Below are 56,944 nucleotides of genomic sequence, written 5' to 3'. Positions count from 1 at the left end.
ACCACTGGTCGAAGATCACTTTACTGCCTTCGGCGACCATTGAACCCCACTCTGCCGTCGGCGGCTGAACGCCCATTCCGAGGAAACCGAGACCGGCGGCGGCCAGGATAATCCCGCCGAGGCTCAGCGCGGCGCGCACCACCGCGGTAGGCAGACAGAGCGGCAGAATATGGCCAAACATCAGGCGGAAGCCGGTAATACCCTGCATCCGCGCGGCGGCAAGATAGTCACTGCGGCGCAGCGCCAGAGTTTCGGCGCGCGCCTGGCGGGCAAACGGCGGCCAGCTGGTCAGTGCCAGCGCCAGCGCACCGTTCATCAGGCCAGGGCCGAGGATCGCCACCAGCGCCAGCGCAATCACCAGGTTGGGCAGCGACAGGAAGATGTCAGTAATGCGCATCAGCACTTTTTCCGTCCAGCCGCCGACGTAACCGGCGGTAATGCCAATCAGCAGGCCAGCCGGAATGGTCAGCACCAGGATCAGCGACACCAGCAGCAGGGTCGGACGGGCACCGTAAATCACCCGCGACAGCAGATCGCGGCCAAAGCCGTCGGTGCCGAACCAGTGCTGTGCCGAAGGGGCCAGCAGCCGGCTCGATATAGTCTGCACATTCGGGTCGAACGGCGCGATTAGCGGTGCCAGCAGCGCCATCAGGATCAGGATCGCCACCAGCGTCAGCCCAACGGTTAACGACGTCACACGTTGACGGCGACGGCGGGGTCGCAGCGTTTCAATTTCAGAGAGTTGTTGCGTCATCGGGTTCTCGGATCGGTTAACCAGGTTAAAACATCCGCCAGGGTGTTGATCAAAATAAAGCAGCCGCCGATCAACAGGGTGGAGCCCAGGATCGCCGGCACATCGCCGGAGAAGAGCGCATTGGTCATGTAGCGACCCACGCCCGGCCAGGCAAAGACGGTTTCGGTCAGCACCGAGCCTTCCAGCAGCGTGGCGTAGGAGAGAGCGATCACCGTCACCAGCGTGCCCAGCACGTTAGGGAAGATGTGGCGCAGCAGGATGCGCACCCGGCCCGCGCCTTTGGCCCGCGCCAGCACCACATACTCTTTGCTGCTCTCTTCCAGCAGCGCCGCACGCAGCAGGCGGGTGATGCCCGCCATCGCCAGCAGACCGAGGATCACCACCGGAAGCCAGAGGTGCGCAATCGCGTTACGGAACATCTCCGGGTCACCTGACAGCCAGCTGTCGATCAGCACAAAGCCGGTCTTTGGCTCCAGGGTATAGACCCAGATGTCATCCAGCCGTCCCGGTCCGGCGGACCAGTGCAGCACCGCATAGAACAGCAGCAGACCGAGCAGCCCGAGCCAGAACACCGGCACCGAATAGCCGAGCAGCGAGATAAAGCGGGCGAGGTTATCGACCCAACTGCCCGGTTTCCAGGCCGCCAGCAGCGCCAGGCTGACGCCGAACACCACCGCGAAGATCATCGCGCAGCTCGCCAGCTCGATGGTGGCGGGAAAGGTGGTCATCAGGTCGCCGCTGACCGGCTGATTAGTCAGCCGCGAGACGCCGAGATCGCCCTGTGCCAGATGCTGCACATAGCGTCCGAACTGGATCAGCACCGGCTGATCGAGACCGAGATCGTGCCGCACCTGCGCATAGGTCGCTTCACTGGCGTGATCGCCAGCGATCTGCTGTACCGGATCGATCGGCGAGAGATGCGACAGCATAAAGGTGAAAGCGAGCAGGCCCAGCAGCGTGACCAGCAGCGAGAGCACGCTGCCGATCAGACGCCCGCCACGCTGCCAAAAAAGCCGGGCGAACCCGGCTGAAGGAACAGACTGCGCCATTACTTAGTGACCTGCGAGTAATAGACCATATCCGGGTTAATGCCCTGCACATAGCCTTTCAGATTGTCGCGCAGGGCGATCAGATTCTTCGCCTGCATCCCAATCACATAAGGTGAACTCTTCATCACTTCCCGCTGCATCGCCTGGTAGAGCGCGACACGTTTTTGCGGATCGCTCTCGGCCGTGGCCGCAATCACCTGCTTGTTCAGCTCGGGAATGTGCCAGTCGGAACGGTAAGCGATGGTTTTACTGCCATCTTCCGGGTTATAGGCAAAGGAGGCGGCGTTGGTGTTAGGGTCAAAGTAGTCTGAACCCCAGGCGTTGAGCGTCGCTTCATACTTGTGCGCTTTTACATTGGTGGAGACTTCGGAACTCAGACCCGGCACCACTTCCACTTTCACGCCCGCTTTAGCGAAGCTGCCCTGCAACGCCTGCGCAATATCCAGATAAGGCGGCTGGTTGCTGGTAGAGAGTTTGAAGCTGACGTTGGTCAGCCCCGCTTTTTGCAGAATCGCTTTGGCTTTTTCGGGATCGTAGCTGTAAGGCGTGTCGTTGAGCGCGCCGAGGAAACCTTTCGGCAGGAAAGATTGATGCACGTCGAACTGGCCTTTCAGCAATTCGTTGGCGATACCTTTGTAATCCCACAGGTAGCGCGCCGCTTCCCAGAACGCCGGATTTTTCAGCGTCTCGTTAGCACCGATGTTGAACTGGATGTAGTAGAGCGACGCCATTGGGATCGCTTCCGTCTTCACTCCCGGCTTACCTTTCAGCGCCGCAATCTGATCGGCACCCAGGTTACGGGCAATATCGGCGTCACCCTGTTCCAGCAGCAGACGACGCGCCGCCGGCTCCGGGACGTTTTTGATCAGGATGTTTTTCATCTTTGGCGCACCCGCCGGTGAGGTCGGGTTGGCGCTGAGCAGCACCACCTGATGCATCACCACTTTGCGGATCTGGTAAGGACCGCTGCCCGCGGAGTGGGTCGCCAGCCAGCCATTGCCGAAGTCACCGTTCTTCGCGTTTGCCATCGCGGTTTTTTCATCGACGATTGACGAAACCGGCGCAGAGAGCAGGCTCAGCACATAGGTCGGGCTGACGTTGGCGGTCCAGCTGATCTGCACATGATTGTCATCGACCTTCTTCAGGAAGCCATCGACGTTATCTTTGGTCCAGCCGAGCTGCGTCAGAATAAAGGAGGGATCGAGGTTCAGTTTGACCACGCGGCCCAGCGAGAAGATCACATCTTCCGGGCGCACAGGATTGCCGGTGGAGAACTTCGCCCCTTTGCGCAGCTCAAAGGTCAGGCTGCGGTTATCGCTGCCGGGCTGCCATGAGGTCGCCAGCGTCGGCTTCAGGTCCACCGGGTTCTGCGGGTCAGACTGCACCAGGCGCTGATAGATGTTAGTAAAGGCCTGCACGCTGGTCAGTTCAAAGCCTTTGGCCGGGTCAAAGCTGTCTGCGTCGTCAGTCGATTGAGCAATCACCAGCGTATCTTTCGGTGTTGCGGCCTGGGCTGTAAAGGAGGCAGCCAGCGTCAGCGCCAGCAGTGATGGAATTATAGTTTTCATGAAATTTCCTTGCCTTAGAAAGTTACGCGAGTTTACGAAAGGGCTGATGCGAAGAATAGTCGAATATGGGCTAATCATATGTCAAAAAGTTATAACGGTGAGGTTGTGGTTATAAGAGTGTAGCCGTGCGGTGAACGCCGCAGCCACCTGAGCAGAAACAAAAGCTCAACGAAACGCTTATTCACGCCGCTATCGCTTTACCGCCTCTTTTCTTTCTTTATAATAGCGGCAAATTACTTCAGGAGAATTCAGTTGGACAGTCACCCGAAATTTACTTTTATTCTGGCAAGCTGAATTTTCTTCGCTGCTTGCCAACCGGCGGGCAGCAATCCTCTCTTTAAATAACGATTGCGCTCCTTGTTGATCACCCTTATATCCAGGGGAGTGTACGTTATGCTGCTGTTTATCTTAGCCCTTTTCCCTCCGCCCCGATTGGCGTAGCTCAGGCTGCGCCCGAAAGCCGATCACCGGATTATTAAAGCGACGCATTAATTGCGCCTCGCAGTCACCTTTTTATCCCGTTATTTCTGAACAGTGGCGGGAAAAAGAGAGTATTGCCGAAGGTCATCCGCTTTAATAATCCGGCAATGCCTGTACTTAACCGCATACGTTATTTGTGTGCCGGACGACTATTGCTTTAAATCAGGGAGATGTCGAGATGACCGACATGAAACTGGAACAGCTGGCGCTCAACAGCGGCCACACCCCGACCACTAAAAAAACTAAAAAAGTTTTCGCTATCACCCGTGAGGCGGGTCTGTCAGATGACACCACGCTGACCAATGTGCACAGCAACCGCGAGGGGCTGACCCACGCCGAGGCGACTCAGCGGCTGGCGCACTATGGCCCGAATGAAGTGGCACATGAAAAAGCACCGCCAGCGCTGGTTCAGCTGCTGATGGCGTTTAACAACCCCTTTATCTATGTCCTGCTGGTCCTGGCGCTGGTGAGTCTGTTTACCGACTACATCCTGCCGCTGCGTGCCGGTCAGGAGACCGATCTCTCCGGGGTGATCATCATTTCCACCATGGTGACGCTGAGCGGGCTGCTGCGCTTCTGGCAGGAGTTCCGCACCAACCGCGCCGCGCAGGCTTTGCAGTCACTGGTGCGCAGCCAGGTGACCGTGCTGCGGCGCGAGGAGGGCAGCGACACCGCCCAGCGTCACGATGTGGATATGCGTGAACTGGTGCCTGGCGACATCATCCTGCTGAGCACCGGCGATCAGGTGCCTGCCGATGTCCGGCTGCTGAGTGCGCGTAATCTCTATATCAGTGAGGCGGTGCTGACCGGCGAATCGCTGCCGGTGGAGAAACATCGCCGCGAGGCGGGCATCGATCCGCAGGGTAAAACCGATCAGGAACTGCTGGCATCCGATAACATCTGTCTGATGGGCACCAGCGTCGCCAGCGGCACCGCCCGCGCCGTGGTGGTCGCCACCGGCGGGGAGACCTGGTTTGGATCGCTAGCCTCATCGCTCACCGGCAGCCGTCCGCAGACCGCTTTTGACCGCGGCGTGAACAGCGTCAGCCGCCTGCTGATCCGCTTTATGCTGGTGATGGTGCCGGTAGTGCTGCTGATTAACGGCTTCACCAAAGGCGACTGGCTTGACGCCACGCTCTTTGCGCTGGCGGTGGCGGTGGGATTGACCCCGGAAATGTTGCCGATGATTGTCAGCGCTAACCTGGCCAAAGGCGCGATTGCGATGTCACGGCGTAAAGTGATTGTGAAACGGCTCAACGCGATTCAGAACCTGGGGGCGATGGATGTGCTCTGCACCGATAAAACCGGGACGCTGACACAGGACACCATCCTGCTGGCGCATCACCTTAATAGCCAGGGGGCGCAGGATGCGCGGGTACTGCTGCTGGCCTGGCTGAACAGCGGCAGCCAGAGCGGGGCGAAAAACCTGATGGATCGTGCCGTGCTCTGCGCGGGCGACAAGGTGATTTCACAGAGTCAGCGCAGCCGCTTCCATCTGGTCGATGAGCTGCCGTTTGACTTCAGCCGCCGTCGGGTCTCGGTGCTGGTGGAAGATCTGGCGCAGCATCGTTCCCGGCTGATCTGCAAAGGGGCGGTGGAGGAGATGCTGGCCGTGAGTATCGCTGTACGGCAGGGCGCACTGACCGTGGCGCTGGATGCGACGCAGCGTGCGGCGCTGCTGGCGCAGACCGAGCGCTATCATCAGCAGGGCTATCGGGTGCTGCTGGTGGCAACCCGCGATGAGGAAGTGCAGAGCCCGCTGAGTGAAAGTGATGAACGCGATCTGATTATCGAAGGGATGCTGACCTTCCGCGATCCGCCCAAAGCCAGTGCGGGGAGGGCGATTCAGGCACTACGCGACAGCGGCGTGGCGGTGAAAGTGCTGACCGGCGATAACCCGCTGGTGACGCAACGGGTCTGTGCGGATGTCGGGCTGAGCGATCCCAACATGCTGACCGGCGACCAGATTGAGACCATGAGCGACATGCAGCTGGCGCAGCAGGTGGAGCGCTGCACCCTGTTCGCCCAGCTGACGCCGCTGCAGAAATCGCGCGTGGTGCGCCTGCTGCAACAGAACGGACACACCGTGGGTTTCCTCGGCGACGGCATCAACGACGCACCCGCGCTGCGGGCGGCCGATACCGGCATCTCCGTGGATAGCGCGGCGGATGTGGCTAAGGCGTCCTCCGACATCATCCTGCTAGAGAAGGATTTGCAGGTGCTGAATGAGGGGGTACTCAAAGGACGCGAGACCTTTGGCAACATCATCAAGTATCTCAACATGACCGCCAGCTCGAACTTCGGCAACGTTTTCTCGCTGCTGATCGCCAGCGCCTTTATTCCGTTTCTGCCGATGCTGTCGATTCATCTGCTGATTCAGAATCTGATGTATGACGTCTCTCAGCTGGCGCTGCCGTGGGACAAAGTAGACCGTGAGTTTCTGAATAAGCCGCGCAAATGGGATGCCGGTAATATCAAACGCTTTATGCTGTGGATGGGCCCGACCTCGTCGATTTTTGACGTCACCACCTTTGCGCTGATGTGGTTTATCTTCGGTGCCAATCATGCGGGCGTGCAGTCGCTGTTCCAGTCGGGCTGGTTTATTGAGGGGCTGCTGTCGCAGACGCTGGTGGTGCATATGCTGCGCACCCGCAAGATTCCGTTTATTCAGAGCCGCGCGACCCTGCCGGTGATGCTGACCACCCTGGCGGTGATGGCGCTGGGCATCCTGATCCCCTTCTCGCCGCTCGGCGCGATGGTCGGACTGGTGCCGCTGCCCTGGCAATATTTCCCCTGGCTGCTGCTGACGCTGTTCAGCTACTGCCTGGTGGCGCAGGGGATGAAGCGCTGCTACATCCGTCGCTTTGGTCAGTGGTTCTAGGGAGGCGGCGATGAAATATGGCGGAGTTGATAAGGTCTTTGTCGCCGTGATGCTAATCGGCGTGGCGCTGATTCTGCTGACGGTGATTCTGCGCTAATTCAGGGGCAGCGAGCTGATTCGCTGCCCTTTTTTATAGCGGCACTGAGCGGCGTGGCCTGAACTTACTGCTCGTCGCGCTCCCGGCTGGCGCGCTGACGCTCGTAATACTCATCTTCTGCGGTGATGATCTCATCCAGCAGCGAATCCATATCCACGGTGCGCTCCTCTTCGACAAACCGGCCGGTGAGCGCGATTTCCGGGGTGAGTTTGCCATCTTCATACAGCTGCCAGATCTCTTTGGCATAGCGCGTCTGCAACAGTTGCGGGGCGAACTGACCGTAGTAAGCGGTGATGTTGTTCACATCACGTTCGAACATCGATTCGGCGTGGTTGTTGGCGGCCGCATCCACCGCCTGGGGCAGGTCGATAATTACCGGTCCCTGGTCATCCAGCAGCACGTTGAACTCGGATAAGTCACCGTGAACGATACCGGCACACAGCATGCGGACGATGTTGCGGATCATGGTGGTAAAATCAGCGACGGCTTCCTCTTCCGACAGCGTGACATCGCTGAGGCGGGGCGCGACGGAGCCGTTGGCATCGGTGACCAGCTCCATCAGCAGCACACCGTCAATACAGAGGTAAGGCTGCGGCACGCGCACCCCGGCGTTAGCCAGGCGGAACAGGGCATCCACTTCGGCGGTCTGCCAGGACTCTTCCTGCTGTTTACGGCCAAATTTCGTGCCTTTCTGCATGGCGCGGGCGTTACGGCTGTTACGGGTTTTGCGTCCTTCCTGATACTGCACCGCCTGCTTGAAACTGCGCTGGGTGGCTTCTTTGTAGACTTTGGCACACTGCACCTTGTCACCGCACAGCACGGTATAGACGTCAGCTTCCTTGCCGCTTTTCAGCCGCTGGAGCACATCGTCAATCAGGCCGTCATCGACCAGAGGTTGGATTCTGTTTGGGATTTTCATGCGGCTTTATACCTTATTTCACCCGCTTTTCGTATCAATTTGCGATGATGGAAAACAGTGGCAATGCGTGAACAAAGTCTTTAAGTCTACCCTGGAAAAAGTTTTTGGGCAGAGGATCCTTTAAGGCCGGCGTTTTTCGTTGTACTAGCGAAACAACTGATGAGACGAAGCGGGTGGGCGGTAAAGAACTGACGGCGTCTGCTGGCGGGATTGCGCCAGGGAAGGGCGCTGACGTTGATGCGGTTAGGCAGCAGGCCAGCATTACCGCAATCCTGGCCTGCTGGTACAGATTTCGGGCCTATTTCAGCCCGTTAAGCACTTTTACCGTGCTTTCGATGTCAATTTCATCTTCAGAGAAGATCAGCGTCGTGCCCTGGAAGGTGGTGACGGCCAGCTTTTTCAGCGAGCGCATCTCCGCCGCTTTCGCGTCAGATTTGGGACGGATATTATTCAGCAGCGCCCCGACCGAGAGCACAGTGTGCTCTTTATCGATTCCGGTATCGGCGGGCACCTCTTCGCTGTAGACCACAAAGGACTTAATCGAGGTGATTTTGAGCCGCTCACCAGCGATATAGATGTATTTGCTTTCCGGCGCGACTTTTACCGCATAAGCGGACAAGCCTTTGTTGTTGGTGGTGGGTTCAAAAGTCACCGCCGCATCTTTCTTGATCAGATCAGGATTGGCGACCTTAATCACATGAAAATAGCGGTTATCACCGTTTTCATCTTTGATAAAGCCAAAACCTTTATCTTTAAACCAGGTTGTGATCGTTCCGTTCATCGCCATTTTTGCCTGCTCAATCTACTCAGTTTTTTACAGCGCGCAGTGTAAAACACAATGCCTGCGCAGACTACATCAGTATGAATGATAATTTCTGATGGCGGTGAGAGCAACCGGCGGCGGGGCGGGCAAAGCGTTAGGGCAGGGCGGCGGGAGCAGAAAAGGGGAAGCGCTGGCAGGGCGGGAAAGCATGATCCGGGAGCGGTTTCTCTCGCGGATCATCCGGGCAGGTTATTCGTTGCCCCAGCGGTTCAGGAACTCCGCGATATCATCAATGCGCTGCGCATCAATGCCCGCTTCACTGGCCATCTCCTGCTGTGACTCTTCGCTGATCTCTTCATTATTCATCAGGCGGGTGATCAGCAGCTGGAAGTAGTGCGCCAGTGGAGTGCGTTCCGCTTCGCTCACCGGCTTAGCGGCTTCCGTCGCATACTCATCGGCGACGTCATAATATTTAAGGGAGATTTCAGTGTTCATAACAGGTCCGCTAAGTTAACGAGGGTTTCTGAGGCTGCCTTCTGGCGCGATATTATTTCGTTTTTGTGATGGGGCTGTAAAGGTGAGTTTGAACAAGCGGTTCGGGCCTCACCTCCAGATTTGCCGCCATTAAGGATTAACCTTATTCCAGGGCATCCGGGAGAGCAGCATCGCCATTCCACACCAGCCACTCACGCCAGCAAAAAGCAGACCTGCACCCACGAATCCTGATAAAAGAAAGAAGTTTTTATCGGTGGCGTACCCCAGCACTACCCCGGTCAGGATCACTATTCCGGCGACAATCTGAACCTGTCTCATGATGGGAAGCGGATATTTTTTGTCTTCAACGGTCGGAAGCCGGTCACTTTTCCAGGCGTTAATGCCACCCGACAGTAAAAAAACCGGGGCAGGAGCTGCGGCTCCGATCAGCGCATCCTGATGCTGAGCGGTGCGTGAACCGGCTAAACAGTGAAAGATCACCGGGTGATGCGCAGGCTGCTCTGCGATTTTTTTGCCAGCGAGGATGTCGGATAACGGCAGCGAGATCGCGCCGGGAATGCGTTCCCGCAGAAATTCAGCAGGCTCCCGGATGTCGACCAGCGTGCTGCCGTTTTGCATGAGTTGCCGCGCTTCTGAAGGGGTGACGGTTTGTACGGTCATGGTAAATCCTCCGGGCAATAGATGTCCTTTAAGGTGGCGATAACTTTCTTAACCGATTCATTTTTAATGAAATAGTTTCTGCGCTGCTCATCTGCCGAGCATTCAATCAAACCCTCTTCTTTCATCCTCGCCAGATGCTGTGAGGTTGCCGAAGGGCTTAATCCGGTCAGCTGACTTAACTGGCCCGCTGGCGTTCCCGGTGAGTCTATAAGCGTACAGAGAATCAATAATCGGTTGGGGTTACTCATCGACTTAAGAAGTCTGGTCGCCTGAGTGGCCCCTTCCTGCAAAAACGCAATATTGGTCTGTTTCATGGTTTGTTTAGTTTTCTCTAAGTTTAGATAAATCTAAAGTAAGTGGCGGCGTAAAGCAAGGAGAGGATTTTGAGGTGGAAGGGAAGGCAGTCCGGCTCATCGCCGAAGAGAATCTGGCTGACGCAGTGGGGCAGGATGCGATTCTGCTGAGACACCCACAGCCCTGTAGCTTTGAAACCCCAGGCGAGCATGCGTCTGGGGCAGAGCACGACGGGCAGGAAAGGGCAGCTTAAAGGTGTTTATTTAATCAGAAAGAGTTATTTACCGGGATTTATTGTGTCATCCAGTGATGCGGATTCTGAGTATCATCACAGGAGTAGTTCCTTTCGGTGAGGGATGCAATGATTCATCTGCACCCCTCACACAGGCTCAGTCTGAAACAGACCCGATGAGATATTTAGCTTATTTTAATATCATCCCAATCAATATCTTCCTCTTCATGATCACTGTTTACGATTACATCACGAGGAACGTCTTTTTTGATGATGGCATAGACAGTAGCCGTGACGACTATATTAACCAGCAATGCCATGATACCCGCCATTGGATGTGACATTGTGGGAATCATCAAAACGCCACCAAAAGGCACCGTTGCATCTGCACCATAAACCATGGTGATTGCACCGCCACAAGCTCCACCGATTGCAGCAGCAGTAATACCGCGAACAATATCATTCATCACTATAGGGATAGAACCTTCAACAATATTCACAATCCCCATAGGGACTGCTGACTTCAACATTTCTATCTCTTCATTGTTATAGATGTTTTTGCGAAAAAGTCTGGCAACAAAAAAGGCAAGTCCGAAACCAATAGGTGTGGCTGTGTTGACTAACTGGAGAGCAGTGACTGGCTCATTTATCCCCTGTGCCTGGAGAGTTAAAACAAATGCGAAACACGTTTTATTGATGGGTCCGCCAAAGTCGACGATACATAATGCACCAATTACAGCACCTAACAGTAAATTAGATGAAGTGCCCATGCTTCTCAGGAACGAGGTGAGCGCATCGGTAAAGATACCAATAGGTGTACCGATGATATAGACCATGATCAGGGCACTGAGAATAGATGCGAAAAAGGGCACAATCAATGTCGGCATTAAACCGCGAGCCCAGCCAGGAACCTTAACATGTTTGATGATAGCAACAGCAATATAGCCGGAAATGTAGCCGCCGATCATGCCGCCGATAAAACCCGCACCAATAGTATTCGCCGCCAGACCTACGACAAAACCCGGAGCAATACCGGGCTTACCGGCAATTGAACCAGAAATGCCGATAGCAATAACCACGGGTAGCAGTCCGAGGGCCCTGGCACCCATGGTGGCTAAGGCCTGCCACAGATCAAATTGGCCCGGTACTAAGGCGTCCTGAACCGTTCCCCCAAAACCCATGCCGATTGCGATAATAAATCCAGCACCACAGACAATCGGAATCAAATATGAGATGGCAGTCAGCAGATGACCTTTAGGGTTTGCTGATTTCCATATTTCTTTTATATTCATAAGGTACGCCCTTTTATTTACACAGGATACGCATAGGTAGAAGTTATGAATTTACTAATTCACTGAGTTTCTCAATAAGCTTATTGGGCGATTTTACGGCGGTCTCTGTCGGTACTTTAACAACTTTTTTGCCAGCGAATCGCTCTTCACCTGAAACCTTAACGTCGGCGGCTAACAGAACGATGTCAGCTTGCGCGATCTCTTCAGCGGTTAAAGCATTCTCAATACCTATAGTGCCTTGCGTTTCAATTTTTACATTGTGCCCGGCTTTTTTGGCGGCTGATTCAATTTTCTTTTGCGCAATATAGGTATGTGCAATGCCTACAGTACAGGCTGTAACGCCAACAATGTTCATGAGTATTCTCCGGGGTTGATTTTTTCGGGGTCAGGACAAAAAGTGTAATTTGAGGCGTAATTTATTTCTCTTCAGGAAGCAGAAGTTCAATGATCTCTTGAGGATCATTTTCTTGCAGTAATTTTTCTATGATCTCCTCATCGGCTAATGAACCCGAGACCTGGGATAACAGTCGAATATGATTGGCATTTTGATCGGCTAAACGTACAGCAAATAGGATAATGCAGCGAACATCACTGCCATCCATGGTTTCCCAGGGGATTTGATGTTGGGTTCGTCCAATCGCCAATGCCGTACGGGCAACGCCTGAAGATTTTCCATGTGGGATCGCAACATGATTTTCAAATCCCGTTGAGCCCTGTTCTTCGCGTAACCAGACATCTTTCAGGAAATCATCTTTATTAGTGATGGCCCCATCACGTACTAATAAATCCGTTAACTCTTCAACTGCTTCTTCTTTACTGCTGGCCATCATGTTCAGATTGATATTGTTTACATTAAGTACATTCGAAATGTCCATAAATCACCCTGGTTAATAAATTAATGATTGATTATCAACAGGCGTGAATATATGCCCATTGATATGACGATGTTTATAAAAGGCTTTTTGCCTGCGCGAGAAGATTCTCAACGGTGAAGCCGAACGCCTCGAACAGCCGCTCTGCCGGGGCAGATTCACCGAAGGTGGTCATGCCAACAATCGCACCATTCAGACCCACATACTTAAACCAGTAGTCCGCGATACCGGCTTCTACTGCTACGCGAGCGGAAACCGCTTCAGGCAGTACGGACTCACGATATGCCGCATCCTGCCTGTCGAACGCATCGGTGGACGGCATGGAAACCACGCGCGCCTTCACGCCCTCGGCAGTCAGCTTTTCCCATGCCGCAACGGCCAGCTCAACTTCAGAACCGGTAGCGATGAAGATCAGCTCAGGCTGGCCTGCGCAATCTTTCAGCACGTAACCCCCACGCGCGATATTAGCCAGTTGTTCCGGGGTACGCGCCTGCTGCGCCAGGTTCTGACGTGAGAGGATCAGCGCGGTCGGGCCATCCCGACGCTCAACGCCATATTTCCACGCTACCGCCGTTTCAACCTGGTCACATGGACGCCAGGTGGACATATTCGGGGTCAGACGCAATGACGCTATCTGCTCAACCGGCTGATGCGTTGGGCCATCTTCACCCAGGCCGATGGAGTCGTGGGTATAGACCATCACCTGACGCTGTTTCATCAGCGCAGCCATACGCACGGCGTTACGTGCGTATTCAACGAACATCAGGAAGGTAGAGGTGTATGGCAGGAAACCGCCGTGCAGGGAGATACCGTTGGCAATCGCGGTCATGCCGAATTCGCGCACGCCATAGTGAATGTAGTTACCGGCCGCCTCCTGGTTGATTGGCCTGGAACCGGACCAGAGCGTCAGGTTAGAGGGTGCCAGGTCAGCGGAGCCGCCCAGGAATTCTGGCAGCAGAGGACCAAAGGCTTCAATCGTATTCTGAGACGCTTTACGGCTCGCGATTTTAGACGGGCTGGCTTGCAGTTCAGCGATGAGTTCATTGGCTTTCGCATCGAAATCAGGCGGCATATCGCCATTCATACGACGGGTGAATTCTGCTGCTTCCTGTGGGAACGCTTTCGCATAGGCAGCGAATTTCTCATTCCACGCCGACTCTTTCGCCTGCCCCCTCTCTTTCGCATCCCACTGTGCATAGATCTCAGACGGGATTTCGAATGCAGGGTAGTTCCAGCCCAGCGCTTCACGGGTCAGCGCAATTTCCGCCTCGCCCAGTGGCGCGCCGTGAGCGTCGTGGGTGCCTGCTTTATTCGGAGAGCCGAAACCGATGAGGGTTTTACACATCAGCAGGGACGGTTTATCCGTGACCGCGCGCGCTTCTTCTACTGCACGTTTAATCGCATCAGCATCGTGACCATCAACGCCACGCACAACATGCCAGCCGTAGGCTTCGAAACGTGCAGCGGTGTCATCGGTGAACCAGCCTTCAATCTGACCGTCGATGGAGATACCGTTGTCGTCATAGAACGCAACCAGTTTGCCCAGCTTCAGGGTTCCTGCCAGAGAGCACACTTCGTGAGATATGCCTTCCATCATGCAGCCGTCACCCATGAATGCGTAGGTGAAGTGGTCAACGATGGAGTGGCCAGGCCGATTGAACTGTGCCGCCAGCGTCTTTTCAGCAATCGCCATACCCACAGCGTTGGCAATACCCTGACCCAGCGGGCCGGTGGTGGTTTCAACGCCTGCGGTGTAACCCACTTCCGGGTGACCTGGCGTTTTAGAATGCAGCTGACGGAAGTTTTTCAGCTCTTCAATAGGCAGATCGTAGCCGGTGAGGTGCAGCAGGCTATAGATCAGCATAGAGCCATGGCCGTTGGACAACACGAAACGGTCACGGTCAGCCCATGCAGGGTTATGCGGGTTGTGGTTAAGGAAATCACGCCACAGGACTTCGGCGATGTCAGCCATACCCATAGGGGCGCCCGGATGACCGGAATTCGATTTTTGTACACCATCAATGGAAAGCATGCGTACAGCATTCGCTAACGTACGACGAGTCGTCATAAGGGAACTCCAGATATAACAGGGTTACCATACTCTTAACCGTAAAAATTAAGCGCCAGGGTAAAGAGCCATACCGGTTAATAAGATCCTTTGCTCTGTGCAATGGCTCATTACGGATCAGCACACGGCAATTTCAGGCAGCGACTTCACGCTGGTAAATCTCGACCATTTTATCCCAGGCATCGCTGACATCATCCGCAAGAGAGAAGAGGCCCGATGTCCCCACAATAAAGACGTCGACACCGGACCGGGAGATGACATTAAAGGTCTTCTCGTTGCAGGAACCATCAATCTCGGTCAGGTAGTGGTAACCATGCGTTTCACGCATTTCAATAAGTTGCTTTATTTTGTTAAGGGATTCGGGAATAAACTTCTGGCCTGCATAACCCGGATCAACCGACATGATGGTCACTTTATCCAGCAGGTGCGCGTACTCTTTAATCGCATCAGCCGGGGTAGCGGGATTCAACACCACACCGCAGCGACGGCCAGCATCTTTGATCTGATTCAGCAGGCGGAAGATTTTGTTATTTGCCGTCTCTGGATGGAAGCTAATAATATCGGCTCCCGCATCAATGCACATTGGGATAATATCTTCCGGGTGATTCACCATCAGATGCACATCAATCGGCACCTGGGTGATTTTTTTCAGATTTTCAATAAAGAAAGGTGATAGCGTTATGTTTTTCACATAGCTGCCGTCCATAATATCAACATGATAAAAATCAGCCCGGCTGTTCATTGCTGTAATCTGCTCTCTGAACTGTGTTAAATCCATGCACATCAATGAGGGCGAAAATTTAGCCGCCATACTTCATCTCCAAAAGAATTAATTAGTTAAACAGTGACACGATCTACCCCGGAATGATGCCAGCAACGCTGAAGTCCGCATCGCCCTGGGGGCATTTGAAGCCAGAGGAGCCCATATGCGGAGCCATCGCGCAGAACGTTTCGCGCTTCAGGTACCTCCGGTTCTTCAATTGATGAGCTTCCTTACCGACGACGTTCACCACCAGTGCAGGCATAAGGTCGCCGTTTGAATCGGAGTAGCCCCGCCGTCGTGATACCGAAATTTTTCTGCTCCGGTGCCGTTATGGCATCAGTATTTAGTACCATCCTCATGAATGTGGGATGAATGCTCAAATATCTTTAACGTAGTGGCATTAATCGCCGCCCGGATGTTAATACTAAAAAGCTCATGATGGTTTTAAGCGTTGCGTAAATAACGTTGGAAACTTTTTTCTGAAAAAATAAATCGAGCAGGGAAAACAGATCAATCCGTATTGCTGTAAATCCTGATGCATCATGCATAATAAAATGCAGCATAGAATGGTGCAAAATGACCGAAAGTAACTGGTCAGAGAGTTCCATAGAGGATTTGTTTCATCTCATTATTATTAATAAGTTCATACAACCCAGCCATGTGTTTAGAATGGCTGGACAGCTGTTCTGCTATGTCTTTAGCGTTAAGAATAATATTATATCTTTTACTTCTTGCCAGGGTTGAATTGGTGTGAAAATCCCGATTTCATTATTAAGATCTTTAGTGGTTTTTCACATGCACTTCAACGATAAAGCGACTCCCTGATTGATTTTCGCAAGCAGCCAGAACTTTTTTTATAATTAAATCACCACCATGTCGGGAGGTGAGAGGTAATAAAACCGTGTGAATCCTGATCGTTATGTTTATTTTAATATGTTTTTCATTGGTCAATTTTCCGCAATAAAGGCTAAGGAGATCATGCAAAATCCTGCTTCCAGCCGCTGACTAAAACCACAATGTGGATATTTTAGATTGGTCAACAGGTTGTAATCATAAATATCCCAATAGCGTTGAAAGTGAGCCTACTATAGTGGAATGACTTGCCGGTTTACCGTGATCTCCATCGCAAAGTTAGCGCTAACATGAAATGATGTTAAATCTCTTGTTACCGCTAACTCAATTAACCCTCCTTGTTATTACTTTGCAGACGGGCAATGTGCCCAAAATCAAACATCATTTTCAATGACTGCCCGGTCAGGCCAAAGGAGGGCATCCGTGCAGACGTCAGCAGCGGACGACAGCGCGAGAGAAAAACGCAGAAAAAAACAGGTAAGTCTATGATCTCTAAAGTCGTGCTGGACTATAGAGGTGCTTCAGGTGGCTCTGGGCCGAAAGTTCTGACGACCTCTCAGAAGCGGGAAGCCGTGGAAGTCAGCTGTGAGGCAGCGTGTCTCTCTCTGTCTGCCTGCCGCTATGAGGCTCTGCGTCCCGCTGCTGATGCACATTTATCAGGGCTTATCACAGAACTGCATCTCGAACGAAGGTGCTTGCCTGGAAAATGATTAATGACTGGAGTCAGGATTATAAAAAGTGTCATCCACATACGTCGCTAAATTAGCAGCTGAATTTGCTGGAGGCTGGCGTAACGGAAACTATGGAAGAAAACCAACCGGCATTTCTGACTGAAGGTGGTATCTAATCCTGGGGGCAGGGCAGAGCAATGGGGCTAAAGGGTTCGGATTTGATGAGTTCTCTTCAGACTTCGCGGGATAAATTTAGGGCACAAAAAGTCCGCAGGGCTGTCAGACCTTTCTCTGACGATTCTGGTAATCACAGGGCTGGCGGAGTCTGAACTGGCCAAGCAATCTTATGAAAATTATTATTTTCCGACAATTCAACTTTTATTCGTGTACCTAAACGTGTACCAATTATTAGATGTCACACACCGGAACGGCAGGGCAAGGATATCGAATGCCCGACGCTAAATCCAAAATAAAATGATTTATGGGAAAAGTGTTCACACTGTTCACTTTTGGTTTTTGTTTATTAAATTCATGGCTTTAGGTAGTGAGGGGTTTTAGGGGGGGGTACACTAGTGTGCACTAAGAGTGATCACCTTAGCCAAGATGATAAAGGCTTTCCGAGGCCGCTATACATGATTTAAAATTATTGGGCGCTTCTGCGGTCACTTGTACGCTCTGTGCACAGGCTGTGTGAAAACTGTTTTTTTAGGTCAGAGTTTTCACACAGCCTGTGTCAATAGCGGACATTTCCAACATCCACTTTCACTAATCTATGTAGAAAAATTCTCATTGCATACAAATGCAGATTTGCCGGAATCATCAGGAACTTTTTCAGGGTTTATGACCGAGAAAGTACCGGAAATGCCCCTCTGGCCGCAAAAGTGACTTAGGGCCTCTCTGGGGGCGGGCAAGAGAGGCTATATGCAATTCGCCCGTTTGGTGGGTTCAGCTACTAAAAAGGCCGTCCGTGGGCGACCTCTTCTAGCACTGACTGTTGCGGAATTATGGTATGAAGATTTAGCTAAAGAAGGACACTGTATAAACAGCCTTTTAAGCTTCAACTTACTATCTAAGAGATTGTTGAATTTCAGTTGGTACTGGAGTAGAGCTAGCAAGTCTTCTCATCTCCAGCATCAACGGATCCTTCTTCGAGGGTTTAATTTCACCATTGTCTCGTGAAACTAAATTTACTTTTAATGAATTTAACCATAGTTTAATAAATTCGAATACGTACTTACCCCTCACAGCTCTAGAATCTGTTAATTTATCGAAAAAATCAGATAGCTCAGAAAATTTACTGGAATTAATATCCACTTGATAACCTTTAATTTCCGCATCTTCTCTAATAAAAATATTTTTATATTCTATGTTTATTAATTTTGATATTTTCTCATAGAATTCTGTTTTCCCAAGAATGTTATGATTAATGAACAATGGCTTGCAGATTTTTCTTGCCGCAGCCAAAAATATAGATAAGTCGCTTTTGAAGTCATCCATCAACGTTTTTTTAAGAGTTATATGTTTTGCATCTAATCTAAACTCATCACTCATGTAATTGCTTACGGAAAATTCATTGACGATATAATTTTCAATTGAATAGCAGTTCAATGTTGTAATGCAGTGGTCGTCGTGCCTCTCTAGGTCATAATCATGGTCGACATAAAAAATGCAGCTATCAAGAATCTCTCTGTCATTTATAAGAGTTGAATGCTCATATAATGTTGTTATTTGCTTTTTGCCTTTTGCAACTATATGACAAGAATTTGCATAATGGTGATTTTTTTTTAACCATTCATCATAAACAGGAAAGTCATCGACTCCTTCGAAAACATAAATGCTATCCACAAAAGACTTGGCCATTAAAATCTCTTGCTTTAATGGGTTTTTTGATTCCTTCGATTTTATTAACTCATCAAGAAGGTCATTACTGCTCATCTAATATAGCCCTCCTGATTTTCATTGAAGTTGCTGATTTTTCCAATTCATTGTCAAATATAAATGGCGAATGAGTAATTGCAACGACTTGATTTACTTTTTTTGCTTTATCTATATCGGGAAGAATCATTTTTTGCCATTTTAATGACAGTGAAAGCTCGGGTTCATCGATCAGGATTATCTTGTTATCATCGCCTCCAAGATAAAGTATGGCCATCAATGAAATTACTTGTTTTTCGCCAGATGATAGATCATTGAGCGATATCCTAGACCCCGTAAAGTCATCATTTACAATAACTTCTAGCTTTGATGGGTCAAATCGTAACGATTTTGAATCACCAGACGAAGTTAGATACTTATTGCATATCTCTACAAATTGCTCAATTTTATACTCTTGCTCTTTTGTTTGCTGTATTACTATATTTAGTTTTGATAAGAAATAATTTAGATACCCAGTTTCCTTTACTTTATCATCATCATAAAGAGTTTTAAGTTTTCTTATTAGTGTGTTTTCTTTTTTCTTAGGCTCAAACGGTCCTTGTTGAGGGTAGGTGTGCTGAGGATTTTCAACTCGGTTTAAAAATCTTTCCAAATCTTCAATTGAAGGAAGGTCGTTATTAGCAAATTCAAAATTACTATCGCCAAGTCTAATTAAATCGTCAAGCATTTTTGCGCTTAGAGTACGATATCCCGTACTTGATAATCTTTCTATCTCCAAGGTCATTTCGCTTAGCGTTTCTTCTACATCACGTAGTCCATATGAAATCCCATCATGATGTAGTTTTTTTATGCTTGTTCTTCTAAAAGACGGTCTTTTTGCAACCATTGATCTATTTTTATCCAGGTTTTTTTCAACCCTTCTGTATGTTGGAAGATATATTACTTCATAGCCCAACATTGCCTCTTCTATAATTTTAGATTCTTCAGTAAAGTTAGAGCCGAAGTTAATTTTTACCTTTAATTTCTCAAGGGATTTCATGTAATCAGGTTCTATGAACGGTGTGTTCATGTAAATGTCATGAAGGACGTTATCGTCTCTATAGTTATAGTCTTTGCTTGTAATTATTGAATTAATTGTCGCTTCAAGCGAGTTATTTTCCCAAAATTCTGAGCTTAATGATAATTCTTCGTCAATAAAGCTCTTAATATCTTCCTTTGAGTGAGAACCTAGCTCATCTCTTTTTATTTTAACTTCTTTCGCATTTGTAAATTTTATGGTTATTTCAGTAAATTTTATCAGTTTTAGTGAGTGGAAGTCCCTCTCTAATATTGCTTTTAGCGCATTAAGAGCTGTCGTTTTCCCTGCACCATTCTCTGAAACAAAAATGGTTGTTTTGTTCTTCATCTCCAAGAGAAGATCTTTATACCCGTGCACTCCACTTATCCTAAACCATTCTATTGGATGCGCTGGCATGCTGCTTTCATGTTCAACCATACTTCCCTCTTATCGGTTGTTTGCTTATGTATTATTTATTTAATATAAATTTCTGTTATCGGCAAGAACTTTTGTTTTTTAAGTGAAAATACATTGGATATAGATTAAGTTATTGATCTGTAAGATTATATTTTTTATTGACTCAAGTTTTGTAGAAAGCGTAATCTTGCGATGGAAACGATAAAATTCGGTAAAGTGGTTCTTCGACGGTTCTGAAACTGGCAAGTTTCTGAACCATAGTAGCTCGCTTTATCGGAGCGTCGTCACCAAATCTTTCATTTCACTTTGCCGCAGTTGGATTGGCACTTCAAGAACTCTTAGCGTCTTCAATACATACTTCTTCGTTCCATGATCAAGTTACCGTTGGCTACCGCCAATGGCGTGTAGCCGTGTCTGTCAGGGTTGAACTTCAGAGAACGGTTACCTGACCAGGCGTGATATAAGAAAAAGCGGCCATAACAGCGGAAAGACCTGGCCCAAATTATAAGGTGGGAACAGGAGAGCGCACGAAGGTGCCGCCTGGTGGAAATATCTGTCATCTTTGAGTCCTATCGGGTTTCCTCCCTTCTGGTTTAAGAGCCGGAAATCGTAAGATTTCTTTGTTATTTCAATGCAAGAGGTTGTTTCCTTATGGCCATATTATGGGCTAAGGAATAACAAAGAGGCGATGCCGGATAGCTCGCTGAAATTTGAGAGCAGAGCGGCTGATGAGAAATAGAATGCAGCAGCGTGAGCAGCGGGGGAGAGATCATCAGGATAGGAATAAAGGCTGTTATCTGACAATTTTTCACCCAGAGTTCGGTTCGTCGTCGGGTTGTTATGTTTATGTGGTGGTAATATCTTAAGGCCATTATTTTGACGTCTGCTTCTTGCTCATAACTGACCTTGACGGAAATTAGTAATTGCTAGAGATACTTAAAACTGCCCTAAGCCGGTTTACGTGGAAGGATGTTATCAGACGCTGCATGCGGGTAACCAATCTGCCTCGCTGTCTTCATGAAGCGTCAGATTGGTTTATATACCGTTATTCGTTCGGCGCTTAAGCAACATGCGCTCATACTCCTTGAGCGTCTGCGGTACAGCCTGACCAAAAGCGGTCAGGCTGAGCGGATGCTGATGCCCGCGCGATTCCATAAATGACAGATACGCATGATAGAGATAGCGCTTCGGGTTGATCGGACGAATATTGGCGTTGCCAATAAACAGCCCGTTTGGCGTGCTCAGCGGCATCAGGTAGCCACAGAAATCTACCAGCGGATCGGCCTGTCGCTTTATCTCAAGCACTTCACCTGAGGATTGCTGCGCCTGCAACAGCTCGCGCGCTTCATCAGGTGACGCAAAGCGCTGCATCAGATGACGAACAATGACGGCCAGCTCGGCGCTGATTTTGTCCAGCAGCAGCGGGTCACGCTCTTTCGCCGGTATCACTTCCGGGAAGGTCAGGATTACCCGGCGACGCGAAACGCCACCGCTGCGATCGCTGAAACGCATCGGATTGTTGTTTACCGCCAAAATCACCGCCGGGATTTGAGTTGAGTACGGATCGCGATACTTGGGATCAATAGCTATCGCATCGCCGCCGGTAATCGTCTTAATGCCCGCGCCGTCGCCGCTCCATTTCTCCTGATCGGGCAGAATACTCAGCGAGAATCCGACCACGCTGGCGCGTTCGCGCGAAGATTCCAGCGTGTCGATTGTGGCGGACGTTGTGTTATCGCGGCCAGCGAGCAGCGTGGCTATCGAGGCTAATACGCTTTTTCCGCTTCCACCGAGACCAGTTACCTCAAGGAACATCTGCCAGTCGTAGCGGTTTGCCAGCACCATAAATAACGCCGCGAGGATGCGCTCCTGCTTGTCCGGCCGCCCGCGTTAACCAGCGGTAAAAGTTAGATGCGTGATCTGCGAGATTTTCACCAGGGCGCGGCGCGGAGTAGTCAGTGCTGTTTACCGTGCACAACCAGTTCTCGCGGCGGTGCGGGCTGAATGTGCCGTTGGTCGTATCAAAAACGCCGTTACGAAAACCAATTAGGCGGCGCGCTGGTTCACCCATTTGGGGCACCATCAGCTTGAGCGTGTCCAGCACTCTGCCGATACTGGCAGCGGAAAACGGTGCGCGCACCTTCTGAAACAGCGCGGCGATTTCCCGGCGCAGCGTCTTCGCCTCCTGTGGTACACAACAGAATGACCTCATCCTTTACAGACGATGAGAGACAATCATGACCACCCCGGAACAGAAACCTGCATCACTGGAACGCTTTGAGAATGCCCGAACTCAACATACCGAAAGGATGAAAGCCTATAACGGCATCTGCGCCGATATTGCCCGCTGTGAAAAAGAGCAGCAGGCAGCCATCGAGGTAGGGAAAGAAGCCGAGAGCAACTGGCGCACGAGCTTCCGCAACCTTAGAGGCAATCCAATGACGAGCTGCGCGCCGAACATTCACTGCGTCTGCTGGTCGATACCTTGCGCAAGCAGCGTCAGATATTGGTCACGCATCTGACGTGCAGCAGCTAGCGTTAGGGCAGGGTAAGCGCCTAGACTAATATTAGTACGGCTGCTACTAGCTGGCCGCTGGTAGCGAAAACGCCATAACTTCTTACCAGACATTTTGACGAGCATGAAAAGCCCGTCGCCATCGTGCAGCGTAAAGTCTTTTTCTTGAGGTTTAGCTTTGAGGATTTCATTGTTGGTGAGGGGGCGTGTCATCCGCGCCATGACTGGTTTCCGTCCATAATTGGTACACGTTTTAGGCCAGCATTCTAGCGTATACCAATAATCACCGGATTCAGGCGGATCATCTCGGAAGGTTACAGACACAAAAAAGCCCGCAGGGCTTTCACCTTGCGGGCTCTCAGGACTTTCTCGAACGACTCTGGTAATCGCCGGAAAAGAATTTTGGTGGAGCTGGCGGGAGTTGAACCCGCGTCCGAAATTACTACACCGTCGGCACTACATGCTTAGTCCAGTTTTTACATTCGCCGGTCAGCTGCGAACGGACACGCCACTGACAGACTAGCCTGATTAGATTTAACGCTTCGACCCCAGGCAGGGCGTCCACGCGATCTCTTTTGGGTTTGACTTCTCTTGATCCCCGTCTTAAGAGCGGAAGCTAGGGAGAGAAGGCTAAAAGCAGGTTATTAAGCTGCTAAAGCGTAGTTTTCGTCGTTTGCGACTATTTTTTTGCGGCTTTTTACGAGGCAAACCGCCCCTCGGCATGCTCCTAAGGCTTCACAATCCCGTCGAATCCAGAATCAGCCCCAGAACTTCAAATACTAGCAACAAAACAGCTCAAAATCCAGCGCTTAGCGCTTTGAATTCTTCATGATACGTGCTTTGTCTAATTTCCATTCACGGTCTTTGATGTCATCGCGCTTGTCGTGCTCTTTCTTACCGCGCGCAACGCCGATCTTCAGTTTGCACCAGGCGTTTTTCCAGTAAAGCGACAGCGCCACGATGGTGTAACCTTCGCGGTTTACGCGGCCATACAGGGAATCGAGTTCACGTTGTTTCAGCAGCAGCTTGCGGCTGCGGGTCGGGTCACAGACCACATGGCTGGAAGCAACGGCTAAAGGTTGAAAGGTTGAACCGAACAGGAACGCTTCGCCATCGCGCAGCAGGATATAGCTGTCGCTGATGTTGGCTTTACCGGCACGAAGTGATTTAACTTCCCATCCCTGTAACGATAATCCCGCTTCATACTCCTCTTCAATGAAGTATTCATGACGGGCGCGTTTGTTCATGGCAACAGTGGCAGAACCGGGTTTGTGTGATTTTTTCTTTGTCATAGTGCGGCGTATTTTACATCACTTAGTCGGTTATCGCATCCCCAGTCCAGCGGGGCGGCAGGAAACGGGATATTCTAGCACACCCTGCATCGGGGGCATTTTTGTTTAATCGCTGAAAATGCTATTATTCAGCGGTTTCGTGATGAACAGGAACCATTATGGCTCAGATTAGTCGTTCGGCACTGGTCCCGTTTAGTGCCGGGCAGATGTACCAACTTGTAAATGATGTGGATGCCTATCCGCAATTCCTGCCGGGTTGCACCGGAAGCCGCGTGCTGGATGCGTCAGAGAATCAGATGACCGCGTCCGTGGATGTGTCGAAAGCAGGCATCAGCAAAACGTTTACCACCCGTAATACGCTGACCGATAACCAGAGCATCCATATGCAACTGGTGGACGGTCCCTTCCGTAAGCTGACCGGCGGCTGGAAATTCGTCTCGCTGGGCGATGACGCCTGCAAAGTGGAGTTAAGCCTGGAGTTTGAATTCACCAACATGCTGGTAGAGATGGCTTTTGGACGCATCTTCAAGGAACTCGCTAACAGCATGGTGCAGGCGTTCACCCAGCGCGCTAAAGAGGTCTACAGTGCCTGACATCTCCGTTGAGGTGGTCTATGCCTTGCCTGAAAAGCAGTATCAGCTTTACGCCACCGTAGAGCAGGGCAGCACCGTAGAACAGGCGATCAGACAGTCGGGACTGCTGGAACTCCGCCGGGAAATTGACCTCAACAGTAATAAAGTGGGCGTCTACAGTCGGCCGGTAAAACTTGATGATGTCGTTAATGAAGGCGACCGCATTGAGATTTACCGTCCGCTAATCGCAGACCCTAAAGAGCTGCGTCGTCAGCGCGCAGAGCGTGCGGCGGGCACTAAAAAATAAGCCTGACTCCGTAAAATCAGCGGGCATCAGGCATAAAAAAAGGCGCTCAGTGCGCCTTTTTTACTGCCTGCTCGTAATCAGTCGTTGGTCTGCGACAGGTTCTGCTTGTTGTCGATATTGGTCAGAACGCCGTTAGCGTCGAAAGTCAGCGTCAGCGTCTGCTGTTTAACGCGCTCATGACCTGGCTCCTGACGGAAAACGTAATACCAGACGTTGCTGCCAAACGGATCTTTCATCATCGGCGTGCCGAGTGCGTAAGCCACCTGCTGCTGTGTCATACCGTTATGAATCTTGGCCACATCGTTGGCAACCAGATAGTTACCCTGGTTAATATCAGGACGATATACCACGCGCTCTAAAGTGGAACATCCTGCGGTCATCATCAACATTACCACTGCCGCGGCAGTCAGCGTTTTACAGCGCATCTATACATTCCTTTTCCGGGGCCAAACGCCTTTTACAGGCTGTTTTCTTGCCATCAAAATCTGAACTCTGCCTGCGGCAGGCTTTATTACTTTGGCGACATAAGTGCCGATGATAATAAACCTTTTCGCTATTGGGAACCTCTACAGAGCAAGCATATGACCACGTCAGGTTAAAAAAGTGCGCTGCTAGGCGGCTAAAAGTTCTTTGGCGTTGGCCAGGGTGTTACGTGTCACCTCGCTGCCACCCAGCAGACGCGCCAGTTCCTGCAAGCGTGCGCGCTTGTCCAGCGGCTGCATATGGGTTTCGGTCATGGCGCCATCAGTCTCTTTGCTGACAAAGAAGTGCTGATGACCGCAACCAGCCACCTGCGGCAGATGGGTAACGCACATCACCTGAGTCGACTCGCCCAGCTGGCGCAGCAGTTTACCCACCACGGCGGCGGTTGGGCCGCTGATCCCGACATCCACTTCATCGAAAATCATCGCTGGCGTTTCCATTTTCTTCGCGGTGATCACCTGAATCGCCAGCGCGATACGTGACAGTTCCCCCCCGGAGGCGACTTTACCCAGCGGCTGAAGCGGCTGGCCAGGGTTGGTGGTGACCTGGAAATCGACGCGACTCGCGCCATCAGCCGTCAGCTGGTCCGGGTTAAAGGTCAGCGCGATGTTGAACTGGCCGTGCGGCATAGAGAGCAGATGCATACTCTGCGTGATCAGCTGCTGCAACTCACTGGCGAAGTGGCTGCGCTGCTGATGCAGCTGCTCTGCACTGTGCAGGGCCGCCTGGTAATGTTCACCTACCAGCGATTGCAGGCTCTCCTGATCGCTTTCATGCTGCGACAGCTGTTCCGCTTCAGCCAGCAGTTGCTGATGCAGCTCCGGCAGACCTTCTGGCGAGACGTGATGTTTACGGGCTAAAGCGATCTGGCGCGAAATACGCTGCTCCAGCTCATAGAGGCGATTAGGGTCCAGATCGAGGCTGTCGCAGTAGTGACGCAGCTCGTCGCTGGCTTCACTCAGCTGAATCGACGCCTCTTCCAGCAGGTTATAAACACCGTTCAGCTTCTCATCCAGCGAAGTCAGCTCAGAGAGCATCTGACGCGCGTTGTAGAGCAGGCTGCACAGGTTATTGTCGTCGCTGTCCGCTAGCAGTTGCAGCGCCTGCTGGCTGGTCGACAGCAGCTGTCCGCTGTTAGCCAGGCGCTTGTACTCTTCGTCGATCTGTTCATATTCGCCAGGCTGCGGAGCGAAGTCGTTCAGCTCTTTCAGCTGATACTGCAACAGTTCGCGGCGGGCTTCACGCTCCTGGGCCTGCTGCTGATGCAGCGCCAGGGTCCGACAGCTCTGATGCCAGGTCTGGTAGCTGGCACGCATACGTTGCAGCAGATCGTCATGACCGGCGTAGGCATCCAGCAGATGCTTCTGATGATCCGCCTTGAGCAGTAGCTGATGAGCGTGCTGACCGTGGATCTGAATCAGCAGCTGGCCGAGATCGCGCAGCTGCGAGAGCGGCACCGCGGTGCCATTGATAAAGCCGCGGGAACGTCCGTCAGCGCTGATGACCCGGCGCAGCAGACACTCGTTTCCGTCATCCAGATGATTATCCAGCAGCCAGCGCTGGGCAGAAGGGGAGGACTTAAGCTGAAAGCGGGCGCAGAGGTCGGCCCGGCTGGCACCCTGACGCACCATGTCGGCGTCAGCACGACCGCCCAGGCATAATCCCAGGGCGTCAATCGCGATCGATTTGCCGGCACCGGTCTCACCAGTGATTGCTGTCATGCCGCGTTGGAAATCAATGTCGAGCTCACGAACGATAGCGAAATTACTGATGGTCAGTTGGGCCAGCATAGGTTCACCTGTATGAATAAACACATATGGTTTTTCATACAGTATAAACTGGAATTTTATCCAGTAAAGAGGCGACACCGCATTTCAGAACAATTTTTTTGACCAGCCCAGCTTCGAACTTAGCGTGTTGAAATAACTGTAATTCTTAGGATGGATCAGGTTGAGATGATTGCTGCTGCGGCGAATCAGCACATCCTCGCCTTCCTGAATCGGCAGCGCAATCTGGCTGTCACAGCTGATCTCCAGGTCGTTGCGGCGTGAGGAGAAGCGCAGTCGGATGGTACTGCTGCTGTTGATCACCAGCGGGCGCGCCGACAGCGTATGCGGAAACATCGGGACCAGCGCGATCGCGTCAAGCGAAGGAGTCAGTATCGGGCCGCCAGCGGAGAGCGAATAGGCGGTCGAGCCGGTGGGAGTGGAGATAATCAGTCCATCGGAGCGCTGGGAGAAGGCGAACACTTCATCAATATAGACTTCGAATTCGATCATGTGCGCCACTTTGCCGGGATGCAGCACCACCTCGTTAATGGCAGAACCAATCCGTGGCGAGCAGTCTGATTTGCACACCTGCGCCTCGAGCAGAAAGCGGCTCTCGACAAAATAGTTACCCTGGAGCACCTCATCCAGCTGCTGCTGCGCGTTATCGGGATCGAGGTCGGTCAGAAAGCCGAGATTACCGCGGTTAATGCCGATCACTTTGATGTCATAACGCGCCAGCACCCGCGCCGCGCCCAGCATATTGCCGTCACCGCCGACCACCACCGCTAAATCCGCATACTCACCAATCTCCGCCAGCGTGCCGGTCTGCACATCGTGCAGCGATAACTCCTGCGCGATTTGCTTCTCGACGATCACTTGATAACCTTTGGCTGTCAGCCAGCGCCAGAGCATCTCATGCGTGGTTAACGCGGTGGGATGGCGTGGATGACCCACAATACCAATGCAGTTAAAGTGTTTGTTCATCTGGTTGATGTTCCTTGTAAGCCAAAACGGCAAGGCAATGTGATAGGTTCCCTTGAAACCGTCAAACCGATCCCCATAATAAGCCAACCAGCGAAATGAATGTGCAAAACGCGGAGAAATTCATGAGTAGTAAAGACCAGAACACCCCAAACGAGCAAGTCTCAGACGAAATTCAGCAGGATCAGCAACAACCTCAGGACGCAGAGACAACGGCTGAGGTGGATCCGCGTGATGAGCGTATCGCTCAGCTCGAAGCTGAATTAGCACAGTCGCAAACCGGTGTGCGTGACGCCCAGCTGCGTGCGCAGGCCGAGGTTGAGAACATCCGTCGTCGTGCCGAGATGGACGTTGAGAAGGCGCATAAATTTGCGCTGGAGAAGTTTGCCAACGAACTGCTGCCGGTAATCGACAGCCTTGAGCGCGCACTTGAAATGGCGAACAAAGAAGATACTCAACTGGCACCGATGATTGAAGGGATCGAACTGACCCTGAAAGGCCTGCTGGGCGCGGTGCGTAAATTCGGCGTGGAAGTGGTTGGCGAAACGGGCGTGCCGTTCAACCCGGAAGTGCATCAGGCGATGTCGATGATGGAGTCTGAAGAGCATGAACCCAACCATGTGATGATGGTGATGCAGCGCGGCTATACTCTGAATGGACGCCTGTTGCGTCCGGCCATGGTTGCGGTCAGCAAAGCTAAAGGCTGAGTTAACGCCTGACGCTGTTACACGGCCGCGCACTGACGCGGCCGTGTGCGTTATGGCTTTACTCAGGTAATACCGGCGTCCAGTCGACAGGCGTTTTACCGGCGGCGCTCAGCAGTTCGTTGGTTTTCGAAAAGTGCTGACAGCCAAAGAAGCCGCGATGCGCCGACAGTGGCGAAGGATGCGGTGCCTGTAGTACGTGGTGACGCTGGCGATCGATAATGCTGCCTTTCTTCTGCGCATGAGAGCCCCACAGCAGAAAAATCACCCCTTCACAATGCTGATTGATCGCGGCGATGACATTATCGGTAAAGGTCTCCCAGCCAAAACGGGCGTGAGAATGGGCTTTTCCCGCTTCAACCGTCAGAACGGTGTTGAGCAGCATCACTCCCTGTTTCGCCCAGCTCTCCAGAAAGCCATGATTCGGTTTCTCAAAACCGGGAATGTCCTGCATTAACTCTTTATAGATGTTTTGCAGCGACGGCGGCACCTGAACCCCCGGCAGCACTGAAAACGCCAGGCCATGCGCCTGATGCGGCCCGTGATAGGGATCCTGACCCAGAATAACCACATTGACGTCGCCCAACTCCGTCAGCCGGAAAGCGTTGAAGACATCTTTCTGCGGCGGATAGACCGTGACGCCCGCCGCGCGCTGTTCAGCGACCTGTTTCAGCGTGTCGATAAAATAGGGTTTCTGTTTCTCTTCAGCCAGCACGTCGTGCCAGGTCAGCTTTTCCGTCATGATCAACTCCCTTAACGTTAGTGCCGTAAGCTTAGCCGTTACTGTCGCTGAGCTGAAGGCTAAAATAATTTGAAAAATAAAAATAAAGTTGAAAGCGGAGGCTGTTTGAGATCAAGGTCTTAGCGTTAAAGTGGATTGAGTGGCCGGTTAAAATTGACTCAGGTCAAAGTGGTTATGATGAGAGAGTGGTATACCGGAGCCTCAAATTTGATGTATTCACCTATTATTCGGGAGACGCAATCATGATCACGGGAATCCAGATCACACAATCCAACAACTCAAAATTACTGAACTCTTTCTGGCTGCTGGATGAAGAGAAAGCCGAAGCGCGTTGCCTGTGCGCCAAAGCGGGCTACGAAGAAGATCAGGTCGTCGCCACCAGCGAACTGGGCGAATTTACTTACCGCGAAGTGCCGCTTGAAATGAAACCACAGGTGCGTGTTGAAGGCGGACAGCATCTGAACGTCAACGTTCTGCGTCGTGAAACCCTGGAAGACGCGGTGAAACACCCGGAAAACTATCCGCAGCTGACCATCCGCGTATCAGGCTATGCAGTGCGTTTCAATTCACTGACCCCTGAACAGCAGCGCGATGTCATTACCCGTACCTTTACCGAAAGTCTCTGATTGATTTAAGTTAGCCAGCGCTGAAAATAAACGCAAAGCGCACACAGCAATCTTTATTATAAATATGAAAGAGATAAAACGTTAATCTGCTGACAGTCGGTTGCCATCATCGCGAAGATCGCGCTCTGACCGCTAAAACTGACCGGAACGGCTATTACTGCTTATCAGATAAAAAAAATCGCCTCATAAGAGGCGATTTTTTTGTTCATGCGATGTTTTATTCCGCACTCTCTTTGGTGGCCACGGTGCCGCTAGCCTTGCGGCGTTTGCCGACATTCTTAGCATCACGATGGCGTTTTTTCACCCGCGGTTTTTCCGTTTCGCTTGCTTTCTTCTCGGCACGCTTCGCCAGCGCCTTTTTCGACGGTTTGCCGGTGGTCTTCGCACTCGGCGCTCGTGTCTGCGGACGCAGTTCATCAATCACCCGCGCCTTGATCGGCTCGTTGACATAGCGGGTAATCTTGCCCAGCAGCACATAGTCATGCGCTTCAACCAGCGAGATAGCGATACCTTTGCGGCCCGCGCGGCCGGTACGTCCGATGCGGTGCAGATAAGTATCCGCGGTGCGCGTCATATCGAAGTTAAAGACATGGCTGACATCTTCGACATCGATGCCACGCGCAGCAATATCGGTGGCGACCAGCACGTTAACCCGTCCCTCACTCAGACGCTTGATCGCTTCGTTACGCTTGGCCTGCACCATTTCGCCTTCAAGGTAGCTGCTACGAATCCCCGCTTCGTGCAGCCAGCTTACCAGCTCATGCAGACGTTCACGCTTGCGCACAAAGACGATGCTGCGCGTCACATCTGGCTGTTTCAGCAGATGGATCAGTAATTTGGTTTTATGTTCCAGGTCGTCAGCACGGTAATACCACTGCTGGATCTTTTTGCGCTCGCGACGGCTGGGATCGGCTTCCAGCTCCACCGGGTCGTTCAGCAGACGCTCAGCGAAATCTCTGATGTTGTCGCCTTCCAGCGTGGCGGAGAAGAGCAGCGTCTGTTTGCGCCAGCGCGTTTCAGCGGCGATGGTCTCAATGTCCTGAGCAAAGCCCATGTCCAGCATGCGGTCGGCTTCATCCAGCACCAGGGTTTCCACGGCGCGACAGTCAAAGTTCTCTTCTTTGATGTATTGCAGCAGACGGCCGGTGGTCGCGACCACAATATCCTGGTTTTCGCTGAACACTTCGGCATGGTTCATATAGGCCACGCCGCCGGTGATCGTGGCAATATCCAGATGGGTATGTTTCGCCAGTTCACGCGCCTGGTCGGCCACCTGCATCGCCAGTTCGCGGGTCGGGGTCACAATCAGGATACGCGGCGGGCCCGATTTCTTGCGGGGGAAGTCAAGCAGATGCTGTAACGCCGGCAGCAGATAGGCGGCGGTTTTCCCGGTCCCGGTAGGTGCCGAACCCAGAACGTCGCGGCCCTCCAGCGCGGGCGGAATTGCAGCAGCCTGGATCACTGTTGGGCGCGTAAAGCCTTTTTCCTGCAACGCTTGTAGCAGGCTTTCGTCGAGTTCGAGTTCGGAAAATGTGGTTACTGTCATGGTCTACCTCAGTTTGGGGCGCTGATTATAGACAGATCAGACTGAATCTTCATCTGTTAATCCGTTTCCGCTGCGTCTGGCGTTCGCTGCTGCGTGAATTCCCCTGGCGGCCACGTTACACTTATGCGCTGCCGCACGGCAGGAAAAGAGCAGATGGTAGCGACGAATGATGCAGGACAAGCCGCGCGGACGGCCACAGTTAAACAAGAACGGGTTTACCTTTAAACAATTTTTTGTCGCCCACGATCGCTGTGCGATGAAAGTGGGCACCGATGCCATCCTGCTGGGAGCCTGGGCACCGGTCGCCGGAGTCAGACGTATTCTCGACATCGGCAGTGGCAGCGGGCTCATCGCCCTGATGCTGGCCCAGCGCACGCCGTCGCCGGTCATGATCGACGCCGTCGAATTAGAGAGTGAGGCGGTGCAGCAGGCGCAGGAAAATGTAGAGCAGTCGCCGTGGCCCGATCGTATCCAGATCCATCAGCAGGATATTGCCCGCTGGGCAGAGCAGGGCGATAAACGCTACTCGCTGATTGTCAGCAATCCCCCTTACTTTGCGCCGGGCGTCGCCTGTGCAACGACCGCCAGAGAGAACGCCCGCGCCACCGGCACGCTCGATCATCAGACGCTGTTGCGCAGCGCAGCACTGATGATAGAAGAGGAAGGGATGTTCTGCGTGGTGCTGCCGATAACCGTGGGCGAGGCGTTTATCGCGCTGGCGCAGGCCGATGGCTGGCATCTGCGTTTTCGTCTCGACGTGGCGGAGTATGCCCATCGTCCGCCTCATCGGGTGCTGCTGGCCTTTTCACCGCAGGCTGGTGAAACCCTGCTGGAGCGGCTGGCGATCCGCGCGCCTGACACCCACTATTCAGATGACTGGTGTTGTCTGACGCGGGAGTTCTACCTTTTTATGTAACCGGACGGCGTCAGGATGGTCGGCAGCGCCTGCGGCAGCATCTCCGGGTAGTCGCGGATATAGTGCAGGCCGCGACTTTCCTTTCTTTCCAGCGCACAGCGCACCATCAGCTCAGCCACCTGCACCAGATTGCGCAGTTCCAGCAGATTATTGGAGAGGCGGAAATGGCGGTAATACTCATCAATCTCCTGCTGAAGCAGGCTGATACGGCGTAAAGCCCGTTCCAGCCGCTTAGTGGTTCGCACGATACCGACGTAGTCCCACATAAACAGCCGCAGCTCATGCCAGTTATGCTGGATGACCACGCGCTCATCCGCGTCATCGACCCGGCTCTCATCCCAGGCGGGTAATGAGGCGGCGGCTTCCGTGTCGGGCAGGGTACGCATCAACGCTTCAGCGGCGGACCAGCCATAGACCAGACACTCCAGCAGCGAGTTCGAGGCCATGCGGTTAGCGCCATGCAGGCCGGTGTAACTCACTTCGCCGATGGCGTAGAGGCCATCAAGATCGGTCTGCCCCTGTTGATTCACCATCACACCGCCACAGGTGTAGTGTGCGGCCGGCACAATCGGGATGGGCTCTTTGGTCAGGTCAAAGCCGAAGGTCAGCAGCTTCTCATAAATCATCGGGAAGTGAGCGCGAACAAAAGCTTCAGGCTGGTGGCTGATGTCCAGATACATACACTCCACGCCCAGTCGCTTCATCTCATGGTCAATCGCCCGGGCAACAATATCGCGCGGGGCCAGTTCGGCGCGCGCATCAAAATCGGGCATAAAACGGCTGCCATCCGGGCGAAGCAGCCAGGCTCCTTCGCCGCGTAACGCCTCGGTCAGCAGGAAGTTCCGCGCTTGCGGATGAAACAGGCAGGTAGGGTGGAATTGATTGAATTCAAGATTCGCTACCCGGCAGCCGGCGCGCCAGGCCATGGCGATCCCATCACCGGAGGCGACATCGGGATTGGTGGTGTATTGATAAACCTTGGCGGCACCGCCGGTGGCTAACACCACGGCCCGCGCCTGACAGGTTTCGACCCGCTCGCGATTGCGGTTCCAGATCCACGCGCCCACCGCGCGGCGCGGACCTGGCAGGCCAATCTTATCTGAAAGTATCAGATCAACCGCGTTGGTACGTTCCAGAATACGGATATTGGGATGGCTAAGCGCCTGACTCACCAGCGTTGTTTCAACCGCGTGTCCAGTAGCGTCGGCGCTGTGCAGGATGCGGCGATGGCTGTGGCCGCCTTCGCGGGTCAGGTGATAACGCGGCTCGCCTGGCGTCTGCGGGTCCATATCAAAGGCGACCCCATTGTCGATCAGCCACTGTACGCAGTGCCGGGCGTTGCTGGCGATAAACGACACGGCATCCCGGTCACACAGTCCCGCCCCGGCGACTAAGGTATCTTCGATGTGCGACTCAATGCTGTCGGTCTCATCGAACACCGCGGCAATGCCGCCCTGCGCATAGAGCGTGGAGCCTTCATCCACCTCAGCTTTGCTCAGCACCGTCACCTGATACTGTCTGGCCAGACGCAGCGCCAGCGACAGGCCCGCCGCTCCGCTGCCCACAATCAATACGTCACACTGATAGTCTGGATTTACATTTGTCATGATGTTTAATTTACTAAACAAGAGTAGGTCAGAGCATAAGCGGTAAGGGCCACGCTGTGAAGTATTTTAAACACCAGTGAGCGCGGTTAAGGTGTGATAATTAAAATATCCTGTAAAAGCAGACTGTTAAGTTTTGATGCATTTACAAACTGTTTTGTATACCAAACTTACCAAACCCTAAAGATTTAATGATGAAAAAGCCGTTGTCATGGGTTACTCTGCCTGCGATTTACGCTCCTGACACTGAACGAAAATGAACAAGCTGAGTGATAGCCAGCGGAGCGGTAAATATCAGGGCGAGAAGTGAACTTCGCACCACAACACAACTCTAAGCGCATGCTTGCTCAGATCATGAGATGTGCTGGCAGTTACTTTATGCGTATGAAAAATTTGGGGAGACATTACCTCGGATGAGCGAGCAGTTAACGGATCAGGTCCTTGTCGAGCGGGTACAGAAGGGAGATCAAAAAGCTTTCAACTTACTGGTAATTCGTTACCAGCATAAAGTGGCGAGCCTGGTTTCACGCTATGTGCCGTCGGGCGATGTGCCAGATGTAGTACAGGAATCGTTTATTAAAGCGTATCGCGCGCTGGACTCGTTCCGGGGCGATAGCGCGTTTTATACCTGGCTGTACCGCATTGCGGTCAATACAGCGAAAAATTATCTGGTTGCTCAGGGACGTCGTCCGCCATCCAGCGATGTGGATGCGATTGACGCGGAAAATTTCGAAAGTGCAGGCGCATTAAAAGAAATTTCGAACCCTGAGAACTTAATGTTGTCAGATGAATTGAAACAAATTGTCTTTCGTACCATCGAGGCGCTACCCGAGGATTTGCGTATGGCAATCACCCTCAGGGAACTGGACGGCCTGAGCTATGAAGAGATCGCCGTCATTATGGATTGCCCGGTAGGCACTGTTCGATCACGTATCTTTCGTGCGCGAGAGGCCATTGATAACAAAGTTCAACCGCTTATCCAACGTCAGTGATAACGGCTACTGGAAGGGTACATAGGCATGCAGAAAGAAAAACTTTCCGCTTTAATGGATGGTGAGACCTTAGATAACGAGCTGATTTCCGCCTTGTCTAAGGACGCAGAGTTACAGCAGAGCTGGAAAAGCTATCATCTTATCCGCGATACCCTGCGCGGGGATGTGGATGCGTTCCTGCATTTCGACATCTCTGCCAGCGTGGCAGCCGCCATCGAAAACGAACCGCGGCGCAGTGTGACCCCGCTGATCCCGGAAGCTCAGCCAGAACCTTCCCGCTGGGAAAAAATGCCGTTCTGGAAAAAGGCGCGTCCGTGGGCAGCACAGCTGACTCAGGTTGGCGTGGCGGCCTGTGTTTCACTCGCCGTGATTGTGGGTGTGCAGCACTATAATCAGCCCGCTGGCAGCGCCACGCAGACCTCTGACTCGCCGGTGTTCAACACCTTACCGATGATGGGCAAAGCCTCGCCGGTCAGCCTGGGCGTCCCTTCTGATGCCTTTGACACCAACAGTGCCAATCAGCAGGTGCAGGATCAGCGTCGCCGCGTCAACGCTATGCTTCAGGATTATGAACTGCAACGTCGCCTACATGCCGATCAGTTGCAGTTTGAAAACGGTGCGCCTAAGCAGGCGCAGGCTAATGTTCCCGGAAATCAATCCTTAGGACTCCAGCAGCAGTAATGAAGCCGCATTGGTATGCCGTTAGCCTGCTGACAGGCAGCCTGTTGTGGTCATCTGCCGCCCCGGCGCAAACTTCTGCGTCCGGGGCGCTGTTGCAGCAGATGGAGCAGGCAAGTCAGAAACTCAACTACGAATTCGCTTATATCAACGTCTCGCGTCTGGGGATTGAGTCGCTGCGCTATCGTCATGCGGTGATCGATAACCGGATATTCGCCCAGCTGTTGCAGATGGACGGACCGCGCCGGGAAGTGATCCAGCGTGACAACGATATAAGCTATTTCGAACCCGGCCTCGACCCTTTTTCCCTTCCCGGCAATCACATCATTGATGCGTTGCCGCCGGTCATTTTCGCTGATTTCACCAAGCTGGCCAGCGCCTACGATTTCATTACCGTGGGACGTTCGCGCATCGCCGACCAGATGTGTGACGTGCTGCGCATCGTGTCACGCGACGGCACCCGCTACAGTTATGTGGTCTGGCTGGATGTGGATACCAAACTGCCGCTGCGCATTGATCTGCTCGACCGTGACGGGGAAACCCTGGAGCAGTTCCGGGTGATCAGTTTCGCGGTGGATGAGGGCGTGCGTAATCTGATGAAGGGACTGGAGAAGGCCAATCTGCCGCCGTCGCTTTCAGTGCCAAAAGGGGACGCGGTCACGCTGACCTGGCAGCCGCGCTGGATCCCCGCCGGGATGTCTCTGGTATCACAGAGTCGTCGCACACTGCCGGCGCTGAACAAAAATATGGAATCTCAGCTCTACAGCGATGGCCTGTTCAGCTTCGCCATCAACGTGACGCCAGCCGATAAAACCAGCACCACGCAGACCTTGCGCACGGGACGTCGTACGGTACAGACTCTGGTGCGCAATAATTACGAAATCGCGGTGATTGGCGAATTACCGCCTGCAACCGCGAAACGTATTGCGGACAGCATCGATCTGGGGTCACAAAAATGATGAGAGAATGGGCCACCGTGGTGGCATGGCAGGATGGTATCGCCACTCTGCACACCGAAGCGAAAACCTCCTGCAACAGCTGCCAGGCGCGCAAAGGCTGCGGCAGTCATATGCTGAACAAACTCGGCCCGAAGAACGCGCACGTCATGCAGATCGCCAGCAGCAAGCCGCTGGAACCGGGTCAGCGGGTGGAGCTGGGGATCAAAGAGAGCAGCCTGCTGGGTTCCGCGCTGCTGGTCTATATGACCCCGCTGGCCGGGCTGTTTCTGGTCGCCGGCCTGTTTCAGGCGCTGTTCCACAGCGATATCGCGGCGGCCTGTGGCGCGCTGCTGGGCGGCGTGGGCGGCTTCATTGTGGCCAAAGGCGTTTCGATGAAGTTCGGCGATCGTGAAGCCTTTCAGCCGGTGATCCTGAACATCGCTCTGCCTCCTGATGCGCTGCGTGTCGAAACCGAAGCGTAACGCACGTCCAGGCCGCGCACTCCGCGGCCTTTGTCCATTCTGCCTCGCGCACCTATCTGTTTCGCTTCCACCACGTTCCATTCTTTTATGCGCGGCGTTAACAGTGTAATATGCGTCGTCATTAATGAGGCTGACAGGATTGTGGGTAAAGAGCGATCTTCCTGAATGTGTCTGTGCTCAGGTTTTCAACTGATTTTCTACGCGAAGATATTCATATAAATGAAGCACATAAGAAATTTCTCCATCATCGCTCACATCGACCATGGTAAATCTACGCTCTCTGACCGCCTGATTCAGATTTGCGGTGGCCTCACCGACCGTGAAATGGCTGCGCAGGTGCTTGACTCAATGGATCTGGAGCGTGAGCGCGGCATTACCATCAAAGCACAGAGCGTGACGCTCGATTACCACGCAAAAGACGGCGAAACTTACCAGCTCAATTTCATCGATACCCCAGGTCACGTTGACTTCTCTTATGAAGTCTCCCGCTCGCTGGCTGCCTGTGAAGGCGCGCTGCTGGTGGTGGATGCCGGTCAGGGGGTAGAAGCGCAGACACTGGCGAACTGCTACACCGCGATTGAGATGGATCTGGAAGTAGTGCCGGTTCTGAACAAAATTGACCTGCCCGCCGCCGATCCCGATCGCGCCGCGCAGGAGATTGAAGATATTGTCGGCATTGATGCCACCGATGCGGTGCGCTGCTCGGCGAAGACCGGCGTCGGCGTACCCGAAGTGCTGGAGCGTCTGGTGCGCGATATTCCGCCACCAGAAGGCGATCCTGAAGGTCCGTTGCAGGCGCTGATTATCGACTCCTGGTTCGATAACTACCTCGGCGTTGTCTCGCTGGTGCGGGTGAAAAACGGCACCATGCGCAAAGGCGACAAGATTAAAGTGCTGAGCACCGGTCAGGTCTATAACGCTGACCGTCTGGGTATCTTTACGCCAAAACAGGTCGACCGCACGGAACTGAACTGCGGCGAAGTGGGCTGGCTGGTCTGCGCCATCAAAGACATTCTCGGCGCGCCGGTGGGTGACACCCTGACCACCGCCCGTAACCCGGCGGACAAAGCGCTGCCAGGCTTTAAAAAAGTGAAGCCGCAGGTCTATGCCGGTCTGTTCCCGATCAGCTCTGACGACTATGAAGCCTTCCGTGATGCGCTGGGTAAGCTGAGCCTCAACGACGCCTCGCTGTTCTATGAGCCAGAAAGCTCAACGGCGCTGGGCTTTGGTTTCCGCTGTGGCTTCCTCGGTCTGCTGCATATGGAGATCATCCAGGAGCGTCTGGAACGCGAATATGATCTCGATCTGATCACCACCGCACCGACGGTCGTCTACGAAGTGGTGACCACCGGCGGCGAAGTTGTCTATGTCGACAGCCCATCCAAGCTGCCGCCGCTGAACAACATTGAAGAGCTGCGCGAGCCGATCGCGGAGTGCCACATGCTGCTGCCGCAGGAGTATCTCGGCAACGTCATTACGCTCTGTATTGAGAAGCGTGGCGTTCAGACCAACATGGTTTATCACGGCAACCAGGTGGCGCTGACCTATGAAATCCCGATGGCGGAAGTGGTGCTCGACTTCTTCGACCGCCTGAAATCGACTTCACGCGGTTATGCGTCGCTGGATTATAACTTTAAACGTTTCCAGACCTCTGACATGGTGCGCGTCGACGTCCTGATCAACTCAGAACGTGTCGATGCGCTGGCGCTGATTACGCACCGTGAAAACGCACCTTATCGCGGACGCGACCTTGTTGAGAAAATGAAAGATCTCATCCCGCGTCAGCAATTTGATATTGCGATTCAGGCCGCAATCGGCAACCACATTATCGCGCGATCAACGGTTAAACAGCTGCGTAAAAACGTCCTCGCCAAATGTTATGGCGGTGACGTCAGTCGTAAGAAGAAACTGTTGCAGAAGCAGAAAGACGGTAAGAAGCGAATGAAGCAGGTCGGTAACGTTGAACTGCCGCAGGAAGCCTTCCTCGCCATTCTGCATGTCGGTAAGGACAGCAAATAAGGATTTCCAATGGCTAATATGTTCGCCCTGGTTCTGGCGATAGCGACGCTGATTACCGGTATTGTCTGGGTAATTGATCGTTTTAAATGGGCACCGCAACGTCGTGCTACCCAGGCTGCTGCGCAGGCGCAGACCGGTCACACCCTCGACAGCAAAACGCTGGCGAAGGTGTCACCTAAGCCGGGCTGGGTGGAAACCACCGCCTCAGTCTTTCCGGTGCTGGCCGTGGTGTTTATCGTGCGTTCGTTTATCTACGAACCCTTCCAGATCCCGTCTGGCTCGATGATGCCGACGCTGCTGATTGGCGACTTTATCCTGGTGGAGAAATTTGCCTATGGGATCAAGGACCCGATCACCCAGACCACGCTGATCCCGACCGGTCAGCCGAAGCGCGGTGATATTGCGGTATTTAAATACCCGAAAGATCCGAGTCTGGACTACATTAAGCGGGTGATCGGTTTACCGGGTGACAATGTCATTTATGATCCTTACAGCAAAACGCTGACGGTGAAACCGGCCTGTGACAGCGGCAAAACCTGTGACACGGCGTTACCGGTTACCTATACCAACGTTGAGCCGAGTAACTTCATTCAGACCTTCAGCGGTTTTGATGGCAATGAGACCGGCAACGGGTTTTATCAGGTGCCGCAGGGCGATACCATGCGCGGCGGTCTGCGCCTGGGTACCCGCAAAGAGACGATCGGCAACGTGACCCATGACATTCTGCTGGTTAATGAAGCGCAGAGTCAGGCGGGCATGTACTATCAGCAGCCAGGTCAGCCGCAGGCGAGCTGGGTAGTGCCGAAAGGGCAATACTTCATGATGGGCGATAACCGTGATAACAGCGCCGACAGCCGCTACTGGGGCTTTGTGCCAGAGCGTAACCTGGTCGGAAAAGCGGTCGCTATCTGGATGAGCTTTGAGAAACAAGAAGGGCAGTGGCCAACCGGCGTGCGATTCAGTCGCATCGGCGGTATCCACTAACATAGTTGTCTGATTAACAGACAAACGGGTGGCCTCCTGCGGGAGGCCACTGCACACCAAACGGAATGTGTTGGATTGTCAGCCCCGTTTGGTATGCAGAGTCACAGACGCAACAAAGAACTGGAATCGCATGAACCCCATCCTGATTAACAAGCTTCAGCGCAAACTGGGCTACACTTTTACTCATTCTGAACTGTTACAGCAGGCCCTGACTCACCGCAGCGCCAGCAGTAAACATAATGAACGCCTGGAATTTCTTGGCGATTCTATTCTCAGCTATGTGATTGCGAATGCCCTTTATCACCGCTTCCCGCGGGTCGATGAAGGTGACATGAGCCGCATGCGCGCCACGCTGGTACGCGGCAACACGCTGGCTGAAATGGCGCGTGAGTTCGATCTCGGCGAATGCCTGCGTCTGGGGCCGGGAGAGCTGAAAAGCGGCGGTTTCCGTCGCGAATCGATCCTGGCGGATACGGTGGAAGCGCTGATTGGCGGTATCTTCCTCGACAGCAGCATCGAGCGGGTCGAACAGCTGATCCTCGACTGGTATCAGACCCGGCTCGATGAAATCAGCCCGGGCGACAAGCAAAAAGATCCGAAAACGCGGCTGCAAGAGTATTTGCAGGGACGCCATCTGCCGCTGCCCAGCTATCTGGTGGTGCAGGTGCGCGGTGAAGCCCACGATCAGGAGTTCACCATTCACTGTCAGGTGAGTGGTATGGCTGAGCCGGTGGTCGGCGTCGGCTCCAGCCGCCGCAAAGCCGAGCAGGCCGCCGCTGAGCAGGCGCTGATCAAGCTGGGGCTTGAATAACCGCCGGGGGCAACGACGCTGAGTCGTCACCATCCCCGACAGCCTTATCCCGGCGTCAACAGACGCTGGATGACATATGACCTAAATGGCACTCTTTCAGCGCCGCGACCGGCGCTGAATAACTCAGGATTCGAATGAGCGAAAACGTTACTTATTGCGGCTTTGTCGCGATTGTTGGCCGACCTAACGTCGGTAAATCCACCTTACTGAACCAGTTACTGGGGCAGAAGGTGTCGATCACCTCGCGTAAGCCGCAAACCACGCGCCACCGCATCATGGGCATTCACACCGAGGGCGAATATCAGGCGATCTATGTCGATACCCCCGGTCTGCACATGGAAGAGAAGCGCGCAATTAACCGCCTGATGAACCGCGCCGCCAGCAGCTCCATCGGCGACGTAGAGCTGGTGATCTTTGTGGTGGAAGGCACGCGCTGGACAGCCGATGACGAGATGGTGCTGGGCAAGCTGCGTGACGGCAAAGTGCCGGTGGTACTGGCGATCAACAAGGTCGATAACATCCAGGATAAGAGCGTGCTGCTGCCGCATTTGCAGTTCCTGAGCCAGCAGATGAACTTCCTCGATATTGTGCCGATTTCAGCGGAAAGCGGCAAAAACGTCGATACCATCGCAGCGATTACCCGCAAGCATCTGCCGCAGGCCGATCACCACTTCCCGGAAGATTACATCACTGACCGTTCTCAGCGCTTTATGGCGTCTGAGATCATCCGTGAAAAACTGATGCGCTTCCTCGGAGCGGAACTGCCTTACTCGGTGACGGTTGAGATTGAGCGTTTCGTCACTAATGAACGGGGCGGTTATGACATCAATGGCCTGATTCTGGTCGAGCGCGAAGGGCAGAAGAAGATGGTGATTGGCAACAAAGGGGCCAAGATCAAAGTCATCGGCACAGAAGCGCGCAGGGACATGGAAGAGATGTTCGAAGCCAAAGTGCATCTCGAACTCTGGGTTAAAGTGAAATCCGGCTGGGCAGATGACGAACGTGCGCTGCGCAGCCTGGGTTATACCGACGATCTCTGATTCAATGGAAGGCTGGCAACGCGCCTTTGTGCTGCATAGTCGCCCCTTCAGCGAAACCAGTCTGCTGCTTGACCTGTTCAGTGAAAGTGAAGGGCGGGTGCGGGTGCTGGCGAAAGGCGCACGCTCGCGGCGTTCTCAGCTGAAAGGGGCGTTACAGCCTTTTACCCCGCTGCTGGTTCGCTGGAGCGGACGGGGTGAAGTGAAAACCCTGCGCAATGCCGAAGCGGTGTCGCTGGCCCTGCCACTCAGCGGCATCACGCTCTACTGTGGGCTTTACGTCAACGAACTGGTGTCGCGCGTATTGCAGCAGGAATTTCCCTTCTCCGAACTCTTCTTCGATTACCTCAACTGCTTGCAGGCGCTGGCCTCCACGCACGGCAAGCCTGAACCGGCGCTGCGACGCTTTGAACTGGCGCTGCTCGGTCATCTCGGTTATGGCGTTGACTTCCTGCATTGTGCCGGCAGCGGCGAGCCGATCAGCGACGACATGACCTACAGCTACCGTGAAGAGCGTGGCTTTATCGCCAGCCTGGTGATCAACCAGCGCAGCTTTACCGGCCGCGAATTACGCGCGCTGTGTGAACGTGAGTTTCCCGATGCCGACACCCTGCGCGCCGCCAAGCGCTTTACCCGCATTGCGCTGAAGCCCTACCTTGGCGGCAAACCGCTCAAGAGTCAGGAGCTGTTCCGCCAGTTTGTGCCGAAGAAAAAGCCTGAGCAGACAGAAGAGTAGCACGGGACGTACTGCCGGCTCTGCGCTGCGCGGTACACTCAGGATTCCAATAGAAAATAGATGAGGGTTGTCATGGCTGAGTTACTGTTAGGCGTCAATATCGATCATGTCGCGACGGTGCGTAACGCCCGTGGTACCAACTATCCCGATCCGGTGCAGGCGGCGTTTATGGCTGAACAGGCGGGCGCGGATGGTATTACCGTGCATCTGCGGGAAGATCGCCGCCACATCACCGATCGCGACGTGCGAATTCTGCGCGATACCATTCAGACGCGCATGAACCTGGAGATGGCGGTGACCGACGAGATGATCGGCATCGCCTGTGATCTCCGGCCCCATTTCTGCTGCCTGGTGCCAGAGAAGCGTCAGGAAGTGACCACCGAAGGCGGACTAGATGTGGCGGGACAGCAGGAGAAGATGAATGCGGCTGTCCGGTTACTGAGTGAAGCGGGCATTCTGGTGTCGCTGTTTATCGACGCCGATCATCGCCAGATTGAAGCGGCGGTCGCCAGCGGCGCGCCCTATATCGAGATCCATACCGGTGCGTACGCTGAGGCCGCGGAAGGGCTGGCGCGTCACGCCGAGCTGGAGCGCATCCGCCACGCGGCCACCTTTGCGGCCAGCCTGGGGCTGAAAGTCAACGCCGGTCACGGTCTGACCTACCACAACGTCCTGCCGATTGCGGCACTGCCGGAGATGCATGAGCTGAATATCGGTCATGCGATTATCGGGCGTGCGGTAATGAGTGGTCTGCCGGAAGCGGTCAAAGAGATGAAGCAACTGCTGCGGGAAGCGCGCCGCTGATGGCTATTCTGGGGCTGGGTAGTGACATCGTTGAGATTGAACGCATCGCCGGAGTGATTGAGCGCTCCGGCGATCGGCTGGCGCGCCGGGTGCTGAGCGAAGCGGAGTGGCAGCAGTATCAGGCGCACCAGCAGCCGGTACGCTTTCTCGCCAAACGTTTTGCGGTGAAAGAGGCGGCGGCCAAGGCGTTTGGCACCGGCATTCGCGGCGGTCTGGCGTTTAATCAGTTTGAAGTTTACAACGATGCGCTGGGAAAACCGGAGTTACGCTTCTTTCAGCAGGCGGCGGAAGTGGCGCAGCGGCTGGGGGTGAAAAGCGTGCACGTTACTCTGGCAGATGAACGTCACTACGCCTGCGCCACGGTGATTATCGAAGGTTAGCCGTGCAGCAGCACGAACTTCTCCCACAGCGCATCGCGTGATTCGGTGTGCTGTGGATCGATAATAATGGTGTTGTCGATAGGGCAGACCCGCTGGCAGGTTGGCTCCTCATAATGTCCGACGCACTCCGTGCAGCGACTGACATCAATCTCATAGATCTCATCGCCCAGCGAAATCGCCTGGTTCGGACACTCCGGTTCACACATATCGCAGTTAATGCATCTGGCCGTAATCAATAACGCCATCTTCCCCACCTGATAACAACAGAAAAAGCGCGGGTATTATACGTGCTGACGTTGATCAGACCAGCTTTTTCACCAGCGCTTCGCTGTGGCGGATATGACTGGAGGCGCGCTCGGGATCGTTCTGCACCAGCGCCATAAACAGCAGATCGGTCAGCGCCAGCTGGGCGGTGGTCGAGGAGATCGCCGCGCTGCGGGTACTCTGCTCTTCCGCCACCGTGTAGAGACAGTAGCTGGCGCTCTGTTGCAGCGTATTCGGCGTAAAGCCGGTAAAGGCCACCACATCCGCGCCCACCTGCACCGCCTCCTGCGCGGCCAGATTAATTTCCCGCCGCTCGCCGGTGTAGGAGATGGCGAGCAGCACATCGCCAGGCCCCATCGCCTGCACGCTGGCCAGCAGGGCATGCATATCCTGTTCCGCCACCGCATTGATGCCGATTTTCATCAGCTTCCAGGAGAAGTCTTTCGCCACCAGCCCCGACGCGCCAATGCCCACCAGTAAAATACGCCGGGCGTTTTTCAGCAGCTGGAGCACATCGTTCAGCTTCTCTTCGCTGTTAATATCCAGCGTGGCACGGATCGCCGAGAGCTTTTCCGTCAGCAGCTTTTCACCCACCATTTTAAGCGGGTCGTCGCTGAGAATATGGTTGTGCACCGTAATGGCATCCTTGTCCGCCAGTGACTCACTTAACGCCAGCTTCAGCGCTGGAAAACCTTTGTAACCCAGCTTCTGGGCGAACTTCACCACGCTCGACTGGCTGACACCGGACTCCTCCGCCAGCTTCTGCGAACTCAGGTGACGCGCCCGGTCGGGCTGCGACAATAAAAAGTCCGCCAGCCGTCGCTCGTTCAATGCCAGGCGGGGATAAAGCTGGCGTATGCGCAGCAGTGAACTCATGCCCAATCCTCATATCTCAGGGATAATTGATGAAGAATAAACTATTCATCAGGCATTGTAGTCATCGGAATTAAAAATGACAGCCATCGCCCTGGCGCCGGATGATGGCTACACTACTCTCTATCAGTTCACAATCAGCCATAAAGGAGTGTTGTTTGACCAAGGGAACACAACGCCGCATCGTATTTTTCGACCTGGATGGCACGCTGCACCAGCAGGACATGTTTGGCACCTTCATGCGCTATCTGCTGCGGCGCAGACCGCTGAATCTGCTGCTGGTGGTGCCGCTACTGCCGGTGGTGGGTCTCGGTCTGCTGTTCAAAGGCCGCGCGGCACGCTGGCCGATGAGCCTGCTGCTCTGGTCGATCACCTTTGGCCGCTCAGAGCGGACCTTACTGCGCCTGGAAGCGGAATTCGCGCAGTGGTTCCGGCTGCGCGTTAAAGCCTTCCCGGTGGTGCAGCAGCGGCTGACCGACTACCTCGGCAGCGATGACGCCGATGTCTGGTTGATCACCGGATCGCCACAGTCGCTGGTGGAGCAGGTCTATCACGACTCCGCCTTTCTGCCGCGCGTGAAGCTGATCGCCAGTCAGATGCAGCGCGGCTGGGGCGGCAGAGTGCTGTCGATGCGCTGCCTCGGGCATGAGAAAGTGGCGCAGCTGGAAGAGAAAATCGGCACGCCGTTGCAGCTCTACAGCGGCTACAGCGACAGCAAACAGGATAACCCGCTGCTCTTTTTCTGCCAGCACCGCTGGCGCGTCACCCCCGCCGGTGAGCTGCAACAGCTGGAATAAGTTTCGACACCGGAGGGGAGATCGCTATAATGCGCCGCTTTTCTGTCGCCCGGAGTGGTCAGCGTGAAACAACAAGATGAATACTGGATGCGCCATGCGCTTACCCTGGCACAACGGGCCTGGGAGCAGGGCGAGGTGCCGGTCGGCGCGGTACTGGTGCAGAACGATCGGGTGATTGGCGAAGGCTGGAACCGGCCAATTGGTCAGCACGATCCCACGGCGCATGCTGAGATCATGGCGCTGCGGCAGGGCGGTAAAGTGCTGGAAAACTACCGGCTGCTGGATACCACGCTCTATGTGACGCTGGAGCCGTGCGTAATGTGCGCCGGCGCCATGGTGCACAGTCGCATTACCCGGCTGGTCTACGGCGCTCATGATATTAAAAGCGGGGCGGCGGGATCGCTGCTCGATGTGCTCGGCCATCCCGGTATGAATCATCAGGTTGAACTGCACAGCGGTGTGCTGGCCGAAGAGTGTGCCGCGATGCTGAGTGACTTTTTCCGCATGCGGCGCGAGCAGAAAAAAGCGCTGCGTCAGGCGCAGCGCCAGGGTTAGTTCATCGCGATTTTCGGTTCCACCGCCGGATAGCCTTTCGCCAGCTCCGCCTGCGCCGCCATCTGCTGCGCCAGGCGTTTATCCTGCTCCTGAAGATAGCCGACCAGACTGACCTGGTACTTACGGATATTCTCCACGTAGTTGTACGCCTCATGTCCGCGGGCGTAGCCATAGGCGGTCTGGGTGTAGTAACGCTTCTGGCTCAGCATCGGCAGACGTAGCTTCACATCCGCCCAACTGTCCGGGTTGCCGCCCTGGCGGGCGGTGAGCTTAAGCACATCCAGCATATGGGCATAGCCCATGTTATAGGCCGCCAGCGCAAACCAGATTCGCTCATCTTCCGGGATGGTCTGCGGCACCCTGGCCATCATATCCTGCAAATACTGACTGCCGCCGCGAATGCTCTGCTCAGGATCGGTGCGGTCGCCGACATCAAGACTTTCAGCGGTGTTACGGGTCAGCATCATCATGCCGCGCACGCCGGTGGGGGAGGTGGCCTGCGGATTCCAGTGCGACTCCTGATAGGAGATCGCCGCCAGCAGCCGCCAGTCGATATGGGTGGCGTACTTCTTAAACAGCGGCTTGATGTCAGGCAGCGTGTTGTCGATAGCGCGCAGGAAGGTGCGGGTATCGACATAATCGAAGGTGCCGACGTGACCGAGATACTTCTCCTCCAGCCGCGCCATCGCGCCTTCTTCACCCATGCCGTTGAAGAAGTCGAGCATCGCCGCGTTCAGGCTGTCATCGTCGCTGTGGCGCACATACCAGGTGACCGGCTCTTCATCGGTGACGTCGAACGCCACCGCCAGCTGTGGATAGATGCGCTGCAACAGGGCGATAGTGACAGAATCGCCAATGGTGTAGTCGAGCTTGCCATCCGCCACCGCTTCCAGCAGCGCTTTCGGGCTCTGGTCGGTGGAGATCGCCCAGTCGAGATCGGGAAACTGATTAGACCGCGCGCTCTTCAGGGTTGAGAGATAAGCGGAGCCAGAGGCGACCGTGAGCCGCCCCTTCAGGTCACCGAGGTTTTTCGGGCGCGGTTTATCCACGCGATAGACCAGCTGTTGCGACACGTTGTAGTAGCCCGGCCCGGTCTGATAGCGCGTCAGGCGTTCACTATTGTAATTGAGGCCAGCGGCCAGCAAATCAGCTTTACCCTCATCCAGGTCGTCGAACAGATCGCTCAGATTAGGGCGAACCGTCACTTTGAGCTTTACACCCAGATAATCAGCAAAGCGTTTTGCCAGCTCGTAGTCCATACCGGCCGGAGATTGATTGATGGTGTAATAAGTCAGCGGGGAATTGATGGTACTGACACGCAGCACTCCCCGTGATTTTATCTGTGAAATCGTATCCTGTCCGCTCCCATACCAGGGAATGGATGGCCACAGCGCTAAGGCTAACAGCACGGCAACCAGACCGATAAACAGATAGTTAAATTTCAGGCGTTTCAAATAGTTATCTCTCGCTGGCTCTCAGGCCTCTGTCTTTTAAAGGCAGTATTAATCTTCTTTTAACTCCCAGAGCGACGGGCATTTTGCGCAACAAAGCGGAGCTGAGCAACTTATATAGCAGGTTTTGCGCAAATTTCAGGCAAATCCGGTATGCCAAAAATTGTGCGCAAACGGTTTCGTCATGAGGTGGGTTTCTCTATAATACCGCCCGTTTTCCCCCTGTTGCGCCCAATGAAGCGTCGCCTGGCGCTCTGACAAGAGAGTTAATGATGGAAATTCTGCGTGGTTCGCCCGCCCTGTCGGCATTTCGTGTAAACAAACTGCTGACCCGCTTTCAGGACGCTCATCTGCCGGTGAGTGATATATACGCTGAGTACGTCCATTTTGCTGATGTCAGCGCGCCGCTAAGCGCCGACGAACAGAGCCGTCTGCAACGCCTGCTGAAATATGGTCCTTCGCTGGCGGAACATGCGCCGCAGGGACGGCTGCTGCTGGTGACACCGCGTCCCGGCACCATCTCCCCCTGGTCCTCAAAAGCTACCGACATCGCCCACAACTGCGACCTGCCACAGGTGCGTCGTCTGGAGCGCGGTCTGGCCTTTTATGTGCAGGCGCCACAGCTGACCGAAGCGCAGTGGCAATCCCTGGGCGCGCTGCTGCACGACCGGATGATGGAGACGGTGTTCAGCGATCTGGCGCAGGCTGAACAGCTGTTCGCCCATCACACCCCGCAGCCGGTAAAAAGTGTCGATCTGCTGGGCGAGGGCCGTCAGGCGCTGGTTGAGGCCAACACCGCCCTGGGCCTGGCGCTGGCTGACGACGAGATCGACTACCTGGTCACCGCCTTTACCGCGCTGGGCCGCAATCCCAACGACATCGAACTCTATATGTTTGCCCAAGCGAACTCCGAGCACTGTCGTCACAAGATTTTTAACGCCGACTGGATTATCGACGGCGAGAAACAGCCCAAGTCGCTGTTTAAGATGATCAAGAACACCATGGAGCAGACGCCGGACTACGTGCTCTCTGCCTATAAAGATAACGCCGCCGTGATGGAAGGATCGGAAGTGGGCCGCTTCTTTGCTGAAGCCGGTGAGAGCGAATACCGCTGGCATCAGGAAGCGGCGCACATCCTGATGAAGGTGGAGACCCATAACCACCCGACGGCGATTTCGCCGTGGCCGGGTGCGGCGACCGGTTCCGGTGGCGAAATTCGCGATGAAGGCGCAACCGGACGTGGTGCCAAGCCCAAAGCGGGTCTGGTCGGCTTCTCCGTTTCAAACCTGCGTATCCCTGGCTTTGAACAGCCGTGGGAAGAGGACTTCGGCAAACCGGCCCGCATCGTCAGCGCGCTGGATATTATGACCGAGGGGCCGCTGGGCGGCGCCGCCTTTAACAATGAGTTTGGTCGTCCGGCGCTGAATGGCTACTTCCGCACCTATGAAGAGCGCGTCACCAGCCACAACGGCACCGAACTGCGCGGCTATCATAAGCCGATCATGCTGGCGGGCGGCATCGGTAACATCCGTGCCGATCATGTGCAGAAAGGCGAGATCACCGTCGGCGCGAAGCTGGTGGTGCTGGGCGGTCCGGCGATGAATATCGGTCTGGGCGGCGGTGCGGCGTCATCTATGGCCTCGGGCCAGTCTGATGCTGACCTCGACTTCGCCTCGGTACAGCGCGACAACCCGGAGATGGAGCGCCGCTGTCAGGAGGTGATCGACCGCTGCTGGCAGCTGGGCGACGAGAACCCGATCCTGTTTATCCATGACGTGGGCGCAGGCGGTCTCTCCAATGCGATGCCGGAGCTGGTCAGCGATGGCGGACGCGGTGGCCGCTTTAACCTGCGCGATATTCTGAGCGATGAGCCAGGCATGAGCCCGCTGGAAGTCTGGTGTAACGAATCACAGGAACGTTATGTGATGGCGGTGGCCCCGGAGAAGCTGGCGCAGTTTGAGGCGATTTGCCAGCGTGAGCGCGCACCGTTTGCGGTGATCGGTGAAGCGACCGAAGAGCAGCATCTGAGCCTGGAAGATAGCCATTTCGATAATAAGCCGATCGACATGCCGCTCGACGTGCTGCTGGGCAAAACGCCGAAGATGACGCGCGATGTCGTGACCCAGCAGACGCAGGGCAGCGCCTTACAGCGTGACAGCATCACCCTGGCCGATGCGGTCCACCGCGTGCTGCATCTGCCCGCGGTCGCTGAGAAAACATTCCTGATCACCATCGGCGACCGCAGCGTGACCGGTATGGTGGCGCGCGACCAGATGGTCGGCCCCTGGCAGATCCCGGTCGCCAACTGCGCAGTGACCACCGCCAGCCTCGACAGCTATCACGGTGAAGCGTTTGCTCTTGGCGAACGTTCTCCGGTGGCGCTGCTGGACTTCGCGGCGTCAGGCCGTCTGGCGGTCGGTGAAGCGCTGACCAACCTGGCCGCGACCCACATCGGTTCGCTGAAGCGCGTGAAACTCTCCGCCAACTGGATGTCCGCCGCCGGTCATCCGGGTGAAGACGCCGGTCTGTATGCGGCGGTAAAAGCGGTCGGTGAGGAACTCTGTCCGGCGCTGGGCATCACCATCCCGGTCGGTAAAGATTCGATGTCGATGAAAACCCGCTGGCAGGAAGGCACCGAACAGCGTGAGATGACCTCGCCGCTGTCGCTGGTGATTACCGCTTTTGCGCGGGTAGAGGATGTGCGCCGCACCGTGACGCCGCAGTTACAGGCGGATAAAGAGAACCTGCTGCTGCTGATCGATCTCGGCAATGGCGCGAATACGCTGGGTGCGACCGCACTGTCGCAGGTCTATCGTCAGCTCGGCGACAAGCCTGCCGACGTGCGTGATGCCACACAGCTGGCCGGCTTCTTCAACGCCATCCAGGCGCTGGTGGCTGAGCAGAAGCTGCTGGCCTACCACGACCGCTCCGACGGCGGCCTGCTGGTGACGCTGGCGGAGATGGCCTTTGCCGGTCACTGCGGTATTGATGTGGATATTGCGGCGCTGGGCAGCGACCCGCTGGCCGCCCTGTTCACCGAAGAGCTGGGCGCGGTGATTCAGATCAACGCTGCCGATCGTGAGGCGGTGGAGCAGATCCTCGCCGATCACGGCCTGGCCGGTTGCAGCCATCTGCTGGGCAGCGCGCAGACGGGCGATCGCTTCGTGATCCGTGCCGGTGAGAGCGCGGTCTACAGCGAAAGCCGCAGTACGCTGCGTACCTGGTGGGCGGAAACCACCTGGCAGATGCAGCGCCTGCGTGACAACCCGGCCTGTGCCGATCAGGAGCATGAAGCGAAGAAGAACGACAGCGATCCAGGCCTGAACGTTAATCTGACTTTTAATCCGCAGGAAGATGTCGCCGCACCGATGATCGCCACTGGCGCACGTCCGAGAGTCGCGGTACTGCGTGAGCAGGGCGTCAACTCGCACGTGGAGATGGCCGCCGCCTTTGATCGGGCCGGTTTCACCGCCATTGACGTTCACATGAGCGATCTGCTGGCTGGTCGTCGCGGTCTGGAAGAGTTCGAGGCGCTGGTCGCCTGTGGCGGCTTCTCTTACGGCGATGTGCTGGGCGCGGGTGAGGGCTGGGCGAAGTCCATTCTGTTTAACCCGCGGGTGCGTGACGAGTTTGAAACCTTCTTCCATCGTCCGCAGACCCTGGCACTGGGCGTCTGCAACGGTTGCCAGATGATGTCGAATCTGCGTGAACTGATCCCAGGCAGCGATCTCTGGCCGCGCTTTGTGCGCAACCAGTCTGAGCGCTTTGAAGCGCGTTTCAGCCTGGTCGAAGTGGCCGCCAGTCCGTCACTGTTACTCGACGGCATGGCCGGTTCGCATATGCCTATCGCGGTGTCGCATGGGGAAGGCTTTGTTGAAGTGCGCGATGCCACCCATCTGGCGGCGCTGGAGTCAAAAGGGCTGGTGGCACTGCGCTTCGTCGACAACTTCGGCAAAGTGACCGAAACCTATCCGGCTAACCCGAATGGCTCACCCAACGGCATCACCGCCGTGACCAACGAAAGTGGTCGCGTCACCATTATGATGCCGCACCCTGAGCGTGTGTTCCGCACCGTCAGCAACTCCTGGCATCCGGCGGAGTGGGGCGAAGATAGCCCGTGGATGCGGATTTTCCGCAATGCGCGCAGACAGCTGGGTTAATTAAATCCGCTAAGTGAAACAGGAGGCCAGCGCGCCTCCTGTTTTTTTTGCCGTGCTGTTGGTAAATAGCGACAGAAGAGGTATCACACTGTCGCTTTATGGCGACATCTATCTTATTGATTTTTATAAAGGCACCGCCAGCCCGCTTTTCCTGTCGCCGTGGGGAGACAGATTGCGCCACCCGGGATCAGATTTTTCGCGACAGATAACGGGATGAGCCAGGCAATCTCCTGAAAAATATAATGATTTATTTTGTGGCATGAAACTTGCTATAATCATCCCGCTGCTCATTCACCTGTTTATGATTGCCCCGCTCAGCGGAAAAGAGCTCATAAAATCCGAATGACGCACCAAACGGAGCCTGCCGTCCACCTGACCGATAATCGCTTGCTTTGCAACGTTATCAAGCATCGGACGTAACGTTGAGTAAGGCTCCACCCATTCTTACGCGAGGCGTTAAGCGTCGCGCCAGCGGCAGGCCAGTGAGCCTGCCGTTTTCTTTTCTTCCTCTTTCTTCCGTCGGCAGAGTCCGCTAGCATCCAGTCAGCAAATCTTAAGGAAGCGGCTGCGTGAAAAAATGGCGTTTATTTCCCCGTTCTCTGCGTCAGCTGGTGCTGATGGCGTTTGTGCTGGTACTGCTGCCGCTGCTGGTGCTGGCCTGGCAGGCGTGGGAAAGTCTCTCCGCCCTCAGTGAACAGGCGGCGGATACCAACCGCAACACCTTTACCGACGTGCGCCGCAGCGAGGCGATGGCCCGCACCGCGGTCGAGCTGGAGCGCAGCTATCGTCAGTATTGCGTGCTGGATGACGCCTCACTGGCGCGCCTCTATCAGACGCAGCACACCCGCTACAGCCAGATGCTCAGCTCACACAGCGCCAGCCTGCCGGAACTGCCCGCTTTCCAGACCCTACAGGCGACGCTGCCGCTGCTGACGCCGCTGCAATGCGAGAATGGCAATCCGGTGCCGCTCGCGGCGCAGGCGCTGGATCGCTTCTCGGCTACCAATGCGCAGATGGTGCGGGACACGCGCGAGGTGGTCTTTTCACGCGGCCTACAGTTACAGCGCGAAATCGCCGATCGCGGCCAGTTTTTTGGCTGGCAGGCGCTGATCCTGTTTATCATCAGCCTGGCGCTGATGACGCTGTTTACCGGCATGATTATCGGTCCGGTGAAGCGCATTGAGCGGATGATTAACCGGCTGGGGGAAGGACGGGAGCTGGGCAACAGCGTGGTGTTCCGCGGGCCGCGGGAACTGCGATCGCTGGGGCAGCGCATCGTCTGGCTCAGTGAGCGGCTTCAGTGGCTGGAAACGCAGCGCCATGAATTTTTGCGGCACCTCTCGCACGAACTGAAAACGCCGTTAGCCAGCCTGCGCGAAGGGACTGAACTGCTGGCGGATGAGGTGGCCGGATCGCTCAACGCCGATCAGAAAGAGGTGGTCACTATCCTCGACAGCAGCAGCCGCCATCTGCAACGGCTGATTGAACAGCTGCTGGATTACAACCGCAAACTGGCCGATGGCCCGACCCGGCTGGAGCCGGTCAGCGTGGCGGAGATTGTCGAGCGGGTGGTCAGCGCGCATGCGCTGTCGGCCCAGGCCCGGCTGATGCAGACGGTGGTCGATCTGAAAGCCAGCCACTGCCTGGCCGAACCGATGTTACTGATGCGGGTGATCGACAACCTCTATTCGAACGCCGTGAACTACGGCGGCGAATCCGGTACCATCTGGCTGCGCAGTCAGCAGCAGGGCGATCGGGTCTGGATCGAGGTCGCCAACAGTGGCAAGCCGATCCCGCCGGAAGAGCAGACGATGATCTTCGAACCTTTCTTTCAGGGCAGCCAGCAGCGCAAAGGGCCGGTAAAAGGCAGCGGGCTGGGACTGAGTATTGCCAAAGATTGTCTGCGCCGGATGCATGGCGACCTGACGCTGGTTTCCAGCGAGCAGGCTGACGTCTGTTTTCGTATTGAACTGAACACCACCGCCGGGAATGTCTGACCGATGAACAACTTACGCGCTTTGCTGTTAAGCACGCTGACCACGCTGTTGCTCAGCGGCTGCACCACCTCACCGGCCACCTCATCTCTGTCGCCGGGCCATCAGGTGACCGAGCCTGAGGTCAAAATAGCCGATTATCTGGCGACCCGATGCAGTGACCTGTGGCCGATAGAAAAGGGCTCGGCGCTGGACAACCCCCTATACTGGATGCGGGCGATCGACTGCGCCGAGCGCCTGTCACCCGCCGAAGCGCGAGCTGAAGCGCACCGCTGGCCCGCCGAAAGCTGGTCGCGGGCCTTTAAACAGGGCGTGCTGATGTCTGCCGGCAACGTCACCCCGCTAGAGCGGCGTCAGTATGTGGAGACCCTGGATCGCTACAGCAGTGATTTCCCCCAGCCTATCCGCCCGCTGATCCAGCTATGGCGCAGTAATCAGGTGGCGCAGCTCGATCTCAGCGAGGCGCGCAGTCGCTATGCGCATCTGCAACAGAGCAGTGACGCCCGGCTGGATGCGATGCAGCAGCAGATGGTTAAACAGCAGCAGCAACTGAACGATACGCAGCGCAAGCTGGAGCGGCTGACGGACATTGAGCGCCAGCTCTCGTCGCGTAAAGCCCCCGATGTCTCTGACAATGGCCACGGCACCGCGCTGCCGCAGGATGAGGAGCAATAATGGTGAAACAAGCTGCCCGTCTGCTGCTGGTCGATGACGATCCCAGCCTGCTGAAGCTGCTGGGGATGCGCCTCAGCAGCGAAGGTTATCAGGTGACGACCGCGGCCAGCGGCCCGGAAGCGCTGCGCCTGTTGCAGAAAGAGAAAATAGAGCTGGTGATCAGCGACCTGCGGATGGATGAAATGGATGGGCTGGCGCTGTTTGGCGAGATCCAGAAACGGCACACCGGGCTGCCGGTGATCATCCTGACGGCACACGGCTCGATCCCGGACGCGGTCTCCGCCACCCAGCAGGGCGTTTTCAGCTTTCTGACCAAACCGGTGGATCGCGATGCGCTCTATAAGGCGATTGACGAGGCGCTGGCGCAGCAGGCCCCGGCCAGCGATGATCGCTGGCGCGAGGCGATCGTTACCCGCAGCCCGTTGATGCTGCGGCTGCTGGAGCAGGCGCACATGGTAGCGCAGTCAGACGTCAGCGTGCTGATTAATGGTCAGAGCGGCACCGGCAAAGAGATGCTGGCTCAGGCGATTCATGCCGCCAGCCCGCGCAACGGCAAACCCTTTGTCGCCATCAACTGCGGCGCATTGCCGGAGCAGCTGCTGGAGTCGGAGCTGTTCGGCCACGCTAAAGGGGCCTTTACCGGCGCGGTGAGCGCCCGCGACGGGCTGTTTAAAACCGCTGGCGGCGGCACCCTGTTCCTGGATGAGATTGGCGACATGCCGCAGCCGCTTCAGGTTAAGCTGCTGCGGGTGTTGCAGGAGCGTAAAGTCAGGCCGCTGGGCAGCGATCACGATAGTGATATTGATGTGCGCATTATCTCCGCCACCCACCGCGATCTGCCTAAGGCGATGGAGAAAAAAGAGTTTCGCGAGGATCTCTTCTATCGACTCAATGTGGTGAATCTGAAAATCCCGGCGCTGCATGAGCGGACTGAGGATATTCCGCTGCTGGCTAATCACCTGTTGCGCCAGGCGGCGGAGCGGCATAAACCGCAGATCCGCAGTTTTTCGGTCGATGCGATGAAGCGTCTGATGGCGGCCAGCTGGCCGGGCAACGTGCGCCAGCTGGTCAATGTGATTGAGCAGTGTGTGGCGCTAAGCTCACCACCGGTGATCAGTGATGCGCTGGTGGAGCAGGCGCTGAGCGGAGAAAACAGCGCGTTGCCCACCTTTGCCGAGGCGCGCAATCAGTTTGAGCTGAACTATCTGCGTAAACTGTTGCAGATGACCAAAGGCAATGTGACCAACGCGGCGCGTCTGGCCGGACGTAACCGCACCGAGTTCTACAAGCTGCTGTCCCGTCATGAACTGGACGCCAGTGATTTCAAAGAGTAGCTGAGTGGCGGGGCGCGGCTCAGGCGCTGATGATCAGCGGGAAGCGATTCGCGTTACCCGACAGCGCTTGCGGCAATCTGAAGAATCCCGGATATTAGCGCCCGACAGCGACAGCAACATTTTTACCTGGAAAACCCTCTGACAATGGAGGGAGTGAGAAAAGGGTCTGACATGAAAAAGATTGATGCCATTATCAAACCATTCAAACTCGATGATGTCCGTGAAGCGCTGGCGGAAGTGGGCATCACCGGCATGACCGTGAGTGAAGTGAAAGGCTTTGGTCGCCAGAAAGGGCATACCGAGCTTTATCGCGGCGCAGAGTACATGGTCGACTTTTTGCCTAAGGTGAAAATCGAAATGGTGGTCGGCGACGATATTGTTGATACCTGCGTTGAGACCATTATGCGCACCGCGCAGACCGGCAAGATCGGTGACGGTAAAATCTTTGTCTTTGACGTAGCGCGCGTGGTACGAATCCGTACCGGCGAAGAGGATGAAGAGGCGATCTGAGTCCGGCTGGATAAAAAGCCCGCTCAGCGGGCTTTTTTTATGGCTGAATTACATGCCTTTGTGTGGACCAAACAGCTCGTAGTGAATGCGATCATCTGCCACACCCGCATCGCGCAGTTGAGCGACCACATGCTGCATAAAGCCCAGCGGGCCGCAGAGGTAGAAGTGGGTCTCTGGCGAGGCCAGGCGGGCTGACAGCCGGGTAATATCCATCACCCCCTCGGCATCATAGTGACCGGCATCCCCGGCCTGCGGCGCCCGATACCAGACCTGGCTGGCAAAATCGCTGAGCTGCGCACCGGTGGCGTTAACTTCAGCGGCAAACGCATGCTGCGCGCCATTCTCCGCAGCGTG

Annotated in this window: 51 protein-coding genes, 1 other RNA gene and 3 pseudogenes (2 of these 55 only partly in view); 26 read left to right on the top strand and 29 right to left on the bottom strand. The window is 54.6% G+C overall.

The genetic code is table 11. The features are described from left to right. The 3 genes in view from ACCW71_RS13875 to ACCW71_RS13865 are tightly spaced (each overlapping or abutting the next) and all read right to left on the bottom strand, a layout consistent with a single transcriptional unit that may run on beyond the window. Nucleotides 1-754, bottom strand: partial view of an ABC transporter permease gene (locus tag ACCW71_RS13875; RefSeq protein WP_436372246.1) — the 5' portion only. It extends 104 nt beyond the left edge of the window; the window shows 754 of its 858 coding nt (coding positions 1-754); it begins with the start codon at nucleotides 752-754; the stop codon falls past the left edge of the window. After that, the gene (locus tag ACCW71_RS13870) at nucleotides 751-1,803 is read right to left on the bottom strand and encodes an ABC transporter permease (protein WP_436372244.1); all 1,053 of its coding nucleotides are present in this window, start codon (nucleotides 1,801-1,803) and stop codon (nucleotides 751-753) included. Before ACCW71_RS13870 ends, ACCW71_RS13875 begins: the two co-directional genes overlap by 4 nt. Further along, nucleotides 1,803-3,371: an ABC transporter substrate-binding protein gene (locus tag ACCW71_RS13865; RefSeq protein ID WP_436372242.1), complete on the bottom strand. Its 1,569-nt coding sequence runs from the start codon at nucleotides 3,369-3,371 to the stop codon at nucleotides 1,803-1,805. Before ACCW71_RS13865 ends, ACCW71_RS13870 begins: the two co-directional genes overlap by 1 nt. 658 nt (nucleotides 3,372-4,029) lie before the next feature. Here ACCW71_RS13865 and mgtA point away from each other — a divergent pair. Together mgtA and mgtU are read left to right on the top strand one after the other, a co-directional pair. Further along, nucleotides 4,030-6,732 (top strand): magnesium-translocating P-type ATPase, encoded by a 2,703-nt coding sequence (gene mgtA, locus ACCW71_RS13860; protein WP_436372240.1) that lies wholly within the window; start codon nucleotides 4,030-4,032, stop codon nucleotides 6,730-6,732. A gap of 10 nt (nucleotides 6,733-6,742) precedes the next feature. Beyond that, nucleotides 6,743-6,829: a magnesium transporter protection protein MgtU gene (mgtU, locus tag ACCW71_RS13855; RefSeq protein WP_436372300.1), complete on the top strand. Its 87-nt coding sequence runs from the start codon at nucleotides 6,743-6,745 to the stop codon at nucleotides 6,827-6,829. Nucleotides 6,830-6,893: 64 nt separating this feature from the next. Here the strand turns inward: mgtU and ACCW71_RS13850 are convergent, their stop codons facing one another. The 10 genes from ACCW71_RS13850 to alsE form a co-directional block, all read right to left on the bottom strand. Beyond that, nucleotides 6,894-7,748, bottom strand: a complete 855-nt coding sequence (locus ACCW71_RS13850; RefSeq protein ID WP_436372238.1) for a PA4780 family RIO1-like protein kinase — start codon at nucleotides 7,746-7,748, stop codon at nucleotides 6,894-6,896. A gap of 298 nt (nucleotides 7,749-8,046) precedes the next feature. Continuing rightward, the gene (locus ACCW71_RS13845) at nucleotides 8,047-8,535 is read right to left on the bottom strand and encodes a cold-shock protein (protein ID WP_436372236.1); all 489 of its coding nucleotides are present in this window, start codon (nucleotides 8,533-8,535) and stop codon (nucleotides 8,047-8,049) included. A 225-nt stretch (nucleotides 8,536-8,760) separates the two neighbouring features. Continuing rightward, a complete protein-coding gene (locus ACCW71_RS13840) occupies nucleotides 8,761-9,006 on the bottom strand; it encodes a DUF2543 family protein (RefSeq protein WP_436372234.1) in 246 nt (81 codons plus the stop codon). A 129-nt stretch (nucleotides 9,007-9,135) separates the two neighbouring features. After that, nucleotides 9,136-9,666 carry a rhodanese family protein gene (locus ACCW71_RS13835; RefSeq protein WP_436372232.1) on the bottom strand — a complete coding sequence of 177 codons (531 nt, stop codon included), beginning with the start codon at nucleotides 9,664-9,666 and terminating at the stop codon, nucleotides 9,136-9,138. Further along, nucleotides 9,663-9,980: an ArsR/SmtB family transcription factor gene (locus ACCW71_RS13830; RefSeq protein WP_436372230.1), complete on the bottom strand. Its 318-nt coding sequence runs from the start codon at nucleotides 9,978-9,980 to the stop codon at nucleotides 9,663-9,665. The genes ACCW71_RS13835 and ACCW71_RS13830 overlap by 4 nt, the downstream gene beginning before the upstream one ends. A gap of 397 nt (nucleotides 9,981-10,377) precedes the next feature. After that, nucleotides 10,378-11,484 (bottom strand): PTS fructose transporter subunit IIC, encoded by a 1,107-nt coding sequence (locus ACCW71_RS13825; RefSeq protein WP_436372228.1) that lies wholly within the window; start codon nucleotides 11,482-11,484, stop codon nucleotides 10,378-10,380. 43 nt (nucleotides 11,485-11,527) lie between these two features. Beyond that, nucleotides 11,528-11,839: a PTS fructose transporter subunit IIB gene (locus ACCW71_RS13820; RefSeq protein WP_436372226.1), complete on the bottom strand. Its 312-nt coding sequence runs from the start codon at nucleotides 11,837-11,839 to the stop codon at nucleotides 11,528-11,530. A 61-nt stretch (nucleotides 11,840-11,900) separates the two neighbouring features. Further along, nucleotides 11,901-12,359, bottom strand: coding sequence for a PTS sugar transporter subunit IIA (locus ACCW71_RS13815; protein ID WP_436372225.1), 459 nt, complete (start codon nucleotides 12,357-12,359; stop codon nucleotides 11,901-11,903). Nucleotides 12,360-12,432: 73 nt separating this feature from the next. After that, nucleotides 12,433-14,424, bottom strand: coding sequence for a transketolase (gene tkt / locus ACCW71_RS13810; protein WP_436372223.1), 1,992 nt, complete (start codon nucleotides 14,422-14,424; stop codon nucleotides 12,433-12,435). A 133-nt stretch (nucleotides 14,425-14,557) separates the two neighbouring features. After that, nucleotides 14,558-15,235, bottom strand: coding sequence for a D-allulose 6-phosphate 3-epimerase (gene alsE, locus ACCW71_RS13805; RefSeq protein ID WP_436372221.1), 678 nt, complete (start codon nucleotides 15,233-15,235; stop codon nucleotides 14,558-14,560). A gap of 1,283 nt (nucleotides 15,236-16,518) precedes the next feature. On the opposite strand from alsE, the pseudogene ACCW71_RS13800 reads away from it, so the two are divergent. Then, nucleotides 16,519-16,731 (top strand): annotated as a pseudogene (locus ACCW71_RS13800) (IS3 family transposase); the annotation flags it as partial. Nucleotides 16,732-17,775: 1,044 nt separating this feature from the next. Here ACCW71_RS13800 and ACCW71_RS13795 read toward each other — a convergent pair. The 6 genes and pseudogenes from ACCW71_RS13795 to smpB all read right to left on the bottom strand — a co-directional run bounded on the left by ACCW71_RS13795 (nucleotide 17,776) and on the right by smpB (nucleotide 23,866). Then, nucleotides 17,776-18,645, bottom strand: coding sequence for a DUF4435 domain-containing protein (locus tag ACCW71_RS13795; protein ID WP_436372220.1), 870 nt, complete (start codon nucleotides 18,643-18,645; stop codon nucleotides 17,776-17,778). After that, nucleotides 18,635-20,080, bottom strand: coding sequence for an AAA family ATPase (locus ACCW71_RS13790; RefSeq protein WP_436372218.1), 1,446 nt, complete (start codon nucleotides 20,078-20,080; stop codon nucleotides 18,635-18,637). Before ACCW71_RS13790 ends, ACCW71_RS13795 begins: the two co-directional genes overlap by 11 nt. A gap of 1,014 nt (nucleotides 20,081-21,094) precedes the next feature. Next, a pseudogene (locus ACCW71_RS13785) lies at nucleotides 21,095-22,238 on the bottom strand (DNA primase family protein); the annotation flags it as partial. 285 nt (nucleotides 22,239-22,523) lie between these two features. Next, nucleotides 22,524-22,796, bottom strand: a pseudogene (locus ACCW71_RS13780) (integrase arm-type DNA-binding domain-containing protein); the annotation flags it as partial. A gap of 181 nt (nucleotides 22,797-22,977) precedes the next feature. After that, nucleotides 22,978-23,340: a transfer-messenger RNA gene (gene ssrA / locus ACCW71_RS13775) on the bottom strand. A gap of 43 nt (nucleotides 23,341-23,383) precedes the next feature. Further along, the gene (smpB, locus tag ACCW71_RS13770; protein ID WP_436372216.1) at nucleotides 23,384-23,866 is read right to left on the bottom strand and encodes an SsrA-binding protein SmpB; all 483 of its coding nucleotides are present in this window, start codon (nucleotides 23,864-23,866) and stop codon (nucleotides 23,384-23,386) included. A gap of 158 nt (nucleotides 23,867-24,024) precedes the next feature. Between smpB and ACCW71_RS13765 the strand changes: the two genes are divergently transcribed. Then, complete coding sequence (locus ACCW71_RS13765; RefSeq protein WP_436372214.1) at nucleotides 24,025-24,459, top strand: type II toxin-antitoxin system RatA family toxin; 435 nt, start codon at nucleotides 24,025-24,027, stop codon at nucleotides 24,457-24,459. Then, nucleotides 24,452-24,745: an RnfH family protein gene (locus ACCW71_RS13760; RefSeq protein ID WP_436372213.1), complete on the top strand. Its 294-nt coding sequence runs from the start codon at nucleotides 24,452-24,454 to the stop codon at nucleotides 24,743-24,745. Before ACCW71_RS13765 ends, ACCW71_RS13760 begins: the two co-directional genes overlap by 8 nt. Nucleotides 24,746-24,822: 77 nt before the next feature. Here the strand turns inward: ACCW71_RS13760 and bamE are convergent, their stop codons facing one another. The 3 genes from bamE to nadK form a co-directional block, all read right to left on the bottom strand. Next, a complete protein-coding gene (bamE, locus tag ACCW71_RS13755) occupies nucleotides 24,823-25,170 on the bottom strand; it encodes an outer membrane protein assembly factor BamE (RefSeq protein WP_436372211.1) in 348 nt (115 codons plus the stop codon). A 186-nt stretch (nucleotides 25,171-25,356) separates the two neighbouring features. Further along, nucleotides 25,357-27,018, bottom strand: coding sequence for a DNA repair protein RecN (gene recN / locus ACCW71_RS13750; protein ID WP_436372210.1), 1,662 nt, complete (start codon nucleotides 27,016-27,018; stop codon nucleotides 25,357-25,359). Between the two features lie 84 nt (nucleotides 27,019-27,102). Further along, nucleotides 27,103-27,981 carry an NAD(+) kinase gene (gene nadK, locus ACCW71_RS13745; RefSeq protein ID WP_436372208.1) on the bottom strand — a complete coding sequence of 293 codons (879 nt, stop codon included), beginning with the start codon at nucleotides 27,979-27,981 and terminating at the stop codon, nucleotides 27,103-27,105. Nucleotides 27,982-28,103: 122 nt separating this feature from the next. Between nadK and grpE the strand changes: the two genes are divergently transcribed. Then, nucleotides 28,104-28,685, top strand: coding sequence for a nucleotide exchange factor GrpE (gene grpE / locus ACCW71_RS13740; RefSeq protein WP_436372206.1), 582 nt, complete (start codon nucleotides 28,104-28,106; stop codon nucleotides 28,683-28,685). 58 nt (nucleotides 28,686-28,743) lie between these two features. On the opposite strand, the gene ung is transcribed toward grpE, so the two are convergent. Further along, nucleotides 28,744-29,424, bottom strand: coding sequence for a uracil-DNA glycosylase (ung, locus tag ACCW71_RS13735; protein WP_436372204.1), 681 nt, complete (start codon nucleotides 29,422-29,424; stop codon nucleotides 28,744-28,746). Nucleotides 29,425-29,666: 242 nt separating this feature from the next. On the opposite strand from ung, the gene grcA reads away from it, so the two are divergent. Then, on the top strand, nucleotides 29,667-30,050 hold the full coding sequence (grcA, locus tag ACCW71_RS13730) for an autonomous glycyl radical cofactor GrcA (protein ID WP_436372202.1): 384 nt from the start codon (nucleotides 29,667-29,669) through the stop codon (nucleotides 30,048-30,050). 217 nt (nucleotides 30,051-30,267) lie between these two features. On the opposite strand, the gene srmB is transcribed toward grcA, so the two are convergent. Then, nucleotides 30,268-31,596 (bottom strand): ATP-dependent RNA helicase SrmB, encoded by a 1,329-nt coding sequence (gene srmB / locus ACCW71_RS13725; RefSeq protein WP_436372200.1) that lies wholly within the window; start codon nucleotides 31,594-31,596, stop codon nucleotides 30,268-30,270. A 166-nt stretch (nucleotides 31,597-31,762) separates the two neighbouring features. Between srmB and trmN the strand changes: the two genes are divergently transcribed. Further along, nucleotides 31,763-32,512, top strand: coding sequence for a tRNA(1)(Val) (adenine(37)-N(6))-methyltransferase TrmN (gene trmN, locus ACCW71_RS13720; protein ID WP_436372198.1), 750 nt, complete (start codon nucleotides 31,763-31,765; stop codon nucleotides 32,510-32,512). Here the strand turns inward: trmN and nadB are convergent. Then, on the bottom strand, nucleotides 32,497-34,119 hold the full coding sequence (nadB, locus tag ACCW71_RS13715; protein WP_436372196.1) for an L-aspartate oxidase: 1,623 nt from the start codon (nucleotides 34,117-34,119) through the stop codon (nucleotides 32,497-32,499). The genes trmN and nadB overlap by 16 nt on opposite strands. 410 nt (nucleotides 34,120-34,529) lie before the next feature. On the opposite strand from nadB, the gene rpoE reads away from it, so the two are divergent. The 11 genes from rpoE to acpS all read left to right on the top strand — a co-directional run bounded on the left by rpoE (nucleotide 34,530) and on the right by acpS (nucleotide 43,977). Next, nucleotides 34,530-35,108 carry an RNA polymerase sigma factor RpoE gene (rpoE, locus tag ACCW71_RS13710; RefSeq protein ID WP_009088652.1) on the top strand — a complete coding sequence of 193 codons (579 nt, stop codon included), beginning with the start codon at nucleotides 34,530-34,532 and terminating at the stop codon, nucleotides 35,106-35,108. 27 nt (nucleotides 35,109-35,135) lie between these two features. Then, a complete protein-coding gene (gene rseA / locus ACCW71_RS13705; RefSeq protein ID WP_436372194.1) occupies nucleotides 35,136-35,789 on the top strand; it encodes an anti-sigma-E factor RseA in 654 nt (217 codons plus the stop codon). Next, the gene (gene rseB / locus ACCW71_RS13700) at nucleotides 35,789-36,745 is read left to right on the top strand and encodes a sigma-E factor regulatory protein RseB (protein ID WP_436372193.1); all 957 of its coding nucleotides are present in this window, start codon (nucleotides 35,789-35,791) and stop codon (nucleotides 36,743-36,745) included. Before rseA ends, rseB begins: the two co-directional genes overlap by 1 nt. Continuing rightward, nucleotides 36,742-37,206, top strand: coding sequence for a SoxR-reducing system protein RseC (gene rseC / locus ACCW71_RS13695; RefSeq protein ID WP_436372191.1), 465 nt, complete (start codon nucleotides 36,742-36,744; stop codon nucleotides 37,204-37,206). Before rseB ends, rseC begins: the two co-directional genes overlap by 4 nt. Nucleotides 37,207-37,425: 219 nt before the next feature. Beyond that, nucleotides 37,426-39,225 carry a translation elongation factor 4 gene (gene lepA, locus ACCW71_RS13690; protein ID WP_436372189.1) on the top strand — a complete coding sequence of 600 codons (1,800 nt, stop codon included), beginning with the start codon at nucleotides 37,426-37,428 and terminating at the stop codon, nucleotides 39,223-39,225. Between the two features lie 9 nt (nucleotides 39,226-39,234). Beyond that, a complete protein-coding gene (gene lepB / locus ACCW71_RS13685) occupies nucleotides 39,235-40,209 on the top strand; it encodes a signal peptidase I (RefSeq protein ID WP_436372187.1) in 975 nt (324 codons plus the stop codon). Nucleotides 40,210-40,339: 130 nt separating this feature from the next. Then, the gene (rnc, locus tag ACCW71_RS13680) at nucleotides 40,340-41,020 is read left to right on the top strand and encodes a ribonuclease III (RefSeq protein ID WP_010257656.1); all 681 of its coding nucleotides are present in this window, start codon (nucleotides 40,340-40,342) and stop codon (nucleotides 41,018-41,020) included. A 134-nt stretch (nucleotides 41,021-41,154) separates the two neighbouring features. Continuing rightward, nucleotides 41,155-42,060 (top strand): GTPase Era, encoded by a 906-nt coding sequence (gene era / locus ACCW71_RS13675; RefSeq protein WP_436372185.1) that lies wholly within the window; start codon nucleotides 41,155-41,157, stop codon nucleotides 42,058-42,060. Nucleotides 42,061-42,064: 4 nt separating this feature from the next. Further along, nucleotides 42,065-42,793, top strand: a complete 729-nt coding sequence (gene recO, locus ACCW71_RS13670; protein WP_436372183.1) for a DNA repair protein RecO — start codon at nucleotides 42,065-42,067, stop codon at nucleotides 42,791-42,793. Nucleotides 42,794-42,865: 72 nt separating this feature from the next. Beyond that, nucleotides 42,866-43,597, top strand: a complete 732-nt coding sequence (pdxJ, locus tag ACCW71_RS13665) for a pyridoxine 5'-phosphate synthase (protein WP_436372181.1) — start codon at nucleotides 42,866-42,868, stop codon at nucleotides 43,595-43,597. Beyond that, nucleotides 43,597-43,977, top strand: a complete 381-nt coding sequence (acpS, locus tag ACCW71_RS13660) for a holo-ACP synthase (protein WP_436372179.1) — start codon at nucleotides 43,597-43,599, stop codon at nucleotides 43,975-43,977. The genes pdxJ and acpS overlap by 1 nt, the downstream gene beginning before the upstream one ends. Here the strand turns inward: acpS and ACCW71_RS13655 are convergent. Both ACCW71_RS13655 and ACCW71_RS13650 read right to left on the bottom strand, forming a co-directional pair. Then, nucleotides 43,974-44,222: a YfhL family 4Fe-4S dicluster ferredoxin gene (locus ACCW71_RS13655; RefSeq protein WP_436372177.1), complete on the bottom strand. Its 249-nt coding sequence runs from the start codon at nucleotides 44,220-44,222 to the stop codon at nucleotides 43,974-43,976. The two genes, acpS and ACCW71_RS13655, sit on opposite strands and share 4 nt — an antisense overlap. 55 nt (nucleotides 44,223-44,277) lie before the next feature. After that, complete coding sequence (locus tag ACCW71_RS13650; RefSeq protein ID WP_010257643.1) at nucleotides 44,278-45,117, bottom strand: MurR/RpiR family transcriptional regulator; 840 nt, start codon at nucleotides 45,115-45,117, stop codon at nucleotides 44,278-44,280. Between the two features lie 155 nt (nucleotides 45,118-45,272). On the opposite strand from ACCW71_RS13650, the gene yfhb reads away from it, so the two are divergent. Together yfhb and tadA are read left to right on the top strand one after the other, a co-directional pair. Then, the gene (gene yfhb, locus ACCW71_RS13645; RefSeq protein ID WP_436372175.1) at nucleotides 45,273-45,911 is read left to right on the top strand and encodes a phosphatidylglycerophosphatase C; all 639 of its coding nucleotides are present in this window, start codon (nucleotides 45,273-45,275) and stop codon (nucleotides 45,909-45,911) included. A gap of 63 nt (nucleotides 45,912-45,974) precedes the next feature. Further along, nucleotides 45,975-46,466, top strand: coding sequence for a tRNA adenosine(34) deaminase TadA (tadA, locus tag ACCW71_RS13640; RefSeq protein ID WP_436372173.1), 492 nt, complete (start codon nucleotides 45,975-45,977; stop codon nucleotides 46,464-46,466). On the opposite strand, the gene mltF is transcribed toward tadA, so the two are convergent. Beyond that, nucleotides 46,463-47,920 carry a membrane-bound lytic murein transglycosylase MltF gene (mltF, locus tag ACCW71_RS13635; protein ID WP_436372171.1) on the bottom strand — a complete coding sequence of 486 codons (1,458 nt, stop codon included), beginning with the start codon at nucleotides 47,918-47,920 and terminating at the stop codon, nucleotides 46,463-46,465. The two genes, tadA and mltF, sit on opposite strands and share 4 nt — an antisense overlap. 266 nt (nucleotides 47,921-48,186) lie before the next feature. On the opposite strand from mltF, the gene purL reads away from it, so the two are divergent. The 5 genes from purL to glnB all read left to right on the top strand — a co-directional run bounded on the left by purL (nucleotide 48,187) and on the right by glnB (nucleotide 56,590). After that, nucleotides 48,187-52,077 (top strand): phosphoribosylformylglycinamidine synthase, encoded by a 3,891-nt coding sequence (gene purL, locus ACCW71_RS13630; RefSeq protein WP_436372169.1) that lies wholly within the window; start codon nucleotides 48,187-48,189, stop codon nucleotides 52,075-52,077. 569 nt (nucleotides 52,078-52,646) lie between these two features. After that, nucleotides 52,647-54,074, top strand: coding sequence for a HAMP domain-containing sensor histidine kinase (locus ACCW71_RS13625; protein WP_436372167.1), 1,428 nt, complete (start codon nucleotides 52,647-52,649; stop codon nucleotides 54,072-54,074). Nucleotides 54,075-54,077: 3 nt separating this feature from the next. Next, a complete protein-coding gene (gene qseG / locus ACCW71_RS13620) occupies nucleotides 54,078-54,746 on the top strand; it encodes a two-component system QseEF-associated lipoprotein QseG (RefSeq protein ID WP_436372165.1) in 669 nt (222 codons plus the stop codon). Beyond that, a complete protein-coding gene (gene glrR, locus ACCW71_RS13615; RefSeq protein WP_436372163.1) occupies nucleotides 54,746-56,080 on the top strand; it encodes a two-component system response regulator GlrR in 1,335 nt (444 codons plus the stop codon). Before qseG ends, glrR begins: the two co-directional genes overlap by 1 nt. Nucleotides 56,081-56,251: 171 nt before the next feature. Next, complete coding sequence (glnB, locus tag ACCW71_RS13610) at nucleotides 56,252-56,590, top strand: nitrogen regulatory protein P-II (protein WP_003848647.1); 339 nt, start codon at nucleotides 56,252-56,254, stop codon at nucleotides 56,588-56,590. Between the two features lie 48 nt (nucleotides 56,591-56,638). Here the strand turns inward: glnB and hmpA are convergent, their stop codons facing one another. Continuing rightward, nucleotides 56,639-56,944 carry the final stretch of an NO-inducible flavohemoprotein gene (hmpA, locus tag ACCW71_RS13605; RefSeq protein ID WP_436372161.1) on the bottom strand. 879 nt of this gene lie beyond the right edge of the window, so the window shows 306 of its 1,185 coding nt (coding positions 880-1,185); its start codon lies off the right edge, out of view; it ends in the stop codon at nucleotides 56,639-56,641.

The organism is Pantoea sp. C2G6 (assembly GCF_051336815.1).
GTDB lineage: Bacteria > Pseudomonadota > Gammaproteobacteria > Enterobacterales > Enterobacteriaceae > Pantoea.
This window is presented reverse-complemented; position numbering and strand designations above follow the sequence as displayed.

What these genes read in the sequence shown, in the direction of transcription:
- mgtA (WP_436372240.1), top strand. Translation starts at nt 4,030, where the DNA reads ATGACCGACATGAAACTGGAACAGCTGGCGCTCAACAGCGGCCACACC.
- rseC (WP_436372191.1), top strand. Translation starts at nt 36,742, where the DNA reads ATGATGAGAGAATGGGCCACCGTGGTGGCATGGCAGGATGGTATCGCC.
- rseA (WP_436372194.1), top strand. Translation starts at nt 35,136, where the DNA reads ATGCAGAAAGAAAAACTTTCCGCTTTAATGGATGGTGAGACCTTAGAT.
- ACCW71_RS13815 (WP_436372225.1), bottom strand. Translation starts at nt 12,359, where the DNA reads ATGGACATTTCGAATGTACTTAATGTAAACAATATCAATCTGAACATG.
- purL (WP_436372169.1), top strand. Translation starts at nt 48,187, where the DNA reads ATGATGGAAATTCTGCGTGGTTCGCCCGCCCTGTCGGCATTTCGTGTA.
- ACCW71_RS13790 (WP_436372218.1), bottom strand. Translation starts at nt 20,080, where the DNA reads ATGGTTGAACATGAAAGCAGCATGCCAGCGCATCCAATAGAATGGTTT.
- rnc (WP_010257656.1), top strand. Translation starts at nt 40,340, where the DNA reads ATGAACCCCATCCTGATTAACAAGCTTCAGCGCAAACTGGGCTACACT.
- ung (WP_436372204.1), bottom strand. Translation starts at nt 29,424, where the DNA reads ATGACGGAAAAGCTGACCTGGCACGACGTGCTGGCTGAAGAGAAACAG.
- pdxJ (WP_436372181.1), top strand. Translation starts at nt 42,866, where the DNA reads ATGGCTGAGTTACTGTTAGGCGTCAATATCGATCATGTCGCGACGGTG.
- qseG (WP_436372165.1), top strand. Translation starts at nt 54,078, where the DNA reads ATGAACAACTTACGCGCTTTGCTGTTAAGCACGCTGACCACGCTGTTG.
- ACCW71_RS13845 (WP_436372236.1), bottom strand. Translation starts at nt 8,535, where the DNA reads ATGGCGATGAACGGAACGATCACAACCTGGTTTAAAGATAAAGGTTTT.
- ACCW71_RS13870 (WP_436372244.1), bottom strand. Translation starts at nt 1,803, where the DNA reads ATGGCGCAGTCTGTTCCTTCAGCCGGGTTCGCCCGGCTTTTTTGGCAG.
- grcA (WP_436372202.1), top strand. Translation starts at nt 29,667, where the DNA reads ATGATCACGGGAATCCAGATCACACAATCCAACAACTCAAAATTACTG.
- ACCW71_RS13865 (WP_436372242.1), bottom strand. Translation starts at nt 3,371, where the DNA reads ATGAAAACTATAATTCCATCACTGCTGGCGCTGACGCTGGCTGCCTCC.
- smpB (WP_436372216.1), bottom strand. Translation starts at nt 23,866, where the DNA reads ATGACAAAGAAAAAATCACACAAACCCGGTTCTGCCACTGTTGCCATG.
- ACCW71_RS13765 (WP_436372214.1), top strand. Translation starts at nt 24,025, where the DNA reads ATGGCTCAGATTAGTCGTTCGGCACTGGTCCCGTTTAGTGCCGGGCAG.
- srmB (WP_436372200.1), bottom strand. Translation starts at nt 31,596, where the DNA reads ATGACAGTAACCACATTTTCCGAACTCGAACTCGACGAAAGCCTGCTA.
- ACCW71_RS13825 (WP_436372228.1), bottom strand. Translation starts at nt 11,484, where the DNA reads ATGAATATAAAAGAAATATGGAAATCAGCAAACCCTAAAGGTCATCTG.
- trmN (WP_436372198.1), top strand. Translation starts at nt 31,763, where the DNA reads ATGATGCAGGACAAGCCGCGCGGACGGCCACAGTTAAACAAGAACGGG.
- rseB (WP_436372193.1), top strand. Translation starts at nt 35,789, where the DNA reads ATGAAGCCGCATTGGTATGCCGTTAGCCTGCTGACAGGCAGCCTGTTG.
- lepB (WP_436372187.1), top strand. Translation starts at nt 39,235, where the DNA reads ATGGCTAATATGTTCGCCCTGGTTCTGGCGATAGCGACGCTGATTACC.
- lepA (WP_436372189.1), top strand. Translation starts at nt 37,426, where the DNA reads ATGAAGCACATAAGAAATTTCTCCATCATCGCTCACATCGACCATGGT.
- bamE (WP_436372211.1), bottom strand. Translation starts at nt 25,170, where the DNA reads ATGCGCTGTAAAACGCTGACTGCCGCGGCAGTGGTAATGTTGATGATG.
- ACCW71_RS13835 (WP_436372232.1), bottom strand. Translation starts at nt 9,666, where the DNA reads ATGACCGTACAAACCGTCACCCCTTCAGAAGCGCGGCAACTCATGCAA.
- tkt (WP_436372223.1), bottom strand. Translation starts at nt 14,424, where the DNA reads ATGACGACTCGTCGTACGTTAGCGAATGCTGTACGCATGCTTTCCATT.
- ACCW71_RS13655 (WP_436372177.1), bottom strand. Translation starts at nt 44,222, where the DNA reads ATGGCGTTATTGATTACGGCCAGATGCATTAACTGCGATATGTGTGAA.
- glnB (WP_003848647.1), top strand. Translation starts at nt 56,252, where the DNA reads ATGAAAAAGATTGATGCCATTATCAAACCATTCAAACTCGATGATGTC.
- mgtU (WP_436372300.1), top strand. Translation starts at nt 6,743, where the DNA reads ATGAAATATGGCGGAGTTGATAAGGTCTTTGTCGCCGTGATGCTAATC.
- grpE (WP_436372206.1), top strand. Translation starts at nt 28,104, where the DNA reads ATGAGTAGTAAAGACCAGAACACCCCAAACGAGCAAGTCTCAGACGAA.
- ACCW71_RS13820 (WP_436372226.1), bottom strand. Translation starts at nt 11,839, where the DNA reads ATGAACATTGTTGGCGTTACAGCCTGTACTGTAGGCATTGCACATACC.
- ACCW71_RS13795 (WP_436372220.1), bottom strand. Translation starts at nt 18,645, where the DNA reads ATGAGCAGTAATGACCTTCTTGATGAGTTAATAAAATCGAAGGAATCA.
- recN (WP_436372210.1), bottom strand. Translation starts at nt 27,018, where the DNA reads ATGCTGGCCCAACTGACCATCAGTAATTTCGCTATCGTTCGTGAGCTC.
- recO (WP_436372183.1), top strand. Translation starts at nt 42,065, where the DNA reads ATGGAAGGCTGGCAACGCGCCTTTGTGCTGCATAGTCGCCCCTTCAGC.
- rpoE (WP_009088652.1), top strand. Translation starts at nt 34,530, where the DNA reads ATGAGCGAGCAGTTAACGGATCAGGTCCTTGTCGAGCGGGTACAGAAG.
- ACCW71_RS13830 (WP_436372230.1), bottom strand. Translation starts at nt 9,980, where the DNA reads ATGAAACAGACCAATATTGCGTTTTTGCAGGAAGGGGCCACTCAGGCG.
- era (WP_436372185.1), top strand. Translation starts at nt 41,155, where the DNA reads ATGAGCGAAAACGTTACTTATTGCGGCTTTGTCGCGATTGTTGGCCGA.
- glrR (WP_436372163.1), top strand. Translation starts at nt 54,746, where the DNA reads ATGGTGAAACAAGCTGCCCGTCTGCTGCTGGTCGATGACGATCCCAGC.
- ACCW71_RS13850 (WP_436372238.1), bottom strand. Translation starts at nt 7,748, where the DNA reads ATGAAAATCCCAAACAGAATCCAACCTCTGGTCGATGACGGCCTGATT.
- ACCW71_RS13840 (WP_436372234.1), bottom strand. Translation starts at nt 9,006, where the DNA reads ATGAACACTGAAATCTCCCTTAAATATTATGACGTCGCCGATGAGTAT.
- acpS (WP_436372179.1), top strand. Translation starts at nt 43,597, where the DNA reads ATGGCTATTCTGGGGCTGGGTAGTGACATCGTTGAGATTGAACGCATC.
- nadK (WP_436372208.1), bottom strand. Translation starts at nt 27,981, where the DNA reads ATGAACAAACACTTTAACTGCATTGGTATTGTGGGTCATCCACGCCAT.
- ACCW71_RS13650 (WP_010257643.1), bottom strand. Translation starts at nt 45,117, where the DNA reads ATGAGTTCACTGCTGCGCATACGCCAGCTTTATCCCCGCCTGGCATTG.
- nadB (WP_436372196.1), bottom strand. Translation starts at nt 34,119, where the DNA reads ATGACAAATGTAAATCCAGACTATCAGTGTGACGTATTGATTGTGGGC.
- alsE (WP_436372221.1), bottom strand. Translation starts at nt 15,235, where the DNA reads ATGGCGGCTAAATTTTCGCCCTCATTGATGTGCATGGATTTAACACAG.